This window comes from Streptomyces sp. NPDC127177 (assembly GCF_042672475.1).
Taxonomy (GTDB): domain Bacteria; phylum Actinomycetota; class Actinomycetes; order Streptomycetales; family Streptomycetaceae; genus Streptomyces.
In genome coordinates this window covers 1-56449 of the sequence record NZ_JBHXUW010000018.1, presented here as the reverse complement: position 1 = coordinate 56449, position 56449 = coordinate 1, and the positions used below count along the sequence as shown (strand labels likewise).

The 56449-nt window shown below is 71.1% G+C and carries 54 protein-coding genes and 1 pseudogene (1 of these 55 cut by a window edge); 32 read left to right on the top strand and 23 right to left on the bottom strand.

The window, feature by feature from the left end; all coding sequences use genetic code 11:
* A protein-coding gene (locus tag ACFVJX_RS13860) for a DMT family transporter (RefSeq protein ID WP_384130211.1) crosses the window boundary here: on the bottom strand, positions 1–475 show its 5' portion. It extends 407 nt beyond the left edge of the window; 475 of the gene's 882 nt are visible here — the first part of the coding sequence; it begins with the start codon at positions 473–475; the stop codon falls past the left edge of the window.
* A gap of 131 nt (positions 476–606) precedes the next feature.
* Here ACFVJX_RS13860 and ACFVJX_RS13855 point away from each other — a divergent pair, with 131 nt between their 5' ends.
* The 6 genes from ACFVJX_RS13855 (at position 607) to ACFVJX_RS13830 (ending at position 7653) form a co-directional block, all read left to right on the top strand.
* Positions 607–1764, top strand: coding sequence for a winged helix DNA-binding domain-containing protein (locus ACFVJX_RS13855; protein ID WP_384130209.1), 1158 nt, complete (start codon positions 607–609; stop codon positions 1762–1764).
* Positions 1765–1927: 163 nt separating this feature from the next.
* A complete protein-coding gene (locus tag ACFVJX_RS13850; RefSeq protein WP_384130361.1) occupies positions 1928–2833 on the top strand; it encodes a polyphosphate polymerase domain-containing protein in 906 nt (301 codons plus the stop codon).
* Positions 2830–3507: a DUF4956 domain-containing protein gene (locus tag ACFVJX_RS13845; protein ID WP_384130206.1), complete on the top strand. Its 678-nt coding sequence runs from the start codon at positions 2830–2832 to the stop codon at positions 3505–3507. The genes ACFVJX_RS13850 and ACFVJX_RS13845 overlap by 4 nt, the downstream gene beginning before the upstream one ends.
* Positions 3507–5276 carry a CotH kinase family protein gene (locus tag ACFVJX_RS13840; RefSeq protein ID WP_384130203.1) on the top strand — a complete coding sequence of 590 codons (1770 nt, stop codon included), beginning with the start codon at positions 3507–3509 and terminating at the stop codon, positions 5274–5276. The genes ACFVJX_RS13845 and ACFVJX_RS13840 overlap by 1 nt, the downstream gene beginning before the upstream one ends.
* A gap of 80 nt (positions 5277–5356) precedes the next feature.
* On the top strand, positions 5357–6079 hold the full coding sequence (locus ACFVJX_RS13835; protein ID WP_384133037.1) for a response regulator transcription factor: 723 nt from the start codon (positions 5357–5359) through the stop codon (positions 6077–6079).
* The gene (locus ACFVJX_RS13830; protein ID WP_384133034.1) at positions 6076–7653 is read left to right on the top strand and encodes a sensor histidine kinase; all 1578 of its coding nucleotides are present in this window, start codon (positions 6076–6078) and stop codon (positions 7651–7653) included. The genes ACFVJX_RS13835 and ACFVJX_RS13830 overlap by 4 nt, the downstream gene beginning before the upstream one ends.
* Positions 7654–7913: 260 nt before the next feature.
* Here the strand turns inward: ACFVJX_RS13830 and ACFVJX_RS13825 are convergent, their stop codons facing one another.
* Positions 7914–8756 carry a response regulator transcription factor gene (locus ACFVJX_RS13825; protein WP_384133031.1) on the bottom strand — a complete coding sequence of 281 codons (843 nt, stop codon included), beginning with the start codon at positions 8754–8756 and terminating at the stop codon, positions 7914–7916.
* A gap of 136 nt (positions 8757–8892) precedes the next feature.
* On the opposite strand from ACFVJX_RS13825, the gene ACFVJX_RS13820 reads away from it, so the two are divergent.
* Positions 8893–10569 (top strand): AMP-binding protein, encoded by a 1677-nt coding sequence (locus tag ACFVJX_RS13820; protein ID WP_384133028.1) that lies wholly within the window; start codon positions 8893–8895, stop codon positions 10567–10569.
* On the top strand, positions 10566–12173 hold the full coding sequence (locus ACFVJX_RS13815; protein WP_384133025.1) for an AMP-binding protein: 1608 nt from the start codon (positions 10566–10568) through the stop codon (positions 12171–12173). The genes ACFVJX_RS13820 and ACFVJX_RS13815 overlap by 4 nt, the downstream gene beginning before the upstream one ends.
* A 13-nt stretch (positions 12174–12186) precedes the next feature.
* Here the strand turns inward: ACFVJX_RS13815 and ACFVJX_RS13810 are convergent, their stop codons facing one another.
* The 3 genes from ACFVJX_RS13810 to ACFVJX_RS13800 form a co-directional block, all read right to left on the bottom strand.
* Positions 12187–12429 carry a hypothetical protein gene (locus tag ACFVJX_RS13810; RefSeq protein WP_384133022.1) on the bottom strand — a complete coding sequence of 81 codons (243 nt, stop codon included), beginning with the start codon at positions 12427–12429 and terminating at the stop codon, positions 12187–12189.
* A gap of 76 nt (positions 12430–12505) precedes the next feature.
* Entirely contained in the window at positions 12506–13042 is a 537-nt protein-coding gene (locus tag ACFVJX_RS13805) for a GNAT family N-acetyltransferase (protein WP_384133019.1), read from the bottom strand.
* 36 nt (positions 13043–13078) lie between these two features.
* Positions 13079–13813, bottom strand: coding sequence for a hypothetical protein (locus ACFVJX_RS13800; protein ID WP_384133016.1), 735 nt, complete (start codon positions 13811–13813; stop codon positions 13079–13081).
* Positions 13814–14133: 320 nt separating this feature from the next.
* Here ACFVJX_RS13800 and gcl point away from each other — a divergent pair, with 320 nt between their 5' ends.
* A complete protein-coding gene (gcl, locus tag ACFVJX_RS13795) occupies positions 14134–15918 on the top strand; it encodes a glyoxylate carboligase (protein ID WP_384133013.1) in 1785 nt (594 codons plus the stop codon).
* 251 nt (positions 15919–16169) lie between these two features.
* Complete coding sequence (locus ACFVJX_RS13790; RefSeq protein ID WP_384133010.1) at positions 16170–17444, top strand: DUF1266 domain-containing protein; 1275 nt, start codon at positions 16170–16172, stop codon at positions 17442–17444.
* Between the two features lie 709 nt (positions 17445–18153).
* Here the strand turns inward: ACFVJX_RS13790 and ACFVJX_RS13785 are convergent.
* Positions 18154–18255: pseudogene (locus ACFVJX_RS13785) on the bottom strand (GNAT family N-acetyltransferase); the annotation flags it as partial.
* Here ACFVJX_RS13785 and ACFVJX_RS13780 point away from each other — a divergent pair.
* Together ACFVJX_RS13780 and ACFVJX_RS13775 are read left to right on the top strand one after the other, a co-directional pair.
* Positions 18248–18646, top strand: coding sequence for a hypothetical protein (locus ACFVJX_RS13780; RefSeq protein WP_384133008.1), 399 nt, complete (start codon positions 18248–18250; stop codon positions 18644–18646). The pseudogene ACFVJX_RS13785 and the gene ACFVJX_RS13780 sit on opposite strands and share 8 nt — an antisense overlap.
* Entirely contained in the window at positions 18643–18867 is a 225-nt protein-coding gene (locus ACFVJX_RS13775) for a hypothetical protein (protein ID WP_384133005.1), read from the top strand. The genes ACFVJX_RS13780 and ACFVJX_RS13775 overlap by 4 nt, the downstream gene beginning before the upstream one ends.
* Before the next feature lie 249 nt (positions 18868–19116).
* Here the strand turns inward: ACFVJX_RS13775 and ACFVJX_RS13770 are convergent, their stop codons facing one another.
* The 8 genes from ACFVJX_RS13770 to ACFVJX_RS13735 form a co-directional block, all read right to left on the bottom strand.
* Entirely contained in the window at positions 19117–20574 is a 1458-nt protein-coding gene (locus ACFVJX_RS13770) for a catalase (RefSeq protein ID WP_384133002.1), read from the bottom strand.
* 271 nt (positions 20575–20845) lie between these two features.
* The gene (locus ACFVJX_RS13765) at positions 20846–21745 is read right to left on the bottom strand and encodes a 2-hydroxy-3-oxopropionate reductase (RefSeq protein WP_384132999.1); all 900 of its coding nucleotides are present in this window, start codon (positions 21743–21745) and stop codon (positions 20846–20848) included.
* Between the two features lie 44 nt (positions 21746–21789).
* Positions 21790–22629: a TIM barrel protein gene (locus tag ACFVJX_RS13760; protein ID WP_384132996.1), complete on the bottom strand. Its 840-nt coding sequence runs from the start codon at positions 22627–22629 to the stop codon at positions 21790–21792.
* A gap of 177 nt (positions 22630–22806) precedes the next feature.
* Positions 22807–24240 carry a cellulose binding domain-containing protein gene (locus ACFVJX_RS13755; RefSeq protein ID WP_384132993.1) on the bottom strand — a complete coding sequence of 478 codons (1434 nt, stop codon included), beginning with the start codon at positions 24238–24240 and terminating at the stop codon, positions 22807–22809.
* A 40-nt stretch (positions 24241–24280) separates the two neighbouring features.
* Complete coding sequence (locus ACFVJX_RS13750; RefSeq protein ID WP_384132990.1) at positions 24281–25870, bottom strand: beta-N-acetylhexosaminidase; 1590 nt, start codon at positions 25868–25870, stop codon at positions 24281–24283.
* A 41-nt stretch (positions 25871–25911) separates the two neighbouring features.
* Positions 25912–26751: a carbohydrate ABC transporter permease gene (locus ACFVJX_RS13745; RefSeq protein ID WP_384132987.1), complete on the bottom strand. Its 840-nt coding sequence runs from the start codon at positions 26749–26751 to the stop codon at positions 25912–25914.
* Positions 26748–27737 carry a carbohydrate ABC transporter permease gene (locus ACFVJX_RS13740; protein WP_384132984.1) on the bottom strand — a complete coding sequence of 330 codons (990 nt, stop codon included), beginning with the start codon at positions 27735–27737 and terminating at the stop codon, positions 26748–26750. Before ACFVJX_RS13740 ends, ACFVJX_RS13745 begins: the two co-directional genes overlap by 4 nt.
* Positions 27738–27772: 35 nt before the next feature.
* Positions 27773–29041: an extracellular solute-binding protein gene (locus ACFVJX_RS13735; protein WP_384132981.1), complete on the bottom strand. Its 1269-nt coding sequence runs from the start codon at positions 29039–29041 to the stop codon at positions 27773–27775.
* Between the two features lie 259 nt (positions 29042–29300).
* Here ACFVJX_RS13735 and ACFVJX_RS13730 point away from each other — a divergent pair, with 259 nt between their 5' ends.
* The 10 genes from ACFVJX_RS13730 (at position 29301) to ACFVJX_RS13685 (ending at position 38800) form a co-directional block, all read left to right on the top strand.
* Positions 29301–30140, top strand: coding sequence for a GntR family transcriptional regulator (locus ACFVJX_RS13730; RefSeq protein WP_384132979.1), 840 nt, complete (start codon positions 29301–29303; stop codon positions 30138–30140).
* A gap of 145 nt (positions 30141–30285) precedes the next feature.
* Positions 30286–31467, top strand: coding sequence for a lactonase family protein (locus ACFVJX_RS13725; RefSeq protein WP_384132977.1), 1182 nt, complete (start codon positions 30286–30288; stop codon positions 31465–31467).
* Between the two features lie 91 nt (positions 31468–31558).
* Positions 31559–31810, top strand: coding sequence for a hypothetical protein (locus ACFVJX_RS13720; RefSeq protein WP_384132974.1), 252 nt, complete (start codon positions 31559–31561; stop codon positions 31808–31810).
* Positions 31807–32184, top strand: coding sequence for a helix-turn-helix domain-containing protein (locus ACFVJX_RS13715; protein WP_384132970.1), 378 nt, complete (start codon positions 31807–31809; stop codon positions 32182–32184). The genes ACFVJX_RS13720 and ACFVJX_RS13715 overlap by 4 nt, the downstream gene beginning before the upstream one ends.
* Positions 32185–32359: 175 nt before the next feature.
* Positions 32360–32869, top strand: a complete 510-nt coding sequence (gene uraD / locus ACFVJX_RS13710) for a 2-oxo-4-hydroxy-4-carboxy-5-ureidoimidazoline decarboxylase (protein ID WP_384132967.1) — start codon at positions 32360–32362, stop codon at positions 32867–32869.
* 19 nt (positions 32870–32888) lie between these two features.
* Positions 32889–33281 carry a hydroxyisourate hydrolase gene (uraH, locus tag ACFVJX_RS13705; protein WP_384132965.1) on the top strand — a complete coding sequence of 131 codons (393 nt, stop codon included), beginning with the start codon at positions 32889–32891 and terminating at the stop codon, positions 33279–33281.
* A gap of 7 nt (positions 33282–33288) precedes the next feature.
* A complete protein-coding gene (gene pucL / locus ACFVJX_RS13700; RefSeq protein WP_384132962.1) occupies positions 33289–34212 on the top strand; it encodes a factor-independent urate hydroxylase in 924 nt (307 codons plus the stop codon).
* 65 nt (positions 34213–34277) lie between these two features.
* On the top strand, positions 34278–35675 hold the full coding sequence (locus ACFVJX_RS13695) for a nucleobase:cation symporter-2 family protein (RefSeq protein ID WP_384132959.1): 1398 nt from the start codon (positions 34278–34280) through the stop codon (positions 35673–35675).
* A 42-nt stretch (positions 35676–35717) separates the two neighbouring features.
* Positions 35718–37115 (top strand): 8-oxoguanine deaminase, encoded by a 1398-nt coding sequence (locus ACFVJX_RS13690; RefSeq protein ID WP_384132956.1) that lies wholly within the window; start codon positions 35718–35720, stop codon positions 37113–37115.
* Positions 37116–37408: 293 nt separating this feature from the next.
* Positions 37409–38800, top strand: a complete 1392-nt coding sequence (locus tag ACFVJX_RS13685) for a nucleobase:cation symporter-2 family protein (protein ID WP_384133048.1) — start codon at positions 37409–37411, stop codon at positions 38798–38800.
* A gap of 100 nt (positions 38801–38900) precedes the next feature.
* On the opposite strand, the gene ACFVJX_RS13680 is transcribed toward ACFVJX_RS13685, so the two are convergent.
* The 3 genes from ACFVJX_RS13680 to ACFVJX_RS13670 all read right to left on the bottom strand — a co-directional run bounded on the left by ACFVJX_RS13680 (position 38901) and on the right by ACFVJX_RS13670 (position 41277).
* Complete coding sequence (locus ACFVJX_RS13680; protein ID WP_384132954.1) at positions 38901–39764, bottom strand: chitosanase; 864 nt, start codon at positions 39762–39764, stop codon at positions 38901–38903.
* A 172-nt stretch (positions 39765–39936) separates the two neighbouring features.
* Positions 39937–40248 (bottom strand): SH3 domain-containing protein, encoded by a 312-nt coding sequence (locus tag ACFVJX_RS13675; protein ID WP_384132952.1) that lies wholly within the window; start codon positions 40246–40248, stop codon positions 39937–39939.
* A 189-nt stretch (positions 40249–40437) separates the two neighbouring features.
* Positions 40438–41277 (bottom strand): chitosanase, encoded by an 840-nt coding sequence (locus tag ACFVJX_RS13670; RefSeq protein ID WP_384132950.1) that lies wholly within the window; start codon positions 41275–41277, stop codon positions 40438–40440.
* Positions 41278–41336: 59 nt separating this feature from the next.
* On the opposite strand from ACFVJX_RS13670, the gene ACFVJX_RS13665 reads away from it, so the two are divergent.
* Positions 41337–42020, top strand: coding sequence for an alpha/beta fold hydrolase (locus ACFVJX_RS13665; RefSeq protein ID WP_384132947.1), 684 nt, complete (start codon positions 41337–41339; stop codon positions 42018–42020).
* Positions 42021–42034: 14 nt separating this feature from the next.
* On the opposite strand, the gene ACFVJX_RS13660 is transcribed toward ACFVJX_RS13665, so the two are convergent.
* Both ACFVJX_RS13660 and ACFVJX_RS13655 read right to left on the bottom strand, forming a co-directional pair.
* Positions 42035–42640 carry a TIGR03086 family metal-binding protein gene (locus ACFVJX_RS13660; RefSeq protein WP_384133045.1) on the bottom strand — a complete coding sequence of 202 codons (606 nt, stop codon included), beginning with the start codon at positions 42638–42640 and terminating at the stop codon, positions 42035–42037.
* A 122-nt stretch (positions 42641–42762) separates the two neighbouring features.
* The gene (locus ACFVJX_RS13655) at positions 42763–43824 is read right to left on the bottom strand and encodes an amidohydrolase family protein (protein WP_384132944.1); all 1062 of its coding nucleotides are present in this window, start codon (positions 43822–43824) and stop codon (positions 42763–42765) included.
* Between the two features lie 153 nt (positions 43825–43977).
* Here ACFVJX_RS13655 and ACFVJX_RS13650 point away from each other — a divergent pair, with 153 nt between their 5' ends.
* The 6 genes from ACFVJX_RS13650 (at position 43978) to ACFVJX_RS13625 (ending at position 49476) form a co-directional block, all read left to right on the top strand.
* The gene (locus tag ACFVJX_RS13650; RefSeq protein WP_384132941.1) at positions 43978–44961 is read left to right on the top strand and encodes a fibronectin type III domain-containing protein; all 984 of its coding nucleotides are present in this window, start codon (positions 43978–43980) and stop codon (positions 44959–44961) included.
* A 91-nt stretch (positions 44962–45052) separates the two neighbouring features.
* A complete protein-coding gene (locus ACFVJX_RS13645) occupies positions 45053–45385 on the top strand; it encodes a hypothetical protein (protein ID WP_384132938.1) in 333 nt (110 codons plus the stop codon).
* A 5-nt stretch (positions 45386–45390) separates the two neighbouring features.
* Positions 45391–46911, top strand: coding sequence for a YfcC family protein (locus ACFVJX_RS13640; protein ID WP_384133042.1), 1521 nt, complete (start codon positions 45391–45393; stop codon positions 46909–46911).
* Between the two features lie 63 nt (positions 46912–46974).
* On the top strand, positions 46975–47346 hold the full coding sequence (locus ACFVJX_RS13635) for a BatC protein (RefSeq protein WP_384132936.1): 372 nt from the start codon (positions 46975–46977) through the stop codon (positions 47344–47346).
* A complete protein-coding gene (locus tag ACFVJX_RS13630; protein ID WP_384132933.1) occupies positions 47343–48551 on the top strand; it encodes a cupin domain-containing protein in 1209 nt (402 codons plus the stop codon). The genes ACFVJX_RS13635 and ACFVJX_RS13630 overlap by 4 nt, the downstream gene beginning before the upstream one ends.
* A 19-nt stretch (positions 48552–48570) precedes the next feature.
* Positions 48571–49476, top strand: a complete 906-nt coding sequence (locus ACFVJX_RS13625; RefSeq protein ID WP_384132930.1) for a sucrase ferredoxin — start codon at positions 48571–48573, stop codon at positions 49474–49476.
* Positions 49477–49584: 108 nt separating this feature from the next.
* Here ACFVJX_RS13625 and aceB read toward each other — a convergent pair whose 3' ends face one another.
* Both aceB and ACFVJX_RS13615 read right to left on the bottom strand, forming a co-directional pair.
* A complete protein-coding gene (gene aceB, locus ACFVJX_RS13620; RefSeq protein WP_384132927.1) occupies positions 49585–51204 on the bottom strand; it encodes a malate synthase A in 1620 nt (539 codons plus the stop codon).
* 234 nt (positions 51205–51438) lie between these two features.
* On the bottom strand, positions 51439–52062 hold the full coding sequence (locus ACFVJX_RS13615; protein WP_384132924.1) for an NTP transferase domain-containing protein: 624 nt from the start codon (positions 52060–52062) through the stop codon (positions 51439–51441).
* A gap of 249 nt (positions 52063–52311) precedes the next feature.
* Between ACFVJX_RS13615 and ACFVJX_RS13610 the strand changes: the two genes are divergently transcribed.
* The gene (locus ACFVJX_RS13610) at positions 52312–52614 is read left to right on the top strand and encodes a DUF5955 family protein (RefSeq protein ID WP_384133040.1); all 303 of its coding nucleotides are present in this window, start codon (positions 52312–52314) and stop codon (positions 52612–52614) included.
* A gap of 48 nt (positions 52615–52662) precedes the next feature.
* On the opposite strand, the gene ACFVJX_RS13605 is transcribed toward ACFVJX_RS13610, so the two are convergent.
* Entirely contained in the window at positions 52663–53295 is a 633-nt protein-coding gene (locus ACFVJX_RS13605; RefSeq protein ID WP_384132922.1) for a response regulator, read from the bottom strand.
* A complete protein-coding gene (locus ACFVJX_RS13600; RefSeq protein WP_384132919.1) occupies positions 53292–54515 on the bottom strand; it encodes a sensor histidine kinase in 1224 nt (407 codons plus the stop codon). Before ACFVJX_RS13600 ends, ACFVJX_RS13605 begins: the two co-directional genes overlap by 4 nt.
* 110 nt (positions 54516–54625) lie before the next feature.
* On the opposite strand from ACFVJX_RS13600, the gene ACFVJX_RS13595 reads away from it, so the two are divergent.
* A complete protein-coding gene (locus ACFVJX_RS13595) occupies positions 54626–55717 on the top strand; it encodes an ABC transporter permease (protein WP_384132915.1) in 1092 nt (363 codons plus the stop codon).
* Positions 55714–56394 (top strand): ABC transporter ATP-binding protein, encoded by a 681-nt coding sequence (locus ACFVJX_RS13590; RefSeq protein ID WP_384132912.1) that lies wholly within the window; start codon positions 55714–55716, stop codon positions 56392–56394. The genes ACFVJX_RS13595 and ACFVJX_RS13590 overlap by 4 nt, the downstream gene beginning before the upstream one ends.
* The last annotated feature ends 55 nt before the right edge of the window (positions 56395–56449 follow it).

The following is a 56449-nucleotide window of genomic DNA, read 5'->3' as shown; positions in this document are numbered from 1 at the left end:
GGGGATTGCCGCGGGTGGCCCGCGCCCCGGCGATCAGGGCCGCCTCGAAGAGACCGGTCAGGATCAGCGCCGGAACCCAGGCGGCCCCGCGCACCGTGTCACTGCCGCCGCCCGGCGCGGCCGAGGCCATCCCGAGGGCCAGACCGGCCGTCACCGCCGCCGCCCCCAGCCAGACGTTGCGCGGCAGCCGCACCCGCATCACGTATCCCGCCACCAGCAGCGTCGCCGGCAGCTCGATGACGAAGATCGGCTGGACCACCGCGATCGGCCCGGTGGCCAGCGCGATGGCCTGGCAGACGGCCGCGACGATCACCAGGCCGATGCCCGCGAGCCACACCTTCTGGCGCAGCAGATGGCCGATCAGCGACGCCCGCATCGCGACCCTGTCGGGGACGTTGAGGGCGGCGCGGCGCTGGAAAACGGATGCGGATCCGTTGCTGACCGCGGTCAGGACGGCGAAGAGGACGCTGATCACCGGTCCATGATGCGGGCGGACGACGCCAGGAACCGGGTCCGGCCGTACGGCGGCATGGCGGCGCGCCGAGGCCCCGACAGCTTCCGCGATCAGGACAGGACCCGACCTGATGGCCGCGTAGCGTGCCGCCCATGGCCGTGAAGAAGAAGACCTCCGCCGTCGCCGCCCCCGCGGTGCTCTCGCCCCGGGCCCTGGGACGCGCGACCCTGGAACGCCAACTGCTGCTCCGCCGCGCGTCGATGCCGGCCAAGGACGCGATCGGACACCTCCTCGGCCTCCAGGCGCAGAACACCAAGCCGCCGTACTACCAGCTCCTGGCCCGGCTGGAGGGCTTCGACCCGGCCGAGCTCGCCGCACTGATGGAGTCGCGCGAGGCCGTCCGCATCGTCACCCTGCGCTCCACCATCCACACCCACACCGCCGACGACGCACTGACCCTGCGTCCCCTCGTCCAGGAGGCCCGGGACCGTGAGCTCGGGATCTTCCGGAAGCGGCTCGTCGGCGTGGACCTGGACCGGCTCCGGGACATCAGCAGGGTGTACGTCGAACAGACGCCCCGCACCCCGAAGGAGATCCGCGAGAGGCTGCTCGCCGAGTGGCCCGACGCCGACCCGCAGGCCCTGAGCACCGCCGCCCGCTGTGTGCTGCCGCTGGTCCAGGTGACCCCGCGCGGAGTGTGGGGGAAGAGCGCCCAGGTCGCCCTGACCACCGCCGAGCGGTGGCTCGACCGGCCCGCCGAGCCGGTGCCCGCACCCGACGCCACCGTGCTGCGCTACCTCGGCGCCTTCGGCCCCGCGTCGGTGCGGGACATGCAGGCATGGGCCGGGCTGACCCGGCTGCGGGAGGTCTTCGACCGGCTCCGCCCGGGGCTCGTCACCTTCCGGGACGAGAACGGCGTCGAGCTCTTCGATCTGCCCGACGCCCCGCGCCCCGACGAGGACACCCCAGCCCCGCCGCGCTTCCTGCCCGAGTTCGACAACGTACTGCTCGGCCACGCGGACCGTACCCGCGTCATCCCTCCGGAGTTCAAGGGGCGCAACGGGGTGGGCAACCAGAACTACGGGAGCCTGCTGTTCGACGGGTTCTTCGCGGCGATCTGGCGACTGGACGCAGGCCGTGGCGGTGCGCCGACGACCGTCACCGTGCAGGAGATGCGGCCGCTCGGCGCGGCCGGGCGCGAGGCCGTCACGGAAGAGGCCGTGGCGCTGCTCGCGGTGATGACGGAGGCGGCCACGGACGGCAGCGGATACGACGTCAGGTTCGACTCGTTCATCGATTTCGACGGGTGAGCGGAGGCCGGGGGCCACCTGGTGTTCACCTTCGGGTCACCAGGAATTCTCCGGCAATCAACTCGGATTTCTCACCGCTTCCTCATGAGCCCTTGGTTACGTGTCTCCGGCCGGCCGGTCCGGCACATACGACGAAGGAGGGGGCATGGTGTCGCGACCCGACATGGCTGCGTCCCGCGCGTCCGGGGACGACGAGGCCCCGGTCCAGGAGGACGGTCGGCCGCTGCATGTCGCCAGCAGGCTGCACTCGTTCAACCGGTTCGAGCTGAAGTACCTCGTGCCCGTGGACCGCGCCGCCGAGATCCGTGAGGAGCTCGGCGAGCGGATGGACCAGGACCTGAACAGTCCGGTGGGCGGATACGGGGTCTGGAGCCTGTACTACGACAGCCCCGAGCTGCGGTTCTACTGGGAGAAGATCGAGGGCCTGAAGTTCCGGCGCAAGCTGCGGATCCGGCACTACGGCGATCTCGACGGGGTCACCGATGAGTCGCCGGTGTGCGTCGAGATCAAGCAGCGGGTGAACCGGGTGACGCAGAAGCGGCGGATCACGCTTCCGTACGCCACCGCCAAACGGCTGTGCGACGGACGGGAGATGGTCGAGCACTCGCCCGGCGAGCGCGCTTTCGTCCACGAGGTCCTGGACCTCGTCATCCGGCTGAACCTACGCCCCACCGCGATCACCGGATACCAGCGCGAGGCGCTGGTCGGCCGAGCGTCGGACACCGGACTCCGCGTCACCTTCGACCGGCGGATCCGGGGCCGGGACCGTGACTTCCACTTCGGTACCGCCACGCCGGAGAACCGCTTCACCATCCCGCCCCACATGACGGTGATGGAGATCAAGGTCAACGAGCGCACACCGCACTGGATCACCGACCTGGCCGCGCGCCGGAACCTGAACCTGGTGCGGATCAGCAAGTACGTGCAGTCCATCGAGGCGTTCGGCCTGGCACCCAGGTCCGTCTTCCACGTCGACGAGGCGGACCGCCCGCCGGCCACCCCCCACACCGGACCGCCGTTCGGGCAGCCGGAGGCGCAGTACGCGCCGGTGAAAGCAGGAGCACAGTGAACTTCGATCTGCAGGAACTCAGCGGGACGTTCAGCGTCACGGACGTGGTCGTCGCCATGGCGCTGTCGTTCGTCCTGAGCACGGTGATCGGTTACACCTACCGGTACACGCACCGCAACGTCTCCTACAGCCAGTCCTACGTCCAGACGCTGGTCATCGTCGGCATGATCGTCGCGTTGATCATGCTGGTGGTCGGTTCGAACCTGGCACGGGCGTTCTCCCTGGTCGGCGCGTTGTCCGTGGTCCGGTTCAGGAACGCGGTGAAGGAGACGAGGGACGTCGGCTTCATCTTCCTCGCGATGGCGATAGGAATGGCCTGCGGCGCCCGCTTCTACACCCTGGCCGCCGTCGGCGCCGTGGTGATCTGCGTCGTGATCCTCGTGATGTTCAAGTTCAACTGGTTCGCGCTGAACGTCCAGCGGCAGGTCGTCAAGGTCCAGGTCCCCGCGGGTGAGGACTACACCCCCGGCATCCGTGACGTGCTGATCAAGTACACCAGCGAGTTCGAGCTGGTGAGTACGGAGACGATCCGCGGCGGAGCCCTGAACGAGGTGTTCTACACCGTGCGGATGAAGAAGGGCACCGAACCCGGCGACCTCGTCACCGCCCTCCAGGAGCGCACGTCCGGGCAGCGGGTGACGGTGCTGACCGGTTACGACACGACCGACCTGTGATGAGCGGCGGCAAGACGCCGGTGCGCGGGCCGCGGCTGAGGGACCGCGTCCCGGTGCGGCTGCGGCACCACTGGAAACCGGCCGGAGCGCTGTGCCTGGGACTGGCCCTGCTCGTCTACGCCTTCGGGGACGCCCGCATCTCGCCGTACGTCACCTCCTCGTCCCGGGTGGAGGCCGACACGATCACCGAGAATGTGCGGGGCACCGTCGGCCTGTACGACACCACGGTCAAGCACTCCATCCAACTCCAGTACAACCAGACCGACTTCAAGAAGATGATGAAGGAGTTCAAGGACGACGGGACGAAGGACCCCATCGAGGCAGACCTCACCATCGACGGCGTCTTCCTCAAGGACGTGGGGATCCGGCTGAAGGGCAACTCCACCCTGTCGTCGCTGAGCGGCAGGCGAGGCGGAGCCGGTGGCGGCCGGATGGCGGGCGGAGCGGGACAGGACGCCCCGCGACAGCCGGGAGGCCAGGCCGGGAACGGCGCCGGTCCCGACGGTGCAGGCACCGCGGGTGCCGCCGGCGGTGCCGGTGACGAGGCCACGGACGGCGCGGGTGCCGCTGACAAGGCCGCGGGCGGCGCGGGCGGCGGCGGGGGAGGGATGACGCAGTACAACCTCTCCGCCGACAGACCGGAGGAGCTCCCCCTGCTCATCAAGATCGACGAATACGTCGAGGGCCGCGCCTACCAGGGCGAGCGGGAGATCTCGCTGCGCCCGGGAGCCGACGCGCAGGTGCCGCTGAACGAGGCCCTGGCACTGTCGATGACGGCCGAGAGCGGGGCCACGGCCGAGCGGTACGGCTTCACCACCGTCGCCGTCAACAACGGTCCTGCGGTCACCAGGCTCATGGTCGAGAACCCCGACACCGAGTACGCCGAGGCCGTCGAGGGCAACGGGATCCTGTACAAGGCCAGGGCGGGCGGCTCCTTCGCCTACCGGGGCGACGACCCCTCCGACTACGAGTCGTCCTTCCGACAGCTCAACAAGGTCGGCAGCCAGGACCTCGAACCCGTCATGAAGCTCATCAAGTGGGTGGACAAGGCCTCGGACAAGGAGTTCGCGGCCGACCTCGGCAAGCACGTCGACATCGAGTCCTTCGCGGAGTACGTCGCCGCGCAGAACCTGCTGATGAACTTCGACGACATGGCGGGCCCCGGCAAGAACTACCTGCTCCGGTACGACCTGGACACGAAGAGGTTCTCCGTTCTCGGATGGGACTACAACCTGACCTTCAGCGGGGACACCGCGGCCGGACCGGACGACTCGATGTCCATGGGCGGCGGCCGTCCCGGAGGCGCGGCCGCCGGCGCCCAGGACGATGACGAGACGGCCGGGGGCGGAGCCGCACAGGGCCAGGGCGATACGCCCGCTGCTCCCGCAGGGGCACCCCAGGGCGCGCAGGGCGGCGCCGGCGAGGGCGGACCGCAGGGCGGCTTCCCCGGCGGCGCCGCGGGCGAAGGCCCGGACGGGGACGCCGAGGGCGGTGACAAGGCCAGGGGCGGCGGCATGAGCGGCCACGAGCTGAAGGACCGCTTCCTGGAGCTCGACGCCCTGGATCCCGTGTACAAGAAGGCGTACAGGAAGCTGTACAAGGAGCTCTTCGCCTCCGGCGCGGCGCTCAAGGCGCTGGATGACATCTCCGGCCAGGCCGGGCGGGCCGGTGTCGACGCGGCGGAGCTGAAGAAGGCCGTGGCCGCGCTGCGCACGACCGTCACCGCGCGCACCGGGGCACTGGCGAAGAACACGGAGGTATCCGGCTGACGACCGGCGCCCCTGACCGGATCGGGTGATCCGGCCAGGGGCGCCGGTCGTCAGCCCGATCCGGACGAAAGGCACCAGCCGTGACCGCGTCATCAGCCCGGCACAGCGTTCTGGTCGTCGAGGACGACCCGAGCATCCGCACCCTGCTCACCTCCGCCCTGCACGCCGCCGGCTACTCCGTCGCGTCGGCGGGAACCGGACAGGACGCCCTGTCCGCAACGGACCGCGGCGGCCCGGATCTGATCGTGCTGGACGTGATGCTCCCCGACACCGACGGGTTCACGGTGACGCGTGAACTGCGCGCCCGGGGCGTCTACACCCCGGTCCTCTTCCTCACCGCACGCACCGACGTCGAGGACCGCATCATCGGCCTCAGCTCGGGCGGTGACGACTACGTCACCAAGCCGTTCCACGTCCAGGAGGTCCTGCTGCGGGTGCGCGCCATCCTCCGCCGCAGCGCAGGGCCGCGCACCGCACCACCCGCAGAGCCCTCGCCGCTGCGCTACGCCGACGTCGTCCTCGACGAGGAAGCGCACGAGGTACACCGCGCCGGGCAGCGGGTGCCGCTGTCCCCGACGGAGTTCCGGCTGCTCGCATGCCTCCTGTCCCAGTCGGAGAAGGTGCTGGAGAAGCAGCAGATCCTGCAACGGGTGTGGCACCACGACTTCGCCGGCGACACCCGAATCGTCGACACGTACATCAAGAACCTGCGCCGCAAGATCGACCGCTGCGGACCACAGCTCATCCACACCGAACGAGGCGTCGGCTACTGCCTGCGGCTGCCGCGGGAGGAAACGGTGTGAGAGGGGTCCCGAAGCGGCTGCGGCCCCGCTCGCTGCGCACCCGGCTGGTCCTGATCGCCACGGTCCTGGCCACCGGGGCGGTTCTGGTCTGCCAGGCCACCGGGCTGACGCTCATGCACGCCTGGCTCATGGGGCAGGTCGACGACCGGCTCACCGACTTCCGGCCGCCCCCGCCCGCCTACCGGGACATCGCCGACGGCACCGCACCCGATCACCGGGCCGCCCACGAGGCCCTGCCCTCCGACTTCCGCGTCTACTTCTACGACGCCCACGGCCGGCTGCTGCCCGACTCGCTCGGCAGCGGCCGGGGCGAGCCGCGGCTGTCCCGCACCCTCTCCCGGGGCGACCCCACCGACGGATCGCCCCGCACCGTCGCCTCCGTGGACGGCGGAGGCAGCTGGCGTGTGGTCGCCGACTCCGGGCCCGACGGAATGCGGGCCGTCGTCGCCCTGCCCCTGGACTCGGTCCAGGAGGCGACCTCCCGGCTGCTCTGGTTCAGCCTGGCCATCGGCGCGGTCACGGCGACGGCGGTCATGGTGCTGGGCGGCGTCGCCGTACGCCTCGGTCTGAGACCGCTGACCCGCGTCGAGCACACCGCCCGGCGCATCACCGGCGGGGCGCTCGAAGAGAACGTCGCCGAGACCAGCCAGGACACCGAGGTCGGCCGCCTCGGCATCGCCTTCAACACCATGCTGGACCAGCTGCGTGCCGCCCTGCACCGCAAGGACAGGACCGAGCGGCGGCTGCGGCGCTTCATGGCGGACGCCGGACACGAACTGCGCACCCCCCTGACCTCCCTGCAGGGTTTCGCCGAACTCCTCCTGCAAGACCCGGACATGTCCCCGCGCCGCAGCCGTGAGGCCCATGAACTCATCGCGCAGAACGCCGACCGCATGAGCCGCCTCGTCGACAGCCTCTTCCTGCTGGCCAAGCTCGGCGACGTACCGACCGCGGAACGGGAGCCCGTCGATCTGCTCTCGCTGGCGGCCGACGCCATCGCCGCCTCCGCCGTGCGCCACCCGGCGCGCCGCGTCGCCCTCGCCCCGCTCCGGCCGGCCGGTGCCGGCGGTCCGGACGAGCTCGACGTCGTGGAGGGCTCCGGCGACCCCCACCAGCTGGCCCAGGTGGTGTCCAACCTGCTGGACAACGCATGCACGCACACCCCGCCGGGCACCGGCATCCAGGTGCGCGTCGGAAGCCTGCGGGCCGGCCCGCGCGCCGGAGGCGCCGACCGGCCCGGCCGCACCAGCGCCAATCCGGCCCTGCCGTGCGGCGCCCTCGCCCATGTCATCGAGATCGCCGACGACGGCCCCGGACTGCCCTCACGGGACGCGGGGCAGGTCTTCGACCGGTTCTACCGGGCCCCCACGGCCTCCGGCGCCCCGCGTGACAGCGGCTCGGGCCTCGGCCTGGCCATAGCCTCCACGATCGCCGAAAGCCACGGAGGGCGACTGGAACTCGACACCGCGCCCGGCGAAGGGTGCACCTTCCGGCTGCTCCTCCTGGACGGCCTCGCCCGGGACAGCACGGACACCGGCTCCGTCCACCGGCCCCTCGTGGGCCCGGCTCCCTGATCCAGCCGGTCCGCCGAGCGCCGTGCGGCAGGAGCCCTGGCCGCTGAGTCGCGGCGGGGGGCCCACGACAGGAAGCCCTGCCCGGCCGGGTCGCGACGAGACCCCTACGGCAGGAAACCCTGCCCGCCGAGCCTCGGTGAGGTCCTTACGGCAGGAGCCCCGCTCGCCGGGCCTGAGCTCTATGGCAGGAGCCCGGCCCGCCGGGCCCGTGACGAGAGCTCTATGGCAGGAGACCCGCCCGCTGAACCTCGGTGAGGCCCCTACGGCAGGAGCCCGGCCCGCCGGGCCGCGACGACCGCCTCCAGCCGGGTGTGCGCGCCCAGCTTGCGCATCGCCGAGCGCAGATAGCCCTTCACCGTCTCCGGGCGCAGCCCGAGCCGGTCCGCCGCCACCGCGTTCGTCGCGCCCGCCGCGACGCAGGCCAGGACATCGACCTCGCGCGGCGCCAGCAGCACCTCCCGGGACCTCGGCGTCCGGGCACCGGCCGCCGATGCCAGCCGCCCGCACACCGCCATCAGCTCGTCGCGCAGCGCCGGATCGATGACCCTCGGCGCCAGGGCCCGCAGCTCCCGGTGCGCCTCCCTGACGTCCTCCCAGGCCTCCGGGACGGCCCGCGGATCGGTCACCTCCTCCCGGGTCACGGCGAGCAGTTGCTGCACCTCGTCCCGGACGACCAGCGCCTGTTCCACGTCGCGGGCGGCCGACGCCGCCGCGTCGAACGTGCGGTCCCCGAGCGTGAGCGGTTCACGCAGCGCCCCGTACAGCACGCCGCGCACCTTGCGCCGGACCACCACGGGCACCGCGACGACCGAGCGCAGGCCCTCGGCGGCCACGGCCGTGTCGTACTCGTGGCTGATGTGGCGCGAGGAGTGGTAGTCGGTCACCGCGCAGGGCCGGGACAGAGCGATCGCCTTGCCGCCCAGACCGCTGCCCGCCGAGATCACGAGCCCGCGCAGCGCCGCGGTGTGCGCCCCGTTCAGCTCCGCGATCCTGGCGTGGCGGGTGTCCGACAGCAGCCCGCCGAACGCCACGGGCAGCCCGCTCGTCCGGCGCAGCCGCAACAGCGCGGCCTGCATCTCGACCGCATCGACGGATTCCGGCACGATGACGCCTCCCTGCCCGGCCCCAGACGCTCCACTGCCTGCGCGGCACCCCCGTTCGGGGGTGGTGAGACCCGGGTCACTGTTTACATCATGTTAGAACCCCAGAGGCCGGTCCGGTCCGCAACGAGGAGGGCACATGTCGGCAACCAGTGCGACGGAGACGTTCCGGGCCGCCCGGGACTTTCTGCTGAAGCACCGCGAGGACTACACAGCGGCCTACGAGGGCTTCCGCTGGCCCCGGAACGCCCACTTCAACTGGGCCCTGGACTGGTTCGACGTCATCGCCGAGAACAACGACCGCACCGCCCTGCACATCGTGGAGGAGGACGGCCGCCGCACCGAGATGTCCTTCGCCAGGATGTCCGCCCGCTCCAACCAGGCCGCGAACTGGCTGCGCGCCCAGGGCGTACGGGAGGGTGACCGCATCCTCGTCATGCTCGGCAACCAGGCCGAGCTGTGGGAGACCGCCCTCGCCGCGATGAAGCTGCGCGCCGTCGTCATCCCCGCGACCCCGCTGCTCGGCCCGGCCGACCTGCGCGACCGGGTGGAGCGCGGCCGGGTCCGGCACGTCCTGGTCCGTGACGTGGACACCGCCAAGTTCGACGAGGTGCCCGGCCGCTACACCCGGATCGGCGTCGGCGAGGAGAGGGAGGGCTGGCTCTCCTACACCGGGGCGGACGAGCAGCCGGAGACCTTCACGGCGGACCGGGAGACCGACGCCGACGAACCGCTGATGCTCTACTTCACCTCGGGTACGACCGCCAGCCCCAAACTCGTCGAGCACACCCATGTCTCCTACCCCGTGGGCCACCTGTCGACGATGTACTGGATCGGCCTGAAGCCCGGCGACGTGCACCTGAACATCTCGTCGCCCGGCTGGGCCAAGCACGCCTGGTCCAATCTCTTCGCGCCGTGGAGCGCAGAGGCGACCGTCTTCATCTTCAACTACACCCGGTTCGACGCGGCCCGTCTGATGGCCGAGATGGACCGCTCCGCGATCACCAGCTTCTGCGCCCCGCCCACCGTCTGGCGGATGCTCATCCAGGCCGACCTCTCCCAGCTGAAGACCCCGCCGCGTGAGGTCGTCGCGGCCGGCGAACCGCTCAACCCGGAGGTCATCGAAACGGTCCGCCGCGCGTGGGGCGTCACCATCCGGGACGGCTTCGGCCAGACGGAGACCGCCGTCCAGGTCGCCAACACCCCCGGCCAGTTGCTGAAGGCCGGCTCGATGGGGCGCCCGAGCCCCGGCTTCGACGTGGTGCTCCTGGACCCGGTCAGCGGTGAGCCCGGCGCCGTCGAGGGCGAGATCTCCCTCGACCTGTCCGCGCACCCGGTCGGCCTGATGACCGGCTACCACGGCGACCCGGACCGTACCGCCGAGGCCATGGCGGGGGGCTACTACCGCACGGGCGACATCGGCTCCCGCGACGAGGACGGCTACATCACCTACGTCGGCCGCGCGGACGACGTCTTCAAGGCTTCCGACTACAAGATCTCGCCGTTCGAGCTGGAGAGCGCCCTGCTGGAGCACGAGGCCGTCGCCGAGGCCGCCGTCGTACCGGCGCCCGACCCGGTACGGCTCGCCGTCCCGAAGGCGTACGTCGTGCTCGCCGAGGGCTGGGAACCGGGACCCGACACGGCCAAGGTGCTCTTCGAGCACTCCCGGGCCGTCCTCGCCCCGTACAAGCGGATCCGGCGGCTGGAGTTCGCCGAACTGCCCAAGACCGTCTCCGGCAAGATCCGCCGGATCGAGCTGCGTGAGGCCACGGCCCGGGGCACCGGCGCCGAGTACGCCGAGGGGGACCTGACATGAGCGAGCCGTCCTACGCCCACGGCACCGGCTCCACCGCCCTGCTGGGCGACACCATCGGACGCAATCTCGACCGGGCGATCGACGCCTTCGGCGAGCGCGAGGCCCTGGTGGACGTGGCCTCCGGGCGACGCTGGACGTACGCGGAATTCGGCACGGCCGTCGAGGAGCTGGCCCGCGCCCTGATGGCGTCCGGGGTGGCCAAGGGGGACCGGGTCGGCATCTGGGCGCTCAACTGCCCGGAATGGGTGCTCGTCCAGTACGCCACCGCCCGCATCGGCGCCGTCATGGTCAACATCAACCCCGCGTACCGGGCGCACGAGCTGGAGTACGTGCTGAAGCAGTCCGGGATCTCGCTCCTGATCGCCACGCTCTCGCACCGCACCAGCGACTACCGTGCCCTGGTCGACGAGGTCCGGGCCAACTGCCCCGCGCTGCGAGCCGTGCACTACATCGGCGCCCCCAGCTGGGACGAACTGCTGGCGGCCCGCGGCGCGGTGACCGCAGAACAACTCGCTGCCCGCGAGGCGGAGTTGTCCTGTGACGACCCGATCAACATCCAGTACACCTCGGGCACCACGGGCTTCCCCAAGGGGGCCACGCTCTCCCACCACAACATCCTCAACAACGGTTATTTCGTGGGGGAGATGGTCGCCTACACCGAAGCGGACCGGGTCTGTCTGCCGGTTCCCTTCTACCACTGCTTCGGCATGGTCATGGGCAACCTCGGCATCACCTCGCACGGAGCCTGCATCGTGATCCCGGCGCCGTCCTTCGAGCCCGCCGCCGTACTGGCGGCCGTCCAGCAGGAGCGCTGCACCTCGCTGTACGGCGTCCCCACCATGTTCATCGCCGAGCTCAACCTCCCCGGCTTCGCCTCGTACGACCTCTCCACGCTGCGCACCGGCATCATGGCCGGATCGCCCTGCCCGGTCGAGGTGATGAAGCGGGTGGTCGCCGAGATGCACATGGACGAGGTGTCCATCTGCTACGGGATGACGGAGACCTCCCCGGTCTCCCTGCAGACCCGCCGGGAGGACGACCTGGAGCGCCGCACCGGCACCGTCGGCCGTGTGATGCCGCACATCGAGGTCAAGATCATCGACCCGGTGACGGGACTGACCCTGGAGCGCGGCGCCTCGGGCGAACTCTGCACCCGTGGTTACAGCGTGATGCTCGGCTACTGGGAGCAGCCCGAGCGGACCGCCGAAGTGATAGACGCGGGACGCTGGATGCACACAGGCGACCTCGCGGTGATGCGGGAGGACGGCTATGTGCAGATCGTCGGCCGGATCAAGGACATGATCATCCGCGGTGGTGAGAACGTCTATCCGCGCGAGATCGAGGAGTTCCTCTACAGCCACCCCAAGATCGCGGACGTGCAGGTCGTCGGGGTGCCTGACGAGCGGTACGGCGAGGAGATCCTGGCCTGCGTCATTCCCGGGGACCCGGCGGACCCGCCGACCCTGGAGGAGGTGACGGAGTTCTGCCGGGGGCGGCTCGCGCACTACAAGGTGCCGCGCCTGCTGGAGATCCTCGGAACCTTCCCGATGACGGTCAGCGGAAAGGTCCGGAAGATCGAACTGCGGGAGAACTACGGCCGGTAGGGCCGGGGTGCCGTCAGGCGGCTTCGATGATGTCGCCCGTGGCGGCGGACTGTGTGGCGGCGGCCCACTCGATCAGGAGCACCTCGTACGCGGCCGACTCCACGGAGGACCAGTCCTGCCCGGCACGGGCGTCGACGAGCGCGCGGATCGCCTCGTTCGCCTCGAAAGCGGCGGGGTGGGACGGCTGGGCGAGGTACGCGGGCTGCGGGGCGTGCGCCGGCGCATCGGGTGGAGAATGCCGTGGAGTTAAGACCATGCGACCCACTGTAAGGCCCGCCACCGACAACGGACCGAACATCTGTGGCCCCTGGCTCGAACGTGACCGATAGCACTCACTGTGGCCGGTTGATTTCTGTGAGGTGCGGCACTTCGCGGCGCATGCAGACCCGCGGCCACCGGTCCAGTCCGTGCTCCGCCTCCTCCGCCCGGATCTTGCGCAGCCCGTCGGTGAGTTCGGCCCCCGTCAGCACGCGGAAGCCGAGCCGGGCGTAGTACGGCGCGTTCCACGGGACGTGGGAGAACGTGGTGAGGGTGAGCGCGGCCAGGCCCTCGGCCGCGGCCCAGCGGTCCGTACGGTCGATGAGGGCGCTGCCCAGTCCGCGCCGGGCGGCCGCCGGGTGGACCGAGACCTGCTCGATATGGGCGGCGCCGTCGACCGGATCCGCGAGGAGATAGCCCAGCGGCCGGTCGTCGGCGCCGACCGTCACCCAGGCGCGGCCGGCCCGCCGGTACTCGTCCAGAACGTCCAGGGGCGGCGGCGCGTCGTCGGCCACGCCGGACATGCCGACGGCGCGGAAGGGTTCTCCAGCGGCACGCTCGATGTCCTGGAGCAGCGGGAGATCGGGGCGTCGGGCAGGGCGGATGCGCATCCCCCCAGTGTGACTCCTCCCCGCCCCGGACGGCGCTCAGGCGCCCGTGCTGACGAGTTCGTCCGCCGGGCTGTTCACCGGCTGCGGGGTCCCGGTGAGGTCCATGACGAAGAGCGGGATGGTCAGCCCGTCCGCGCGCTCCCTGGCGTCCGGCGCGTAGCCGGCGAGCGAGAAGAACACCGCGGAGACCGAGGTGCTCAGCGCGTTGAGCCACAGGCATTCGACATCGCGCAGCGCGGTCGTCCTGGTGGTGGAGTCGACCTGGGCGATCAGCCCCGCCGCCCGCAGGTCGATCCGGGACGAGGGGCGCTCTGCGGGCTGGACGACCTCGCGGTAGCCGAGCCACTTGAGGTACAGCGCGGCGGCGCCGACCGCGTCGCGCGCGGTACGGATCGTCAGCGGCCGGAACGCCGGTCTGGGCGCCGATGCCGTACGTGGTAACGGGATGTGGGACGGCCGCACCGGCGGGTCCGCCCGATGGGGGCCGCCGTCCGGCGCGCGGCCCAGGGACGCCACCGGGCGGACCGGGATCCGCAGCACCGCACCGCACGGGCAGCACAGCTCGGGCTGCGGCCACTGGTCGTGCCGACCGCAGGAGCGGCAGCGCACCGTCACCCAGTCCTCGTTCCAGGTGCGGTGGGTGATCGTCGTGACCGGAGCGCCGCGCAGCAGGGGTGGGGCGATCGGGGCGCCGCACGGGCACGGATAGGCGGGCGTGACGTACATGTGGTCGTGGCGGCAGACCGGGCAGCGTAACGGCACCGACTCCACCCTGGCCTCCCTCCGCCGCGCGGACGCGGGAGGCCCGGAATCCGGCCGGCTCCGCTCCGTACCCCCATGCTCCACCAAGAGCGAGGTCCCGGGGAGCCACTTGGGCCACTTCGCGGGATCGCCCCGCCGGATCGCCCCGCCGGATCGCTCCGCACCGGCGGCGCCGGGCCCCGTCGCTCAGACCCCCTCTCTTGACGGCTGTCCGGCCGCACTTTAGATTTGCTTCCGTATAGCAGAATCAACTTTCCGTAATGCGGAATTGGTGCTCTCAGGTGGCGCGACAGAGCCCGACTCCACCCAGGTCCGAGCAGGAGCACTCAATGCCTCGAATGACCGCTGCCCGAGCGGCAGTTGAGATCCTCAAGCGCGAAGGCGTCAGCAACGCGTTCGGTGTGCCGGGCGCGGCGATCAACCCCTTCTACGCGGCCCTCAAGGCCTCCGGCGGGGTCCATCACACGCTCGCCCGCCACGTCGAGGGCGCCTCCCACATGGCGGAGGGCTACACCCGGGCCCGCCCGGGCAACATCGGCGTCTGCATCGGCACGTCGGGACCGGCCGGCACCGACATGATCACCGGCCTGTACTCCGCCATCGCCGACTCCATCCCGATTCTGTGCATCACCGGCCAGGCCCCGACGGCGGTGCTCCACAAGGAGGACTTCCAGGCGGTCGACATCGCCTCGATCGCGAAGCCGGTCACCAAGGCGGCCACCACCGTTCTGGAAGCCGCTCAGGTCCCCGGCGTCTTCCAGCAGGCCTTCCACCTGATGCGCACCGGCCGCCCCGGCCCGGTCCTCATCGACCTGCCGATCGACGTCCAGCTCACCGAGATCGAGTTCGACCCCGATCTGTACGAGCCGCTGCCGGTGCACAAGCCCGCCGCCTCGCGCAAGCAGATCGAGCGCGCGGTCGAGATGCTGAACGCGTCCGAGCGCCCGCTGCTCGTCGCGGGCGGCGGCATCATCAACGCCGACGCCTCCGAACTCCTGGTGGAGTTCGCCGAACTGACCGGCGTCCCGGTCGTCCCCACCCTGATGGGCTGGGGCATCCTCCCCGACGACCACGAGCTGAACGCCGGCATGGTCGGCCTCCAGACCTCGCACCGCTACGGCAACGCGACGTTCCTGGAGTCCGACTTCGTCCTCGGCATCGGCAACCGCTGGGCCAACCGCCACACCGGTCACCTGAACGTCTACACCGAGGGCCGGAAGTTCGTCCACGTCGACATCGAGCCCACCCAGCTGGGCAAGATCTTCGCCCCGGACCTCGGTATCGCCTCCGACGCCAAGGCGGCGCTGGAGCTCTTCGTCGAGGTGGCGCGCGAGCTGAAGACGGCGGGCCGGCTGAAGGACCGCTCGGCCTGGGCCGCGTCCACGCAGGAGCGCAAGGCGACCCTCCAGCGGCGCACCCACTTCGACAACGTGCCGCTGAAGCCGCAGCGGGTGTACGAGGAGATGAACCGGGCCTTCGGTCCGGAGACCCGGTACGTCACCACGATCGGCCTCTCCCAGATCGCCGGCGCGCAGATGCTGCACGTCTACCGGCCGCGCCACTGGATCAACTGCGGCCAGGCGGGCCCGCTCGGCTGGACGATCCCGGCCGCGCTGGGCGTCGCCACGGCCGACCCCGAGGGCTCGGTCGTGGCCCTCTCCGGTGACTACGACTTCCAGTTCATGCTGGAGGAGCTCGCGGTCGGCGCGCAGCACCGCATCCCGTACGTGCACGTCCTGGTCAACAACTCCTACCTGGGCCTCATCCGCCAGGCGCAGCGCAACTTCGACATCGACTTCCAGGTCAACCTGGAGTTCGAGAACCTCAACTCGCCGGAGCTGGGCGCCTACGGCGTGGACCACGTCAAGGTCGTCGAGGGCCTGGGCTGCAAGGCGATCCGGGTCACCGAGCCCGACCAGCTGCTGCCGGCCTTCGAGGAGGCCAAGAAGCTGGCGGCGGAGTTCCGGGTGCCGGTGGTCGTGGAGGCGATCCTGGAGCGGGTCACGAACATCGCGATGAGCGGTACGGACATCGCGTCGGTCAACGAGTTCGAGGACGTCGCATCGGAGCCGGGCCACGCGCCGACAGCGATCCGGCCGTTCGCGGAGGCGTGACCCGTCTGGGCCTGCGGTCCCGTTTCGCGAAGAGCACCTACGGAGGTCCGTAGGTGCTCTTTCGGCTTGTACCCCGGCCGGAACCGAATCTGAGACACCCGCTCCAGGAGTTGGACCGGACGGCCGCCCAACCGGTTCGGTCCAAGGGAGACAACGGTGTTGACGGGCCCTGCGTGCTGTTGCACTCCGCGGTCGTTGTTGCCAGTCGTGGACGTCGGACCGCCTCGCCGGCCACCCCTTAAGGTTTAGCCATGGGTTTGACAGCAGGTCACGACGGGGGAGCCCTGCCCGGTCCGACGGCCCCAGCGCAGGGCTGGCAGGCGCCGAGCGCGGTCGAACGGGGGCTGTACGAGGCGAAGGTGCGCGGCGACTGGCCCGCATATTACGACCTCGTCGCCCGGGCCGACCTGTACATGATGCAGTCGCGGGCGTACGTCGACGCGAACCCGGACAACACCTGCTTCCATCCCTATTGGAGCCCGCAGACCCAGACCATGTGCCTGGCCGTTTACACCGGCGGCATGCTGCCACCGCCCGTCGCCGACCCGGTCTACAACTGCTACGACTTGGGCTGGTTCGCGGAGGCCTGGCACCAAAACGACCCGCCCTACCTCGTCGTCAACCCCGGCAGCCCCTGCGAGGGCATCTTGCCGGCCGGGCCGGAGGGCCGCGCCCTGTGGCAGCGCCATTTCGCCCCGGTCGAACGGCCGGGGCTGGCCCAGGACGTCGTCCACACCCTGGAGACGGGCGGGCCCCGCAGCGGTCCCGTCGCCTTCGGTCTCGCGGCCGGCGCGCACATCAACGTGCGCAACGGGCACTACTGGAACTCGATGGCCTACCACGGTAGCGGTTACCGCCACGAGAAGCGCACGCTGGAACGGTGGTGGAGCATCAGCACCCGCCAGGACTGGCAGGACACGCAGGAGCAGCTGCTGTGCGCCGGGATGGTCAGCGGCGTCTGGGAGTTCGTCCTGCGACTGCGCCGCTCCATGGCCCTGGACTTCGCGGGCCCCGTCGATGTCGACCACTGGCGCCAGGCAGCGGCGAATGTGGTGCGCCGCCGGACCGAGGCCGCCACCGAACCCTGCTTGACCGCGGACGGCGTCACCCAGGGCCGCCCCGTCACCTCCGCGGAGCTGGAGGGGCAAGTGAGCGGCGTGCAGCGGCTGATCGGCCGCATTGCCCGATACGAGGCACGGTTCCGTGCCGACGACCTGCTACCCGAAGGGGGCTTCGTTCAAAGCGTCGAGGCCTGGGACTACGGCCGGGCTTCCGGCATGGCCCGCTGGGGCCTCGCCGCCCGCCTCTGCTCCCTGCCGGAGGCGGAGGCGGCCGTGGTCCGCGCCGGACGTCTCGTCCAGCTCAACTACCGCTCGTGGGAAAACTTTTCGGCCGCCTACATTCTTGGCCGCTGCCTCCACTTCGACGAAGAGGAGTTCGGCGAATGGTATGAGACTGCCCTCGCGACCCACCGCGCCCTGGCCAGGGACCCGGCCGGCCCGTGGCGCACGCTCCCCTGGACCTGAGACGAGCGGGCAGGCCGCCGGGCTCCCTCTGGGATCCCGTGGGCTGCATCGATTTCGCCCCCGTACGACACGCGACGGGACTCGAACCCGCGACACCCGCTTTAGAGAGCGGTTGTCGCGCCAACCTGTCAAGTCGGGGGAGGCGCTCTGTCACAACTGGCGGTCAATGAAGATGCCAATTGGGGGACTGTGCGGCACTTGCATACTGGGACATCGGCACGACCGTTACGTCAGCATCCTCGAATGCCTCGGTTCCGTTCGCACCGGCGACGAAAGTGGTCAGCTCACTCCAGGCCGTGGTTACGCGTCGCAAGCCGGAACCCTTGATGAGCTGCGCGCAAGGCCCGGGATGGGACGCGCGTGTCGCGCAGGGTTCCAGGGAGCTGTAGATCGTGGTGGCTGCGAGGCGGGGCCATGGGACGGCAGCTTTGCGAGGGCGGCCTCCAGCGTGGTCGTGCGGATCGGTCTCCCAGGAGTGGCCGCGCGAGAGTTCGGTTCCTTCGGTGGGGCCGAGTATGCGTACCGAGTGGCGAGACCTGCTTCGAGGAGTTGAGTGTGTACGTGCCTCCGCCTTCCGCCATCAGCCGGTTGCGCGGGGGGTTGTCGGCGCGTACGGGACTCGGTCGAAGGCCGCCTGGTTGGAGAGCATGAGTCGGTCCTCGCGCGGACGGGTGTTGCGATTCTCCTGGCTCAGAGGTGTCACGGATCATCACGGTGAGGCCGGTGACGGCTGGCCTGGGCCGATGTCCTCGTAGCCCCATGACTTGTAGAGCGCGTCGATCTTTCCGTCGCCTGCGACCCCGTTGACCAAGAACGCGGCATTGCAACTGCATCGCGCGCTGGCGCGCAGCGACGTCGAGCGGCATGTGGGCATCCAGACCATGGGAGACCGAGCCCTCATCGACATCGGCCTGTTCGATACGGACGCGGCCACGCTGCTGTACCGCAGTCTCGGCGGTGACGATGCGGTGCTGCGTGCCCTCGACCTCGGGGACTGGCACGACCACGAGCGGTTCGCCCGGGAACTGGAGCGGGTCATCTCCGCGACCGGTCAGGTGCTGCTCGTCGAGTCCGTGCCCACCTGCGGGCATTGCCGGGGTCGGCGCGGTGGCAACCGCATTCGGTTCGACTACCTGGATGCCGACGATGCGCTGCTCCTCGCGGACACGTTGCACACACTCAAGGAGTTGTCCGCTTCATGACCTTCGTGACCCGTATCGCGACGGTCGACCACCAATCGGTCACCGTCGTCAGTCGGACCTCCGCCATCACCGACTGGGCCGGCAGGTACTTGGGCCTGTGGTGGACGGCTGCGGACATCGATCCGGGTACGGCCACCGGTCCGGTGATCCGCGCCGACGCGGACGACGAACAGCACGCCGCGCTCGGAGCCCGCAGCATCGGGGCAGGGGCGCGGACGTGACGCGAGAAGGGCGTGGAGTACGGGACCGTATCCGTACTCCACGCCCTGGTTCAGGGAAGAACAGGGGCCGCGGCGGTGCGCGACGGGGGCGCGAGGTCCGGCTCCTTCAGGTCAGGAGACGGGCCTGCGCCCACACCACCGCACTGGTATCGCAACACCGCCGCGGCCTCGTCCTGCCCGCACCGCGCGCAACCCCTCATCCGGGTGGGCGCGACGACGCGGGCAGGGCTTGGGGGCCCAACCGAGGGCTCAGTCCTCGCGCAGGGCGCGGACGGCCTCCTCCACGCGCTTGCCGTACTCGGTGTCCGCGGCGTGGAAGTGGGCCAGGTTCTTGTCGATCACGTCGTCGCGCGAGACCTGCGACAGGCCGCCCGCGATGTTGGCGATCAGCCGGCCCTTCTCGTCGTCCGACATCAGCCGGTACAGCTCGCCCGCCTGGAAGAAGTCGTCGTCCTTGGTGTGGGCGGGTGCCTCGTGCGTGCCGGTCCAGCCCTGGACGGCAAGCGGGGCGGAGAACGCCGCGTCCGTCTGCGTCGGGCCCGCGTACGAGTTCGGCTCGTAGTTCTTGTCGTGCCGGGCGCCGTACCGCGTGGCGTGCAGCCCGTCGCGGCCGTAGTTGTCGACGACTGCGGTGCGCGGCGCGTTCACCGGCAGCTGCGTGTGGTTGACGCCCAGCCGGTAGCGGTGCGCGTCCGCGTAGGCGAACAGCCGGCCCTGGAGCATCTTGTCCGGGGACGGACCGATGCCGGGCACGAAGTTGTTCGGGGAGAACGCGGCCTGCTCGACCTCGGCGAACACGTTGTCCGGGTTGCGGTCCAGGACGAGCCGACCCACCCGCTGGAGCGGATAGTCGCTGTGCGGCCACACCTTCGTCAGGTCGAACGGGTTGAAGCGGTAGTCCGCCGCGTCGGCGGCCGGCATGACCTGCACGTGCAGGGTCCAGGACGGGTTCATGCCGCGCTCGATGGCCTGCAGCAGGTCCGTCTGGTGCGAGGAGGCGTCCTTGCCGACGAGCTCGGAGGCCTGATCGGCGGAGAGCGAGCGCACGCCCTGGTTGGTCTTGAAGTGGTACTTGACGAAGAAGGCCTCGCCCGCGGCGTTCGTCCACTGGTAGGTGTGCGAGCCGTAGCCGTTCATGTGACGGTACGAGGCGGGGATGCCCCGGTCGCCCATCAGCCAGGTCACCTGGTGCGTGGCCTCGGGCGCGTGGGCCCAGAAGTCCCAGACGTTGTCCGGCTCCTGACGGCCCGTGAACGGGTCGCGCTTCTGCGAGTGGATGAAGTCGGGGAACTTGATCGGGTCCTTGATGAAGAAGACCGGGGTGTTGTTGCCGACCAGGTCGTAATTGCCCTCGTCCGTATAGAACTTGAGGGCGAAGCCGCGCGGGTCGCGCACCGCGTCCGCGCCGCCGAGCGAGTCGGCGACCGTGGAGAAGCGGATGAACGTCTCGGTGCGGCGGCCCACCTCGGAGAGGAAGTCGGCGCGGGTGAAGCCGGTGACGTCGTCCGTCACCTCGAAGTAGCCGTACGCGCCGGAGCCCCGGGCGTGCACCACGCGCTCCGGGATGCGCTCCCGGTTGAAGCGGGCGAGCTTCTCCAGGAGGTGACCGTCCTGGAGGAGGATCGGGCCACCGACGCCTGCGGTGGCGGAGTTCTGGTTGTCGGCGACCGGGGCGCCTGCCTCGGTCGTAAGCACACGCTGCGTCATGGTGTCGGGGCGACCTTCCGTACGGGGAGCTGCTGAACTGCGACGTCCTGGAGCTCCAGGAGCGTAAGTACGCACCGAACCGGACGTCAACAGTTTGTTGAAATTCGTGATGGAGAGGTGTGACGAGGTGTTCCGGACGGCGCCGGCGCCTGGGCGCGACAGGACAGGTGTCAGCGCCGACGCCGTCCGGAAGTCTGTGGGGCCGGGGGGTACGCACCCGGCGGGGTGGTGCGGGCCGGGCCCGCTCGGGGCCCGGCCGGATCTGCGCGGGTCAGTCCTGGACGGGCTGACCGGAGAGCCGCTCGACCGAGCGCAGCAGTGCCGAGTGGTCCAGGCCGCCGTCGCCCTGCGCACGCAGCGAGGCGACCAGCTGGGCGACGACGCCGCCGACGGGCAGTGCGGCACCGACGTTGCGGGCGGCGTCCGTGACGATGCCCATGTCCTTGTGGTGCAGGTCGATCCGGAAGCCCGGAGCGAAGTTCCTGTTCAGGAAGTTGTCCTTCTTGCGGGCCAGTACCGTCGAGCCGGCCAGTCCGCCGCCCAGGACGTCGAGCGCGGCGGCCAGGTCGACCCCGGACTTCTCCAGGAAGACGACGGCCTCGGCGCAGGCCTGGATGTTGACCGCGACGATCAGCTGGTTGGCCGCCTTCACCGTCTGGCCGGAGCCGTGCGGACCGCAGAGCACGATGGTCTTGCCGAGCGCGTCGAACAGCGGCTTCGCCGCGTCGAAGTCGGCCTGCTCGCCGCCGACCATGATGGACAGCACGGCCTCGATGGCGCCGGCCTCTCCGCCGGAGACGGGGGCGTCCAGGACCCGGACCCCCTTCTCGGCGGCGTTCTTCGCCAGGTCCACGGAGGTCTGCGGGGTGATCGAGGACATGTCGACCAGCAGCGCGCCGCGCTTGGCGTGCGCCAGGATGCCCTCGGGGCCGTACGCGATGGCCTCGACCTGCGGGGACGCGGGCACCATCGTGATGACCACGTCCGCGTCCTCGACCGCCTCGGCGATCGAGGAGGCGCCGGTGCCACCGGCCGCGGCCAGCCGGTCGACCTTGTCCTGTTCCAGGGTGTAACCGGTGACGTCGTAACCGGCCTTGATCAGGTTCTCGGACATGGGCGAACCCATGATGCCGAGCCCGATCCACGCAACCTTGGGGAGGTTGTTGCTCATGAGGGTGCCTTCCGATAAACGTGTGTGCGAGTGACGGTCCGCCGTCAGCGCGCGGCCCGTGCGGTGGCCGGGAGCCACTCGAAGGACTCGGCGCTCGGCCGGTCGCCCGGCTTGTACTCCAGGCCGACCCAGCCCGCGTAACCGGCCTTCGTCAGCTCGTCCAGGAGCTGCTCCAGCGGGAGCGAGCCGGTGCCGGGGGCGCCGCGTCCCGGGTTGTCCGCGATCTGGACGTGGCCGGTCCTGTCGGCGTACGCGGTGATGACCCGGCTGAGGTCCTCGCCGTTCATCGACAGGTGGTACAGGTCCAGCAGGAACTTCGCGTTGCCGAGGCCCGTCGCCGCGTTGACCCGGTCGACGACCTCGATCCCGGCCGGTGCGCTGACCAGCGGGTAGCGCGGGGACTCCGGCTCGTTCAGGGTCTCGATGAGCAGGACGGCCCCGATCCGGTCGGCCGCGCGGGCGGCGGTGACCAGGTTCTCCAGGGCGAGTTCGTCCTGCACTGCCGGGTCCACTCCGTCGACGCGGTTGCCGTACAGCGCGTTGAGTGCCTTGCAGCCGACCGAGGCGGCGAAGTCCGCCGCCACCTCGATATTGGCGCGGAAGCGGTCCGACTCCGTGCCGGGCACGGAGAGCGCGCCGCGGTCGGGGCCGGGCAGCTGTCCGGCGTAGAAGTTCAGCCCCACCAGCTGGGTGCCGGCGTCGTCGAGCGCCTTCTTGAGGGCGTCGAGTTCGGCCTGCGGAGGGGTGGGGGTCTCGATCCAGGGCCACCACAGCTCGACCGCCGTGAAGCCCGCCGCGGCGGCTGCCGCGGGACGCTCCAGGAGCGGGAGTTCCGTGAAGAGGATCGAAAGGTTTACATCGAAGCGCTGGTCCGGGTAGCCCATGAGGGTTTCGGCGCTCCTTCCGTATTGCGGAAGTTAGGTTCTGCTTAACGGAAGATTGCCCGGGGGGTGGGGACGATGTCAAGGGGGTGCCCGGAATTCGGGCCGTGCCCGGACACACGGAAGGCGGGGCGGGCGGCTCTCCGGCCACCCGCCCCGCCCGACGCTCCCGCTACCGGACTACCCGGCCGGAACCGTGTCCTGGAAGGTGGTCCCCGCCGTGCGGTAGGCACTCACCCGGGCATTCACCTGCGCCGGGGTGAGGACCTCGTCCTTCACGTGCAGGACGTAGTCCACCTGCTGGTCGTACGAACGCGGCGCCGTGCTCGTCTGCCCGTCCAGATCGATCAGCCACTGGTTGAAGTTGATCGACATCCCCCGCTCCGGCAGGTACGCCGCTCCGTGCGTGCCGAACGGCCGGCCGTCGATGTAGTAGGTGATCGCGCTGTCGTCGATGGTCACGACCAGGTCGTGCCAGCCGTCGTAGCTCTGCCGGGACTCGGTGTGCTCGTTGACCGCCTCCCAGGGGTCGGGCCGGTAGGTCTCCCACGAGGTCGTGTAGAGGATGTTGCCGCTCTCGCCCCAGCCGCCGTTCGGCAGGTACTCGAAGTCGTACTCCGCGTAGTCGTCCGCCATCGGCGCCTTGAGGTCGTTGATGGTGAAGAACGTCTGGACGAGGTGGTCGCCGTCCGGCCCCGACACGGGCGCGTCGCTGAACTTCACCCGTGCCGCGTAGGTGCCGTTCCGGAACTTCATGGACTGGGTCAGGATCTCGGTCTGCTTCGTCGACTCACCGCTGCCCGCCGTCGAAGTCTCCAGGTTCATCACCGAGTTACCGCTCTGGGTGGCGAACGTGACGTTCTCCGGCGCCCAGGTCGCCCCCGGCACGCCGGGGCCGCCGGAGTTCGAGCGGACACTCCAGCCGTGCGCGGCGATCTGCGGGTCGGTGTGGCCGCTGTAGTCGAAGTCGTCGAAGAGTGTGGGCGCGTCCTCCGACGGGTCGGTCGGGCCGGTCGGATCGGTGGGATCGGTCGGGTCGTTGCCCGCCGGGGCCTCACCCCAGACGGTGGCTCCGCCCAGTTGGGCCGTCACCTTCGTCCAGTCGGCGAACGAGGTCGAGCCGGCGCCGAAGGAGTAGTCGTCGCTCTGCACCAGGGGCTGCCAGTTCGACCGGTAGAAGCGCAGTTGCATGTCGCCCGTGTCGGCGCCGGGCGCGAGCGATCCGGCGCCCGCGGTGAAGCCGATCTCCAGATAGTGGTCCGCGGTGGCGGTCGGGGAGGCGAGCGTGCCGAACGTCCCGGTGATGTTCGCGCAGCCCTTCACCGCCCAGGAGCAGGCGAACCGGTAGGCGTCGCCCGCCGCCTCGCCCTTGAAGTAGTAGCGGATCTTGACGTCGCTGAGCTGTACGGCCCCGCTGCCGGTGTTGCGCACCTTCAGCCAGGGCTCGCTCTGGTCGGCCGTCGCCCCGGCCGCGCCGGTGCGGTACTGCACGGCCAGCGGGCTGTCCGCGGCGCTCGCCGTCGACGGGACGGCGGCCAGCGCCGTACAGCCCAGTGCGACGGTGGCGGCGGCTGCCGCCACCGCACGGATCCGGCTCTTCGCGAGTGACTTCATGAACCTGTTCCTCTCCGGAACGTTCGTGGGGGAGTGGTTCCTACGGGGATGGCGCTGTTCCTGGGGATGCGGCCGTGAGCGGCCGTGGATTCAGGGGGCGGTAACGGACGCCGAGCGCGTCGAGCCGTGCCGTGTGCCCGTCGAGGCGCGACAGGAACCCGGACCAGTCGCCGCCGCCGGACCAGGCCCGGTCCGCGAGGGCGCACAGCCGGGGGTACGCCAGATACTCGATCCGGTCCGGCGTGCTCACGTACTCGGTCCACAACTGGGCCTGGGTGCCCAGGAGTCGGGGGATTTCGGCTTCGTCCCAGTCGTCCGTCAGCGGCCGGTCCCCGTGCACCGCCCGGAGATCGACCGGCGGGCCCGGCTGCGCCGGCGGCTCGCCGGGGTCCGCGGACTGGGCGTAGTCGAGGTAGGTGGCCCGGTGGTGTGCGGCGATCACCTGGTGGCCGCGGCGGGCGGCGGCACGTGCGTGGGCCGGGTCGCGCCAGGTCATCACCGTGAATTCGAGGGGGAGTTCGGTGCCCGTCTCCGCCCAGCCGACCGGCCGCCTGCCCTGCTCGGCCAGGAACGAACCGATCCGGCCCATGAACCAGCCGTGCAGCGCCCGTGCGTCGGGGAGCCCCTCGGCCGCGGCCCGCTGCCGGGCCGCCGGGCTGTTCTCCCACTCGACGGTCGGGCACTCCTCGCCACCGATGTGGATGTACGGGGACGGGAAGACGTCCATGACCTCCTCCAGCACCGTCCGGCAGAAGTCGAAGACCTCCTCGTGGACGCCGAACACGGTGTCGCAGACGCCCCATCTGGTCCATACGCCCAGCCGCCGCGAGGGGTCGTTGCCCAGCTCGGGGTGGGCGGCCAGGGCCGCGCGCACATGGCCGGGCATCTCGATCTCGGGCACCACCCGCACTCCGAGCCCCGCCGCGTAACGCACCAGCTCCCGGAGTTCCTGCCGGGTGTACGCGCCCGAGTGCGCGACCCCGTCGTACGTCTCGGGGTCGCTGCCCGGCGGTCCGGACATCGACTGCGTGCGGTGGCCGCCGATCCCGGTGAGCCCGGGGTAGGCGGCGACGGGCATCCGCCAGCCCTGGTCGTCGGTGAGGTGGAGGTGGAGCGTGTTCAGCTTGTGCAGCGCCATCAGCTCCACGTACCGGCGCAGATAGGAGACCGGCTGGAAGTGCCGGGCGACATCGAGCATCGTGCCCCGCCAGGCGTGGGCGGGCACATCGCTGATCTCCACGCAGGGCAGCGTCCAGGGTCCGCCCCGCCGGGCCCCGGGCGCCAGCGCCTCGGCCGGCAGCAGCTGACGGATCGTCTGGATGCCGCACAGCAGCCCCGGCAGGTGCTGGGCCCGCAGCAGCACGTTGTCCGGGCCGATGGTGAGCCCGTACCCCTCCTCGCCGAGCCCGCCCAGCTGGGGATCGAGGGCCAGCACGATCCGGCCGGTGGCCGAGGGGGCGAGCGGCAGTCCGGTGGCGGGTGTGAGAAGGGCGCGCAGCAGTTCGGCCGCGCCCTCGGCGCCCGGGTAGGCCCGGACACCGGTGTCCTGGTCGAGGGTGAAGCGGCCGGGGCGGGAGGAGACCTTCCGGGGACGGGGTACGAGGGTGTGTTCGGGGCGTGGTGCGGGCACGGTGACCTCCGGATTCGGATCTTGGACAGCCCTCAGGACGGTCAGCCCTTGACGGCGCCGGCCGCGAAGCCGGAGGTGACATGGCGCTGGAGCAGCAGGAAGACGACCAGCGCGGGCAGGGCGAACAGGGTCGAGGCGGCCATCGTGGCGCCCCAGTCGGTGCCGAAGGTGTTCTGGAAGGAGGACAGCCAGACCGGCAGGGTGCGGCTGTCCTGGTTCTTGATGATCAGGAAGTTGGCGTAGGCGAACTCGTTCCAGGCGGTGATGTAGCCGAACAGTGAGGTCGCCATCAGCCCCGGTGCGAGCAGCGGCAGCGCCACCCGCCGGAAGGCCCCGGTCCGGGTGCAGCCGTCGACCTGCGCGGCCTCCTCCAGCTCCGGCGGGATCGTCCCGATGAAGCCCCTCAGCACGACGATCGTGAACGGCAGCGTGATCATGAAGTAGACGAGGGTGAGCGTCGGCAGCCGGTCGAGCATGTCGGTGTCGCGGGAGATGATGTAGATCGGGATGATCAGCGACTCCCAGGGCGCCATCTGCGCGATGAAGACCATGAGCATGAACTGCCGTCGGCCCTTCCACCGCATCCGGGCCACCGCGTACGCCGAACCGATGGCGACGAGCAGCGCCAGCAGGACGGCGCTCAGTGTGACCAGGACGCTGTTGCGCCAGAACAGCCCGAATCCGTCGGCCTGTACGGCGGTGCGGAAGTGGTCGAGCGTCCAGGTGTGCGGGAAGAGCTCCGGATCGGTGGACTGGATGTCCCGGGACGGTTTGAACGCGGTGGAGATCATCCAGTAGACGGGGAACAGGCAGACCAGGAAGGTCAGTACGGCGGCGGCGTTCAGCGGGATCCGCCGCAGCCTCGGACGCAGCAGGGTCATCGGGATTCGTCCTCCTGGCGGAGCATCTGGCGGAAGTAGAGGACGAGCACCCCGGACATCAGGACCACCGTGACCATGGAGGCGGCCGATCCCAGGTCGTAGCGCTGTCCGGCGAGCGCGGTCTGCACGGCGTACACGGGCAGGATCGTCGTGGCGTCCCCGGGTCCGCCACGGGTCATCACCCAGATCTGGACGAACGCCTTGAACGTCCAGATCACTTCGAGGGAGAAGACCAGCATGAAGATCGGCCGGAGCATCGGGAAGGTGACCGAGCGGAAGATCCGGGTGGCGCCCGCCCCGTCCAGCCGGGCCGATTCGTACAGCTCGGCGGGGACGGTGGTGAGCGCCGAGTAGAGCGTGATCGCCGCGAACGGCACCGACTGCCAGACGATCAGCAGCACCAGGATCGAGAAGGCCGCGGTGCCGTGCGCGAACCACGGATAGCGGTCGAACGAGGTGAAGCCCGCCTCGGTCAGCAGCCGGTTGACGATGCCGAACTCGGAGTGGAACAGCCACTGGAAGACCGTGGTGGCCGCGATCACCGGCATGGCCCAGGCGAGCACCAGGGCGCTGAGGACCATCCCGCGCCCGAACCGGCCCAGCCGCTCGGTCATCAGGGCGACCAGCGTCGCGATCACCATGATCAGAACGACGTTGACGGCCATGAACAGGAAGGTGCGCCTGACCACCTCCCAGAACCGCGGGTCGGACAGCAGCGTGCGGTAGTTCCGCAGTCCGACGAACTCCGCGTCGCCCATGATCAGCTGGCGCAGCCGGAAGTCCTGGAGCGATATCAGTACGGCCCGCAGCAGCGGGTAGAGCAGCAGGTAGATCATGCCGCCGACGGCGGGTGCGATCAGGACGTACGGCCACGGACCGCGCGGCTCCCCCGACCGCCGTCGGCGTGCGGGTGCGGACGAGGGGGTGCGCGATGCCGGCCGGCGCCGGGGTCTGGGGGGTGCGGTCCGTTCACGGATGACCGACACGGCACGCCTCCTCTCGGTGGTGGGACGGGCGGGGGTCAGGACGCGGTGTTCATGGCCCGGGTGATGTCGGCGGAGGCCTTGGCGGCCTCCTTCGCCGGATCGCCGCCGGTGAGGACGGCGGCCATGTAGTCCTTGATCGGGTTCTCCGCCTCGACGGCGGCCCAGCCGGGCGTGTTGGGCGTCGCGTGGCCGTTGGCCGCGCCGACCGCCATGGCCGCCGCACCCGGGTCGTCAGCCACGGCGGAGGCGAGCGTCGTCCGGTTCGGCACGTAGCTCATGGCGACGGCCAGCTTCTTCTGCCAGGCGTCACCGGTGAGTTCCTTGATGAAGGTGAGCGCCGCCTCCTGATGGCCGGAAGCGGTGGGGATCACCAGGTCGGAGCCACCGGTGAAGACGGCGCCCGGGGTGTCCGCGCTCTTGCCCGGGACCGGGAAGAAGCCGAGCTTCCCCTTGAGGTCCGCGTTCTTCTCGATGACGACGTTGGCGCCGCCGGGGGTGGAGATCACCTGGGCGGTCTTTCCCTGGGCCATCACGTCGGCCTGCGGCGGATCGTCCTCGTCGGAGTCCTTCGGCCCCTTGCCGAGCGCCTGGAGCTGTCCGTAGAACTCCATCCCGCGAAGCGCCTCGGGGGTGTCCAGGGCGCCCTTCCACTTCCCGCCGGACTCGGTGGCGAGGTCGCCGCCCTCGTCCCAGACGAAGCCGGCCAGGGTGTACCACATCTGTCCGGGCAGGTAGATGCCCTGCGTGCCGCCCTTGTCGAGCTTCGCGGTGGCCGCGAGCCACTGCTCACGGGTCTTGATCGCGGACGCGTCGACCCCCGCCTTCTTGAACAGGTCGGTGCGGTAGATGACGACGCGGTTGGCCGCGTAGTACGGGACGCCGTACTGCTTGCCCTCGTACGCCCCCGGTTCGGCGAGGCCCTTGAGCCAGTCCTTGCCGTTCAGCTCGTCGACCTTGTCGCTGAGGTCGAGCAGCCCGCCGCTCTGGGCGAACTGCGCGACCTGGGTGTTGCCGCTCTCGATGACGTCCGGCGCGTCGTTGCCGGCCAGTGCGGCGGTGATCTTCTCGCCGATGCCGTCCCACTCCTGGATCTGGACCCGGACCCGGATGTCGGGGTGCTGGTCCTCGAAGCCCTTCACGAACTCCTTCTGGAACTGCGCGGAGACGCTGTCGCGCATCAGCCACACATCGATGTCCGTCCGCCCGTCACCGGACGATCCGGCGGAGTCGGAGGACGAGCTGCAGGCGCTGAGGACGGCGGCCAGCACAAGTGCGGACCCACCGGCAAGCAAGCGGTACTTCACGGTTCACCTCTGGAGAACAGGACCTGACCACCTGACCAGTGAAGCCCACTGGACAGCTCACCTCTTGATGGTGGATGAAGGTGGCATAGACCAATGAGGCCGTCAAGCCCCTTGGTGTCAAAGGGTTTTGGGGATCTTCGGGAAAATCGGCCCGCTGGGTTTGCCTCGGCACCGGCTACAATCCACCTGACCAGTGGCCGAGTTGGTTCGACTGGTCGCACAACTGGTCAATGAGGGATGTGTCAGGAGGGGGCATCGCATGGACGCCGACGCACCGGGGACGGTGCTCAAACGGGAACGGGCCCGCGACGCCGTACTGGAGCTGATCGAGTCGCGCCGCCCGGGTGACGCCATCCCTTCCGAGCGTTCCCTCTGCGCCACGCTCGGGGTCTCCCGGCCCACGCTGCGGGCCGCGGTCGACGAGCTGGTGGCCGCCGGACTGCTGGTGCGGGAGCACGGCCGCGGCATGTTCGTCGCACCCGAGAAGATCACCCAGGAGCTGATCTCGGCCGACCTCGCCCTGTCGGTCCCGCAGGCGGCCGGGGCCTGGTCGAGCCGGCTGCTGGAATTCACCACCCTGCAGGCCGGGGCCCGGGTCGGCCGCAAGCTGCGCATGTCACCGGCCGCGGACATCGTCTACGTCGCCCGGCTGCGGCTGGTCGACGGGGCCCCGATGGCGATCGAGCACCTGCACATCAGGGCCGAACTGGTGCCGGGGCTGTCGGCCCAGGAGCTGGAGGACGGAGATCTGTACGAGCACCTGCGCGCGCGCCACGACGTGCACGTCCACGAGGCGGTCCAGGCGATCGAGCCGACCGTCGTCACCCGGGCCGAGGCCCGCCTCCTCGACGTCCCCGAGCTCTCCCCGGCCCTGCTCTTCGAGCGGCTGACCTCGGACACGACCGGCTGCCCCGTGGAGTACGTGCACTCGCTCTACCGAGGCGACCGCTACCGCATCGTCTCCCGGCTGGCCCTCGGGCCGGCCGCCGCCGTGGCCCCCGTCGAGGGCGGACACCATCCGGGGATCCCGCCGGGGGACTTCGCACACCGGGACCCGATCACCTCGTCCACCCGCGGCGACATCCAGTCCGGTGGCTGACGGCACGCGGCTCCGCGGGCGTGGAGACCGCCGCACCGGCGTTGCGCACCGCGCAATGGCCGGTGCGCCTCTTGCGGCGGCCACCGGGAAACGCCACTGTTGCTGACACATCCGACGCAGCCGACCCCCCCACGAGGTGCCTCGCATGACATCCCCCACCAGCCGCCGCACCCTCCTCGGAGCACTTCTGGCGGGCGGCGCCCTCGCCGCCGCCCCGGGGCTGCCCCGGGACGCCGCCCGCGAGGGACGCCACCCCGCCCCGGCTCGCCCCGTGCGGCCCGAGGTCCGGGCGACCGGCACGCTCTTCCTCGGCACCTACACCTCGACCAGCCCCGGCGGCACCGGCATCGGCGTCGCCTCGTACGACCCGGAGGCGGGCACCATCGCCGCCCGTACCGTCGTCACCGGCGTCGCGGACCCCTCGTACCTCGCCCTGCACCCCACGGGCTCCACCCTCTACGCCGTCGACGAGCAGGAGCAGGGCGGCGTCACCGCCGTGGCGCTCGCCGAGGACGGCACGTTCGAGGTGCTGGGAACGCGGTCCACCGGCGGCGCCGGCCCCTGCCACCTCTCGGTCCACCCCGGCGGGAAGTGGCTGTTCAGCGCCAACTACACCTCCGGCAGCGTCGCCGTGCACCCCCTGGCCGCCGACGGATCGGTGGGGGAGCGCACCGACCTGGTCGCCCACAGCGCGCCCGCGCCCGGACCGGGCCAGGACGGCCCGCACGCCCACCAGATCGTCACCGCCCCCGACGGCGGCCACATCCTCGCCGTCGACCTCGGCAACGACACCGTGTACACCTACCGGCTCGACGAGGAACACGGCACCCTGGAGCAGCTCTCGTACGCCGCGCTGCCGCCGGGCGCCGGACCGCGCCACCTCACCTTCCACCCGGACGGCCGCCACGCCTATCTCGCCTGCGAGCTCGACAACACGGCCGTGGTCTGCGGCTACGACCCCGCCACCGGCGTGCTGACCCCGGGCACCCCGCAGTCCACCGGAACGGGCGGCGGCACCAGCTACCCCGCCCAGTTCCTGGTCACCGGGGACGGCGGCTTCGCCTACCTCGCCAACCGGGGGCACAACAGCCTCACCCGGTACGCCGTCGAGGACGCCGGGGCCACGCTGCGGCTGCTGGACACGGTGCCCGTCGGCGGCGACTTCCCCCGGCACATCGCCTTCTCGCCGGACGGGGCGCTGCTCCTCGCCGCCAACCAGAAGTCCGGCACGGTCACGGCGTTCCGGGTGGACGGGAACAGCGGCGCCCTGGAGTCCGTGGGGACGCCCTTCGCGGCCCCGGCCGCGGTCTGTGTGCTGCCGCTGTAGCGCTTGCCCGGGCGCGGTGACGCCCGTCCGTTAGGGTCGTGCCCGAGCCGCGGGGTTCCCCCGGGGCGGTGACACGCACCATGGAGGCACAGTGCGCTTGAGAGTGGAGTTCACCACCGAGCCCTTCGATCTCGACGAGGCGCCGGCCCACGCGGTCGTCGCCCGCGAGGTCGTCCAGTCGGCCGACCTGGACGCCGTGGACGTCGGTCCGTTCGGCAACACCGCAGAGGGCGGCTCCGACGAGGTGCTCACCGCGGTGGACTCCTTGCTGCGCAAAGCCCTGGCATCGGGTGCCACCCGGGTCTCTCTCCAGGTCAACGTGATCGGGGAGGACCACCGGTGACCGAGCCCGCGGACCACCCCCTCGTCGCGGCGGTCAAGCCGCTCGTCGACGCCATGGGCGCCGAGCTGCTCGGCCCCGAGCAGGCACTCCCCGACGACGTCGTGCTGGCCTGGGAGGGGCAGGAGGTCATAGCGGTCCGGCTGCCGCAGCTCTCGGACTCGCTGGACCACATCCTGGCCGCGATGGAGCGCAGGCACGGCATGCCGCTCGCGGAACTGGACCGCAGGACCAAGCAGACGGTCGTCCGGGCTCTGGAGGCACGCGGTGCCTTCTCCGTACGCCACGGTGTGGAGACGGTGGCGGGGGCGCTGGGGGTCAGCCGGTTCACCGTCTACAACTACCTGAACAGGGACATCGGGCCCAAGGGCGAGTAGTTGGGTGCGTGGACGAGTGGTCCGCGCGGCGTCACGGAAGGCCGTCGTCCGGATCAGCGGGCGACGGCCTTTTACATGAACGTAATTTCAACAAAGTGTTGACGTGGTGTTGTGGAGGGCGTTAGCTATCCGCAGCCCGACCGACGCACAGCGAAAAACAGCCACGGAGGCTCCCGTGACTTCGAGCTCCACACCGGGCCTCGCCCGGTTCAACACCCTGGCGGACCGCGAGGCGGCCGTCGCACTGCACGAGGTGTGTGCCAGTGCGGCCTGGGGAAGAACGATCCTCTCCGGGCGCCCCTACGCCACGACGGAAGCCCTGTTCCGCGCGAGCGACACCGCCACGGCGGCCCTCGACGCGCAGGACCTGGCCGAAGCCATGGCCGGCCATCCGCCGATCGGCCGCCCGAAGCCCGGGGACCCGACCTCCTCCCGCGAACAGCGGGGGATGGCCGGCGCCTCCGAGGAGCTCAAGACCGAGATGCTCGAACTCAACCTGGCCTACCAGGAGCGGTTCGGACATGTCTTCCTGATCTGCGCCACCGGGGCCACCGGTGAGCAGATGCGCGACGCGCTGAAGGCCCGGTCCGCGAACTCGCCCGAGCAGGAGCGCGGACACGTGCGCACCGAACTGGGCAAGATCAACCGCATCAGGCTGACCCGTCTCGTCACGGAAGACTCGTAACAGAAGGAGAGTGAAGGTCTTGAGCACCTTCGCCACCGCATCGGTGTCCACCCACATCCTGGACACCAGCATCGGCCGCCCCGCCCCCGACGTAGCCATCACGCTCGCCGCCCGCACGGGCAGCGACGCGCGGTGGGTGCCGCTCGGCGGTTCCGCGACCGATGCGGACGGGCGCTGCAAGGACCTGCCGGCCCTGCCGGAAGGCACCACCCACGTACGGCTCGATTTCGAGACCGAACCGTACTTCACAGCCAAGAAGCAAGCCGAGGCGCAGCAGGACGCCCCCCGCGTAAGGGACAGCGGCGCGTTCTTCCCGGAGGTGGCGATCACTTTCGCCGTCACCCCGGGCGAGCACTATCACGTACCGCTGCTGCTCAACCCGTTCGGCTACTCCGTATACCGAGGGAGCTAGCAGACACATGCCCACGATTCTCGGCCAGAACCAGTACGGCAAAGCAGAGAACCGCGTCGTCAAGATCACGCGGGACGGCGACACCCACCACATCAAGGACCTGAACGTCTCGGTCGCGCTCTCCGGCGACATGGACGACGTGCACTACTCCGGCTCCAACGCGAACGTCCTGCCCACGGACACCACCAAGAACACGGTGTTCGCCTTCGCCAAGGAGCACGGCATCGAGTCCGCCGAGCAGTTCGGCATCCACCTCGCCCGTCACTTCGTGACGTCGCAGGAGCCGATCGAGACCGCGCGGATCCGCATCGAGGAGTACGCCTGGGAGCGCATCGCCACCTCCGACGGGAACTCGCGCTTCATCGGGTCCGACGAGGTCAAGCACTCCTTCGTCCGCAAGAACCAGGAGATCCGCACCAGCCAGATCACCTTCGACGGTGACAAGTGGCAGGTCATCTCCGGTCTCAAGGACCTCACGGTGATGAACTCGACCAACTCCGAGTTCTGGGGCTACGTCAAGGACGAGTACACGACGCTCAAGGAGGCGTACGACCGCATCCTGGCCACCGACGTCTCCGCCCGCTGGCGCTACAACTGGACCAGCGACGAGGAGCGGATGCCGAACTGGGAGAAGTCCTACGAGCAGGCTCGCAAGCACATGCTCCAGGCCTTCGCCGAGACGTACTCCCTCTCGCTCCAGCAGACCCTGTACCAGATGGGTTCGCGCATCATCAACAGCCGCAGCGAGATCGACGAGATCCGGTTCTCGCTGCCGAACAACCATCACTTCCTGGTGGACCTGGAGCCGTTCGGCCTCAAGAACGACAATGAGGTCTACTTCGCGGCCGACCGTCCGTACGGGCTCATCGAGGCCACCGTGCTGCGGGACGGCATCGAGCCGCAGATCCCGGTCGACATGACCAACCTCTGACGCGGCGCCGCCGGTTCCCGTCCGTCCACAGCGGACGGGGGCCGGCCGGGCCGGAGGGAACTCCCATGGCACAGCCTGCACTCGGGCCGAAGGAATCGGCAGGTCCATGTCCCACCCCACCGGACGGAACGGTCCATCCGGTGGACGAGAAGCTTGCCCCGTCGCGGCTCCTGCCCGCCGCGCTCCAGCACATCGCCGCCATGTACGCGGGCGTCGTCACCCCTCCGCTGATCATCGGACAGGCCGTCGGCCTCGACCAGGCCGGCATGACCCGGCTCATCGCGGCGAGTCTCCTGATCGCCGGTTGCGCCACCATCCTGCAGACCCTCGGCATCGGGGGCTTCGCCGGTAACCGGCTGCCGTTCGTCAACGCCGCGTCGTCCGCCGGAATCGCGCCGATGCTCGCCATCGCCGAGACCAGTGCGCCGGGCCACCAACTCCCCGCGATCTACGGGGCGGTGCTCGTCGCCGGCGTGTTCTGCCTGCTCGTCGGACCGTTCTTCGGCAGACTTCTGCGGTTCTTCCCGCCGCTCGTCACCGGCGTCGTCATCACCCTCATCGGCGTCACCCTGATGCCGGTCCCGGTCGCCTGGGCGCAGGGCGGAGACAAGACCGCGGCCGACTTCGGTGCGATGAAGTACCTCGCGCTGGCCGCCTTCACCCTCGTCGTCATCCTGGTCATCCAGCGCTTCGGACGCGGATTCCTGCGCCAAGTGGCACTGCTCATGGGTCTGTTGATCGGAACGCTGGCCGCGATCCCGTTCGGCCTCGCCGACTTCTCCGCCCTGCGCACCGCACCGCTGGCCGCGCTGCCCACCCCCTTCGCCTTCGGCGCACCGGAGTTCCAGCCCGCCGCGATCCTCTCCCTCTGCATCGTGATGCTCGTCCTGATGACCGAGTCGTCCGCCGGGATGCTGGCGCTCGGCGAGATCTGCGACCGGCGTACCGACGGCCGGACCATCACCCGCGGACTGCGCACCGACGGCATCGCCACCCTCGTCGGACCGGTCTTCGGAGGCTTCCCGACGAGCGCCTTCGCGCAGAACGTCGGCGTGGTCTCCCTGACGAAGGTGCGGAGCCGCTACGTCGTCGCGGCGGCCGGCGGCGCCCTGCTGGTCCTCGGCGCCTTCCCGGTGCTCGGCGCCGTCGTCTCGCTCGTCCCGATGCCCGTGCTCGGCGGCGCCGGCATCGTCCTGTTCGGCTCCATCGCGGTGAGCGGCATCCGAACGCTCTCCGAGGCGGGGCTCGACGACAGCTCCAACATCATCCTGGTCGCCGTCGCCCTCGGCGCGGGCATCATCCCGCTCGCCGCGCCCGGCTTCTACGCGGGCTTCCCGTCCTGGGCACAGACCGTCCTGGGCTCCGGCATCAGCGCCGGAGCGCTCGTCGCGGTCCTGCTCAACCTGTTCTTCCACCATCTCGGCACCCACAGCCGCACGGCCGTGGCACTCAAATCCTCCTAGGGTCCTGCCGTGCCCACATCGCTGATGAGAGAAGGAAGCACCATGGCAGCACCGGCAGCGCCCGACCGAGTGGAACGCATCGTCATCGAGAACTGCTCGATCGCGACCGTCGACGCCGACGACACCGAGTACGCCTCGGGTCATGTCGTCGTCGCGGGCAACCGCATCGAGTCCGTCGGCGCCGGCCGGGCACCGGAGGGCCTGGACAACGTCGTACGCCGGATCGACGGCACCGGGCACCTCGTCACACCCGGCCTGGTCAACACGCACCACCACTTCTACCAGTGGATCACCCGTGGCCTGGCCACCGACCACAACCTCTTCGAGTGGCTGGTGGCGCTGTACCCGACCTGGGCGCGCATCGACGAGCCGATGGCCCGCGCCGCCGCGCAGGGCTCGCTCGCCATGATGGCCCGCGGCGGTGTCACCACGGCCATGGACCACCACTACGTCTATCCGCGGGGCTCCGGTGACCTGTCCGGCGCCATCATCGGCGCCGCCCGCGACATGGGCGTACGGTTCACCCTCGCCCGCGGTTCGATGGACCGCAGCGAGAAGGACGGCGGGCTACCGCCCGACTTCGCCGTGGAGAGCCTCGAAGGCGCCCTGGCCGCCACCGAGGCGACCATCGACGAGCACCACGACGCCTCCTTCGACGCGATGACCCAGGTGGCCGTCGCACCCTGCTCCCCGTTCTCCGTCTCCACCGAACTCATGCGACAGGGCGCCGAGTTGGCGCGCCGCCGCGGAGTGCGGCTGCACACCCACGGCTCGGAGACCGTGGAGGAGGAGAAGTTCTGCCACGAACTGTTCGGCATGGGCCCGACCGACTACTTCGAGTCGACCGGCTGGCTCGGCGACGACGTGTGGATGGCGCACTGCGTCCACATGAACGACTCCGACATCGCCGCCTTCGCCCGCACCGGCACCGGCGTCGCCCACTGCCCGTCCTCCAACGCCCGGCTCGCCGCGGGCATCGCCCGGGTTCCGGACATGCTGGCCGCCGGCGTCCCGGTCGGCCTCGGCGTCGACGGCACCGCGTCCAACGAGTCCGGCGAACTCCACACCGAACTGCGCAACGCCCTCCTCATCAACCGCCTCGGCCCGCACCGCGAACGCGCCCTGAATGCCCGTCAGGCCCTGCGCCTGGGTACGTACGGCGGCGCTCAGGTACTCGGGCGGGCCGGCCAGATCGGTTCCCTGGAGCCCGGCAAGCTCGCCGACCTGGTGCTCTGGAAGCTGGACACCATCGCCCACGCCTCCATCGCCGACCCGGTGACCGCCCTGGTCTTCGGCGCCGCGGCCCCGGTCACCCTGTCACTCGTCAACGGCAGGCCCGTCGTCGAGTCCGGCCGGCTCACCACGGCGGACGAGGACACCATCGCCCGCGCCACCCGCGACGAGGCCCGCCGCCTCGCGCAGATCGCCGCCGGAGCCTGAGGGTTCCGGCGCCCCCGAACCGGCCGGCCGAGGGGGACGGCCCTCGACCGGCCGCCGTGGACCCGAGCGGGGTCCACGGCAACCGGTACGGGGGGCGCGTATTCAGACGCACGCGCCTCCCGTACCGCTGAACCGAAGCTGCCGCACCAGCTGCACGACCTGCCCCACCTGCATCAACGCACCACCTCCCTGATACCCGCGTCGCCGCAGACGTGTACCCGACCGGAGGAACCGCCGTGGCAGCTACGCCCAGGTTTCGCAACGCCGCAAGTGCAGCATCCGACCCCGACGAGATACCGGAGCCGGCCCGGTCCGACCGCCCTCATCCGGTGGACGAGACACTTCCCCCACTGAAGATGTTCACCAGCGGCCTCCAGCACGTGGCCGCGATGTACGCGGGCGTGGTGGCCCCGCCCATGATCGTGGGCCCCGCCGTGGGACTCACCCCGAAGGAGACCGCCTTCCTGATGGGGGCGAGCCTGTTCACCGCGGGCATAGCCACCCTGCTCCAGACGCTCGGCCTCTGGCGCATCGGCGCCCGGCTGCCGTTCGTCAACGGCGTCTCGTTCGCCGGGGTGACACCCATGGTGGCGATCGGCAAGGACCGGGGGCACGACGGCATCGCCGTCATCTTCGGCGCGATCATCGTCGCGAGCCTCCTCGGCTTCGTCCTCGCCCCCTACTTCTGCAAACTGGTCCGCTTCTTCCCGCCGGTCGTCACCGGCACGGTCATCACCCTGATCGGTGTCTCCCTGCTGCCGGTCGCCTTCAACTGGTCCCAGGGCGGCAACGCCACCGCGGACGACTACGGTTCCACCACCAACATCACCATGGCGGCGGTCACCCTGGTGATCGTCCTCGCCCTGAGGAAACTGCTCCGCGGCTTCCTCCAGCAGATCGCGATCCTGCTCGGGCTCGTCGTCGGCACCCTCATCGCGATCCCGGTCGGCATCACCGACTTCGGGGCCATCAAGGACGCCGACCTGGTCGGCTTCCCCACCCCGTTCCACTTCGGGGCACCGCAGTTCGAGATCGCCGCGATCGTCTCGATGTGCATCGTGATGCTGGTCTGCATGACCGAGTCGACGGCCGACATGCTGGCGCTCGGCAAGATCGTCGGCCGGCCGGCCGGCGAGCGGACCATCGAGGGAGGTCTGCGCGCGGACACCCTGGGCAGCGCCATCAGCCCGCTGTTCAACGGCTTCATGTGCAGCGCCTTCGCCCAGAACATCGGGCTGGTCGCGATGACCAAGGTCCGCAGCCGCTTCGTCGTCGCCGCGGGCGGCGGCATCCTCATCCTGCTCGGCCTGTTCCCGGTGGCCGCGTCCGTCATCGCGCTCGTACCCCTGCCGGTGCTCGGCGGAGCGGGCATCGTGCTCTTCGGGTCGGTGGCGGCGAGCGGCATCCAGACGCTGGCGAGTGCCGCACTGGAGAAGGGTGAGAACGCGCTGATCGTGGCCGCCGCCGTCGGCATAGGCCTGATACCGATCGCCGCGCCGGACTTCTACCACGCCTTCCCCAAGGACCTGCTCGTCGTGCTGGACTCCGGGATATCCACCGGATGCGTCGTGGCGATCGTCCTCAACCTGGCCTTCAACCACCTGGGCCGGAAGCCGGACCCGGAGGAGGGGGCGGAGCCGGAGGCCGAGGAACTGGCCAAGGCGGCTGCTGTGAGCGTGCACTGACGACTCGTCAACACGAAGTGGCGCGTACGGCTGTGCCCGTGAGGGAGGAGACCGTACGCGCCACCGCCGTGTCCGGGGCCGGGTCGGCGCCCGGGGTGCGTCAGCCGATGTGGAAGCTGTCGCCGTAGACCTTCCAGTCGAGCGGCGGGTCCAGGTTCAGGTTGCCGTTCTGGAGGAAGACCCGCTGGGCGGTGTCCACCCGGCTGGTGTCGGAGTGGGCCTCCTCCTGCTCCATGGCCCAGACCCGCGCGTCCAGGAAGGCGTTGAGGTAGGTGACCTCGTCGCCGCCCTGGGCCGGCGGCTTCGCCTTCGCGAGGGCCCGCTCGCGGATACTGCCGAAGCTCGTGCTGTCGCCGCCGTCGCCGTGCATGACGATGGCGTCGTAGTACGCGAACTGGCCGAGCGTGCCGAGGCCGTCGCTCTTGCCGCGGCTCACCGCCGGGTCGAAGTAGACCCGGTCGCGCTCGTCGTTCTGCGCCTGCTGGAACGCCGGATCGTCCGCCGCCGTCTTCCAGGCATCGGTGAAGCCCGGGTCGAGCCCCTCGTGCGAGTCGGTGCCGTCCACCTCGCGCAGGGCCGGCAGGTACTGCGCCAGCGGGTTGCCTGGCTCCCGGTCGGTGTACAGCTCCACGAGGTCGAGCATGTCGCCGGTGCCGGAGCAGAATCCGATGATGCCGGCGGTGTAGCCGCGGCCGTCGTCGATGTCCTCGATGTACTCGTACTGGGACTTCCAGTCCAGCGAGGAGTTCTCCGCGCTGGAGACCAGTTGCATGGCGATGTCCTTCTTCGCCGGATCGTCGAGCCCGGTCGCGGCGGCCTCCTGGTGGTGAGCGGCCGGCGGTGCGGGGGTGGTGCCGGCGAAAGCGGTGACGGGGAACGCCGTGAGCGTCAGCCCGAGCGCGACGAGTGCGACGCGCAGGGAACGGGTGTTGCGACGTGCGGTGCGCTTGTGGGGAGCGTGCACCAGTCCTCCAGGGGAGTTCGTCGTTCCGTTGCTTCTGTTAGGAAGCTTTCCTATCAGGGTGCGGCGACTGTCGTACACCCCTTCGACGTACCTGAGTTGAGTGGGTCCCCGGGATGCCGCGAAGCCCCGCTCCGGGCGTGGGCCGCCTGGAGCGGGGCCGGGAAGCGCGGCGTCAGCAGTTGAGGTAGGCCACGTGGATCCACACGCCGGTGGGACCGCCCCACAGGTCGCCCATCACCCAGTTGCCCTGCTGGCCACGGTAGTTGAGGTTCTGTCCCTTGTTCACCTGGCCCAGCACGGGGTAGTCCGTCCCCGGCCCGCCGCGGAAGTTCACGCCGTTGTCGTTCACCGTGCAGACCAGGGTCGGCGCGGCCTCGGCGTGGTGTGCGGCGACGGTGCCCGGAGCGGCCTGGGCGGCGGGAGAGCCCACCAGCCCGAGGCCGGCGGTCAGTGCCAGTGCCGCCATCAGAATCATCTTCTTCATGTCGTGTGCTCCTCGGTCGCCGGCCCGCCCCGTGCGGGCCGTCCGCCCGGTCTCAACGGGCCGTGCCGTCCTGGGGACACGGGTGCCGAGCGCATGCCCGGATGTGAGTGAAAGCGCAGGTCGCACGTGGTGCGCACCGGCGCACACGGCCGCCATGGCCACTGCTCCGCGCGCCTGCCGGCCGAGGGTTTAGGGCCCCTCGATCCGGTAGCTGTCGCCGTAGACCTTCCACTTCAGCGGAGTCTCCAGTCCGAGCTTCCCCTCGCGCAGGAACACCCGCTGGGCCGTGTCGACCCGGCTGGTGTCGTTGTGCGAGGGCTCCTGGTGGATCGCCGCTACCCGCGCGTCCAGGAACGCGCCGAGGTACGCCACTTCGTCGCCGCCCTGCGCGGGGGCGCGGGCCTTCGCGAGCGCGTTGCGGCGTATCGTGCGGAAACCGACCGTGCCCGCCGTGTCGCCCGACCCGTGCATCACGTACGCGTCGTAGTAGATGAACTGGCCCAGTGCGCCGAGTCCGTCCGTTCGGGCCTGCCCGACGGCCGGATCGAAATACGACGCGTCCCGTTCGGCGTCCTGCGCCGAACGGAAGGCCGCGTCACCGGCCGCGTCCGCCCATGCCCGGGTGAACGGGCGTCCGAGCCCGGTGTGCGCGTCGGTGCCCTCCACGGCCCGCAGCGCCGGCCGGAACCGCTCCAGCGGATTGCCGGGCCGGGCCTTCGCGTACCGCTCGACGACGCGCAGCATGTCGCCGGTGCCGGAGCAGAATCCGATGATGCCGGCGGTGTAGCCGCGGCCGTCGTCGATGTCCTCGATGTACTCGTACTGGGACTTCCAGTCCAGTGAGGAGTTCTCCGCGCTGGAGACCAGTTGCATGGCGATGTCCTTCTTCGCCGGATCCTCCAGCCCTGCCGACGAGACGCCCTTGCCGTACGCGGCGTCGGATCCGGTGCCCGTACATCCGGTGAGCGCGGACACGGTCAGGACGAGGGCGGCGGCCGAGGTGACCAGGGAACGCGTGCTGAGCTTCACCGGTACAGCCTGCCAGGCCGCAGGGTGGTTCCCGATCATTCGGCTGTAGCGTCGGGGGTATGGATGATCGGTCGGTCGTTGATGTCGGCGATGTGCGTCTGGCGTACCGGACCTGGGGCGATCCGTTCGGCTCGCCCGTCGTGCTGCTGCACGGTCTCGCTGGTTCGGCCGCGAGCTGGGAGGCGGCCGGGAGGCTGCTCGGTGAGCAGTGGCGGGTCTACGCCCTCGATCTGCGGGGCCACGGGGAGAGCGACTGGCCCGACGAGTACGACTTCGAGGTGATGACCGAGGATCTCCTCGGCTTTCTCGACGCCTGCGAGCTCGACCGCGTCGGTCTGGTCGGCCATGACATGGGCGGTGCCGTCGCCCTGCTGTTCGCCGAGGAGCACGCGGACCGGGTGGAGCGGCTCGTGCTGGTGGAGACCCCGCCGCCGTTCCCGGGCGCGGCCGGTCCCGATGTGGTGCCCGACGGGCCGGTGGACTACGACGAGGCGGCGCTCGCGGCCGTACGGACGCAGCTGGCCGACCCCGATCCGGCGTGGCAGGAGTGCCTCGGGGAGATCGTCGCCCCGACACTCGTGCTGGCAGGCGGCCCGGAGAGCACGATGCCGCAGGTGCGGCTCCAGGACCTGGCCGCCCTGATCCCGGACTGCCAACTGATCACCCTCGGCGGCGGTCACCTGGTCCACGAGGTCCACGCCGATCAGGTCGCCCACCGGATCACGGAGTTCTTCACCAGCTGACGAGCCCGGGGGCGTCAGCCGCCCGGCCGCCAGTCGGGGCGCCGGCCGCTCCGGGCGACCGCCCGGTCCAGCAGCGGCGCGTCGTCCGGCACCGGGACGGGCGGGCCGAACGGCGAGCCGGCCGGAGGGTCCTCGCCGAGGTCGGCCAGTAGTGCCAACGTGGAGTGCAGATGCGCCTCCTCGGCCCCGAACGGCTGCCCCGTCGCCCGCGCCAGGTCCCAGCCGTGCAGCACCAGCTCGTTGAGCCCGACGAGGCCCGCGATCCCGCCGGGCAGGTCCACGCTGCCGGCCCGGGTCATGCCCTGCCAGGCCTCGGGGGAGCGCCAGGCGGCGACCATCTCGTCGAGTGCCTGGGGCAGCGTGCCGCGCCAGCCGTCGTCGAGCACCATCTCCGCCACCTCGGGTGGTTCGTCGGTCGCCGGCCCCAGTTCCTTGCGCGCGGCGTCACGGAAGGCGGTGGCGAGCCCGTCGACATGGGCGAGCAGGGCGCCCACCGTGACACCGGGGCAGGGTGTCGGCCCGGACAGCGTCGTGTCGTCGACCGCGTCGAGCAGCGCGGCGATCCGTCGCGCCGCGGGCGCGAGATCCTGCGGGGGAGCGGTCGCCGGCCCGGCGTCCATGAGGCTGCCGCCGGCCGTGGAGGTCCCGTCGTCCATACCGTTCTCGTTGTCCATACAGGGCAGACTCCCCGCACGCCCCGGACTCATCGCCCGACAGCACACCGGCTCGCCGGCACCCTCGCTCAGCGCACCACGCGCCCGCGCAGGACGATCCGGCTCGGGCGGTCCAGCACCGCCGGATCGGTGGTCGGGTCGGTGGCGTAGGCGACGAGGTCGGCCGGGGCCCCGTCAACGAGTCCGGGCAGTCCCAGCCAGGCGCGCGCCGTCCAGGACGCCGCGCCGAGCGCCGACTCGGGGGAGAGCCCGGCCCGTACCAGCCAGGACGCCTCACCCGCGACCGTTCCGCACGGGAGCGAGTCGGTGCCCGCCAGCACGGTGACGCCCGCCTCGTGAGCGGCCCGCACATTGCCGAACATGGTGTCCCAGCCGGCCAGCCACAGATCGCGCCGCACGCTCGGCTCCCGGGCCCGCATGGCGTCCACGCCCCGGCCGAAGACGCTCAGCGTCGGTACGAACGCCGTGCCCTGCCCGGCCATCCGGTCCAGCAGCGCCGGGTCCAGGTGCATCCCGTGCTCCAGACTGTCGGCCCCCGCGAGCACCGCGTTGCGTGTGCCATCGGCGGTCTGGCAGTGCACCGCCACCTTGCCGCCGGCCGCGTGCACCGCCTCCACCACCGAGGCCAGCAGCGTGAGCGGCAGCGCGGGCTCGTCCGCGCGCCAGTCACCCACGACCTTGCACCAGCCGGAGGAGGCCGTGGACTCCTCCACGGCGGCCCGCACGAGTTCGTCCTCGCCGACATCCCGGCCGAAGCCGGGGAAGAACCGGCCGGGTGTGGCCAGCCACCGCCCGGCCGACGTGACCCGGGGCAGCTCCGGGTCCTTCGCCACCCACGCGGGCATCCGCGCGGCCGTCCCCGGAGTGCGTACCGCCAGCACCCCGGCGTCCCGGTGCTCGCCCAGATGGCGACGCAGCACCTCCTCGTCGAATTCGGTGTCCGGCCCCTCGGCCCCCGGATGCGTATGCACGTCGACCAGCCCGGGCAGCAGCCAGCCCCCGTCGACGACGGTCTCGGCGTGCCGCCCGGCGAAGCCGCCGGGCGGCGTCCCCGTCCGCAGCACCTCGCCGTCGACCCAGAACGACCGCTCCTCGCGCTCGGGGAGCACCACCCCGCGTATGCACAGCATGGGCCGACCGTACGTCAACGGGCCCTGCCCGGAAGGCGGTCGGGGCGGGCCCGGTGCACACCGGCACATTGCGGAAGGTTCGGCCCCGTCCCCTTGTCGGCGACCCCCGGACCATGCGATACAGGTCTGGACCATTGCTGCCGGACGGAAGGCATGACCGTGCAACGCCCCCACGCACCTGCCGCGTTGGCCTGCTCAGCCGCCCTGCTCCTCGGCACGCTCACCGCCTGCGGCGCGGAGGCCGAGGCCGACACCCGTGGCCCCACGGCGCCGGGAGGGGTGACGGCGCAGGCGAGCAGCGCCACCTCCGCGCACGTGATGTGGAAGGCCGCCACGGACGACAAGGCCGTCACCGCGTACGAGGTCTACCGCAAGGGCGAGAAGGTCAGGACCGTCACCGCGGCCCGGTTGATGATCGACGTCGACGGGCTGACCGCGTCCACCGCGTACACCTTCACCGTCCGCGCCCGCGACGCGGCCGGGAACCTCTCCGCGCCGAGCGCCGCCGCCTCCGTCACCACACCCGCCCCGACCCCGGCCGACCACGCGGCCCCGACCCGGCCGGTGGAACTGCGCGGCAAGGCGGACGGCAGCCGGGCCGCGACGCTGTCCTGGGGCGGCTCCACGGACGACATCGGCGTCACCTCGTACGACATCTACCAGGAGGACTCGCGCATCCACAGCGTGCCCGGCACGCAGACCACGGCGCATCTGACCGGGCTTCGGCCGGGCACCGTCTACACCTTCACCGTCCGCGCCCGCGACGCGGCCGACACCTCGTCGAAGGACAGCAACGCCTTCGACCTCACCACCGCGTCAGCCCCCGGCGCACCCGCCTCCACCGCCCCCACCGACCTGCGGATCACGAGCACCGCCCAGGGCAAGGGGTACGCCGTCGACCTGGACTGGAAGCAGCCCGAGACCGGGGGCGAGATCCCCGCCTACCAGCTCTATATCGGCGGCCGGCTGACCACCACCATCGTCTGGGGAGGCAAGCCGCCCGCGGGCCGGGCGAACTACCGGCTCACCGTCAGCGACCCCCGTGGCACCCGCTACTCGATGAAGATCCGGCCCAGACTTCCGGACGGGAAATGGGGCGACTTCTCGGCGGTGCGCACGGTGGTGCTCGGCGGCTGACCGGCCCTCAGCCATGCGTAGGGCCCTCCCCTGTGGTCCCTTTGATCCCAGAACCTCATTGACGGCCTCCACGAGGAACAGGGGATGGGCGATGGACCCGGGCTCCCGCGTCGACCGGGCGGCATCCGCCGTCGTCCCGTACGCCAGGGCCGAGCCGAACCCGCGTTTCCACCCGGAGCAGGACCCGAAGGAGGCGCGGAGACTGCGCGTCACCCACTTGGAGGCACTGCGCCCGTTCGGAATTCCGCTCACCGTCGCCCCCGGCGACACCGGCCCCGGATTCGAGCCCGCGACCGGCGGCCCCGCCTACCGGGCCGCGTGGAAGGCCCCGCGCGAGGGCTGGGGCGCGGAGCCCGCCGTCATCGCGGAGGCGGCCTTCCCGCGGGGGTACGCGCTCGTCCACACCGTCGGGAGCGCCGCGTGAGCACGATGGACACCGGGACCGAACCGGACACGAAGCCCCCGGGCAGAAGGAAGTTCGTCTTCCCCAGCGCGCTGACGGTCCTGGTGGTCGTCACGCTCGCCGTCTGGGCGCTCGCCTTCCTCATCCCGTCCGGCGCGTACGACCGAACCAAGGACGGCGCGCCGATCCAGGGTACGTACCACCGTGTCCCCTCCGGCCAGAGCGTCATCGACCGGCTGAACGACCTCTTCCTCTCCCCGGTCAACGGCCTGTACGGGGTGCAGGACGCCAGGACCGGCCAGGTCGGCCCGGACATGGCCGGCGAACTGTACGGCAGCGCGGGCGTGTTCCTCTTCGTCATCGCCATCGGCGCCTTCATCACCGTCGTCTTCGCCACCGGCGCACTGGACCTGGGCATCGGCCGCCTCGCCCACCGGCTGCGCGAGCGGGGCGCGCTCCTCATCGCCGGTGTGATGCTGGTCTTCTCGCTGCTGGGCACGGTCGAGGGCTTCGCCGAGGAGACCCTGGGCTTCTACGGGCTGATCGTCCCGCTGATGCTCGCACTCGGCTACGACCGCATGGTCGCCACCGGCACGATCATCCTCGGCGCGGGCATCGGTGTGCTCTGCTCCACGGTCAACCCGTTCGCCACCGGGGTCGCCTCAGCCGCCGCCGACATCTCGCTCGGCGACGGCATCGTGCTGCGCGGGGTGATGTGGATCGTCCTGACGGCGGTGACGATCGCCTACGTCATCCGGTACGCCACACGCGTCCGCGGGAACCCGGACCGCTCACTCTCCGGCTTCCTGCCCGGCGACCGTGAACACGCGGCGGCCGAGACGGACGAACCGCCCGTACTCACCCCGCTCCACCGCGTCGTCCTGGTCCTGGTCGGTCTGACCTTCGCCTTCATGATCTTCTCGGTGGTCCCGTGGTCCAGCGCCCTGACGGGCGACGCCGACGCCACCCCGTACGGCTTCGAACTCGGCTGGTCCTTCCCGCAGCTGGCCGCGCTCTTCCTGGTCGCGGCCGTCCTGGTCGGCATCGTGGCCCGGTTCGGCGAGCAGAAGCTCAGCGCCACGATCGTCCGGGGCGCCGCGGACTTCATCTCGCCCGCGCTGGTCATCGTGCTGGCCCGTGGCGTCACGGTCATCATGAACAACTCCCGGATCACCGACACCGTCCTGCACTCGATCGAGGGGCTGGTCTCGGGCACCTCCTCGGCGGTCTTCGCCGTCGTGGTGTTCGTCGTCAACCTCCCGCTGGCCTTCCTGATCCCGTCCACCTCCGGCCACGCGACCCTGGCCATGCCGGTCCTGGCCCCGCTCGCCGACTTCGCGGGCGTCTCGCGCGCGGTCGTCGTCACGGCCTGGCAGGCGGCCAGCGGCTGGATGAACCTGTGGGTGCCGACGACGGCGGTCACCATCGGCGGGGTGGCCCTGGCCAAGGTGGGATACGACAAGTACCTGCGTTTCGTCTGGCCGCTGCTCGCGATTCTGGCCGTCCTGATCTGCGGGTTCGTCGCGCTGGGTGCGGTATGGACGTGAGCGGTCCGATGTGGATAACGCCTCAAATCGATACATTCGACCCATAGCGGTACGCTGGCCGCGGTGCCCATCGAAGGGGTCACCTGCCTGGTGCACGGGCCCCTGGACGGAGCCCGGACCGGCCGACTGCGACGCGCGGGAGGAACCATGACCAACCCCGAGCAGGACCCGAACCAGCAGGAAGGACCCGCGGACGGTGGTGCCGCGGGCACGCCCGGCGTGCACGACGGCGGGGCGGACGGCGGGGCGGACGGTGGCGCCGAGGGGCCCGCGGACGGTGGCGCGGCCGGTACGCCCGGCGTCCATGACGGTGGTGCGGACGGCGGGGCGGACGGTGGCGCCGAGGGGCCCGCGGACGGTGGCGCGGCCGGTACGCCCGGCGTCCACGACGGCGGTGCGGACGGCGCGGCGGACGAGTCCGGCAACGGTTCTTGAGCGACTCCCGGACCGACCTCCAGGACCCCGGAGCCGCACGGACGGGCCCCGGGGTTCTGGAGACACGCCTGACCGGCATGCGCCGGGAGGAGTTCGCCCGTGACGTCTGGGCGCGCACGCCACTGCTGACGCGTCGCGCCGACGAATTCTCCGATCTGTTCTCCGCCGACGCCGTGGACGAACTGGTCTCGCGCCGCGGACTGCGTACACCCTTCCTCCGCGTGGCCAAGAACGGCTCCACGCTCCCCGGTTCGTCGTTCACCTCGTCCGCGGGCGTGGGCGCCACCATCTCCGACCAGCTCGACGACACCGCTCTGTGGCGCGAGTTCGCCGACGGCGCCACCCTCGTCCTGCAGGCACTGCAGCGCACCTGGGGCCCGGTCGGGGACTTCGGCACCGCGCTGAGCACGGAGCTGGGACACCCGGTACAGGCGAACGCCTACATCACTCCGCCCCAGAACCGCGGCTTCGACGACCACTACGACGTCCACGACGTCTTCGTCCTCCAGATCGAGGGCACCAAGCGCTGGATCATCCACGGGCCCGTACACCCCGACCCGCTGCGCGACCAGCCCTGGACCGACCGCCGCACCGCCGTCGCCGAGGCGGCGAAGGCGGAACCCCACATCGACACCGTGCTCGAACCGGGCGATGTCCTCTACCTGCCGCGCGGATGGCTGCACGCAGCTGAGGCGCAGGGCCGTGTCTCGATCCACCTGACGCTCGGAATCCACAGCTGGACCCGGTACGAACTCGCGGAACAACTCGTCCGGGCCGCGCTCGCGACCCTGCGCGACGACCCGCGCATGCGTGGTTCCCTGCCCCTCGGCGTGGACGGGCCGGCCGGCGAGCTGGACATGGTGCGCGAACGACTCCTCGCCGCCGTCATGGAGGCCGATTCCACTCCGCTGTTCGACCGCGCGCGGCGGGGCCAGGGACGGCCGGGCCCACTGGGGCCGCTGGCCCAGCTCGCGGCCGTCGACGGTCTGCGCCCCGGGACGCCGGTCCGGCTCCGGGAGGCACTGGAAGCACGGCTGGAGGGCAGGCGCCTGAGCACCCGCGTGGGCCGGCTCGACTTCGCGGAGAAGGACATGCCGTCCCTGGCCCGGCTGCTCGACGGCGAAGTCCGCACCGCCGGCGATCTCGGCGTCGAACTCGTCGGAAGACTGCTGCACGCGGGCGTACTCGTGCCCGCCGCACCGTGACGCCGCCGCGGTGACCGGGGTGACGGGCACGGAACGCTTCTTCTGCGCCGACGCCGCCCGGGTCCGCGGCGACTCGATGACCGGCACGGCGCCGCACGGACTCGTCTGGGTCCTCATCGAGTACCGCGACGGATGGCCGTCCAACGGCTTCGACGGCCTCGATCTGCACCCCCCGACCAAAGCGCTCCTGTTCAGCGCCGCCCAGGCGGTGCGGGCAAGGATCCTCCTGGTCAGACGGTACGGACGCCGCAGGCACGAGGGCCCGAACCGCTGGGCCGTACTGCGCTACGAGAGTTCCGGCGCCCACCGCCAGCAGTGGGGCACCTGGAGCCGTGACGAGGACCTGGCGCAGATCGCCGGAGCTCTCGTCGTACCCGGCGCCCCCGGAGAAACCGGCCTCCCGCCCGTTGTCCTCGTCTGCACCCATGGCCGGCACGACACCTGCTGCGCGGTACGCGGACGGCCCGTGGGACGCGCCCTGAGCGAGCGCTGGCCGGATCTGGTGTGGGAGTGCACGCACGTCGGCGGGGACAGGTTCGCCGCGAACGTGGTCGTCGCGCCCGACGGCGTCTACTACGGCGGCCTCGACGCCGGGTCATCCGTCGCCGTGGTCGAACAGCACCTGGCCGGACGGATCCACGCCGGACACCTGCGCGGATACACCGATCTCTCCCCACCCCAGCAGACGGCTGTCGCGGGGGTGCTGGCACGCTTCGGCCCGGCCGGGCGGCACGACTACGTGGTGGCCGCGACCTCCCGCGCCGGCGCCCACTGGTGGATCCGTGTCATCGGCCGCCCGCCCCGGCCGACCGCCTTCGACGTCGAGGTACGGGCCCACCGCGCGCCGGCGCGGCAGCTGACCTGCCACGGGCCTGCGACGAGTGCGGCGTTCGTCCACGAGGTCACGTCGATCCGCGCCGGCTGAGGCCCGTACCGGAGGGGGAGCGGCCGGCGCGGCGGACCGGCTCCTCGCGACACCCCGCCGCCCCCGGCGCCGCACGGGCACCGGGGGCGGCGGCGTACGCCGGAGGTCTCAGCGCAGCTGCTCGTACGCCGGCAGCGTCAGGAAGTCCGCGTAGTCCTGGTCCAGGGAGACCTGGAGCAGGAGGTCGTGGGCCTGCTGCCACTTGCCGGCGGTGAAGGCCTCGTCGCCGATCTCGGCGCGGATCGCGGTCAGTTCCTCGGCCGCGACCTTGCGGGCCAGCTCGGCCGTGGCGTGCTCGCCGTTCTCGAAGACCACGTCCGCGTTGATCCACTGCCAGATCTGCGAACGGGAGATCTCGGCGGTGGCCGCGTCCTCCATCAGGTTGAAGATGGCGACCGCGCCCATGCCGCGCAGCCACGCCTCGATGTAGCGGATGCCGACCGCGACGGCGTTGCGCAGGCCGTCGTAGGTGGGCTTGGCGTGCAGCGTGTCGATGGCGATCAGGTCGCCGGCGGCGACCGAGACGTCCTCGCGCAGGCGCTCCTTCTGGTTGGGCTTCTCACCGAGGACCGCGTCGAAGGAGGCCATGGCGATCGGGACCAGGTCGGGGTGGGCGACCCAGGAGCCGTCGAAGCCGTCGTTCGCCTCGCGGTCCTTGTCGGCCTTGACCTTCTCGAACGCGACCTTGTTGACCTCGGCGTCGCGCCGGGACGGGATGAAGGCCGCCATGCCGCCGATCGCGTGCGCACCGCGCTTGTGGCAGGTGCGGACGAGGAGTTCGGTGTACGCCCGCATGAAGGGGGCGGTCATCGTCACCGCGTTGCGGTCCGGCAGGACGAACTTGGCGCCGCCGTCACGGAAGTTCTTGACGATGGAGAAGAGGTAGTCCCAGCGGCCCGCGTTCAGCCCGGAGGCGTGGTCGCGGAGCTCGTAGAGGATCTCCTCCATCTCGTACGCGGCGGTGATCGTCTCGATCAGGACCGTGGCGCGGACGGTGCCCTGCGGGATGTCGTTGTAGTCCTGGGCGAAGACGAAGATGTCGTTCCAGAGGCGGGCCTCCAGGTGCGACTCCGTCTTCGGCAGGTAGAAGTACGGGCCCTTGCCGAGGTCGATGAGGCGCTGGGCGTTGTGGAAGAAGTACAGGCCGAAGTCGACCAGGGCGCCGGGGACCGGGGTGCCGTCGAGCTGGAGGTGCCGCTCGTCCAGGTGCCAGCCGCGCGGGCGGGTTACGACGGTCGCGAGCTCGTCGGCGGCCTTCAGGGCGTACGACTTGCCGGACTTCGGGTCCGTGAAGTCGATGTTCCGGTTGTAGGCGTCGATCAGGTTGAGCTGGCCGGTGACCACGTTCTCCCACGTGGGGGCGGACGCGTCCTCGAAGTCGGCGAGCCAGACCTTGGCGCCCGAGTTCAGGGCGTTGATGGTCATCTTGCGGTCCGTGGGACCGGTGATCTCCACCCGGCGGTCGTTCAGGGCCGCGGGGGCCGGGGCGACCTTCCAGGAGTCGTCCGCACGGACCGCCGCGGTCTGCGGCAGGAAGTCCAGCGTTGAGGTGCGGGCGATCTCGGCGCGGCGCTCGCCCCGGCGGGCGAGCAGCTCGTCACGGCGCGGTGTGAACCGGCGGTGCAGCTCGGCCACGAACGCGAGAGCCGCGGGGGTGAGGACCTCGTCCTGCCGGGGCAGGGGCTCGGCATCGACGATGGCCAGCGAGGACGGCGCTGGTGCGGACATGAGCTGTCACTCCTTCAGCGGGCGGTGCGGGCGGCGTCTCACGGCCGCCGGGTCGCCTGGAACGGCACGGCGTGCCATGGCTCCGGGATACGGCCGTGGTCGCCGTCTGAGGTGCAGAGGGCTTCTGACCAGTGGATAGTAGTTTCCTCATGGTGGAAGTTCAATGGTTTGTTGATGTCGAGATTCTCCGGGTCGACAGAACCGGGTCCCCGATGGCGCAGCGTGCCAGTGCGTTCACTCCAGGTGGGACAGGTCCTCCGCCGTGTCGATGTCGTACGCCTGAGCCACATCGGAACACTCGACGAGCGTGATCGCATCGCGGTGCTCCCGCAGATAGGCGCGCGCACCCTGGTCGCCCACCGCCCCCGCCGCGATGTCTGCCCACAGACCGGCCCCGAACAACACCGGATGGCCGCGTTCCCCCGCGTACTTGGCCGCGGCCAGACTCGTCCGGGAGCGGTAGGCCGATCGCACCCGCGCCACCGCCTGCGAGCCGATGCCGGGCTGGTCGACCAGCATGACCAGGGCCGCGTCCGCGCCCGTACCCGCGAGGGCGGCGAGGCCCGCCCGCAGCGAGGAGCCCATGCCCTCGGTCCACTCCGGGTTGACGCTCACCGTGCAGTCGGACAGCTCCGCCCTGGCCCGCACCTCGTCGGCCGCCGCGCCGAGCACCACATGGACCGGGCCGCAGCCGCCGTCCCGCAGGGTGGCGACCGCGTGGTCGACGAGGAGACGGCCGCGGTGTTCGAGCAGTGCCTTGGGGCGGCCACCCAGTCGGCGGCCGCCGCCCGCGGCGAGGAGGAGTCCGGCGACGGCCGGGGTGCCGGACGGGGAGGGGGAAAGCGGTGTGCTTGTCATGCGGACTGGATACCTCAGACGGGCCGTTCCCGCACGGTCGGACCGCCCGCAACCGCTTGTGGCCGCGCGGGACGGTCGGTCGCAACCCATTGTGACCGCCCGGGACACACCGAGTTCCGTCCGCGGAGTGGCGCCCGGCACCTGTCATGGCGTTAACTTGCCCGCACCCCCGGACACTTGACCACGGTTCGGGAGGTGGTCGAGACACCGGCACAAGGACGTGCGAGGGGGAGTGCTTTGTTGAAAAGCGTGGGGCAGGCGCGGGTGACCAGCGGCAACGAGGATCCGAGGGTGACGGAGCTGCGTACGGCCGTCTCCCGGCTCCGGAGGGAGCTGGCAGGACACCCCGCGGAGTTCCCGGACCGGGCGATCGCCGAGGACGAGCTGGCGGCGCTGGACGCGATGGCGGTCAGCGGTGCGCCCGAGATCCCCCGGCTCCGCCGGTCGCTGCTGCTGATCGCGGGGGCGATCGGTTCGGTCAGCGCCCTGGCGTCGGCACTCAGGGACGTACGCGTCGCGGTGGATCTCTTCGGCGAGCCGCCGCGCCGCTGAGCCGGGTGCGCGGCTTCCGGCCGGCGTACTCGCGGGGAGGGCGGCGGTTCAGCGGCGGATGAGCCTGCGGGCCGTCGCCGCGGCGACCGCCGCCGTGCGCGAGTCGACGCCCAGCTTGGCGTAGATGTGCACCAGATGGGACTTCACCGTCGCCTGACTGAGGAACAGCTTCTTGCTGATCTGCAGGTTCGACAGACCCTCGCCGACCAGTTGCAGGACCTCCAGCTCGCGCTTGGTCAGCGCCTCCGCGGGGGTGCGCATGCGGTCCATCAGCCGGTGTGCGACGGCCGGGGCGAGCGCCGACCGGCCCGCCGCCGCCGTACGGACCGCGGCCGCGAGCTCCTCGGGCGGGGCGTCCTTCAGCAGATAGCCGGCGGCGCCCGCCTCGACCGCGGCCAGGATGTCGGCGTCCGTGTCGTACGTGGTCAGGATCAGCACCCGGGGCGCGTCCGGCACCGCGGTGATCGCCGCGGTGGCCTCCGAGCCGTGCAGCCCCGCGCCGAACTGCAGGTCCATCAGCACCACGTCGAATCCGCCGGCCGCGGCCAGGGCGACGGCCTGTTCGGCGGTGGCGGCCTCGGCGGCGACATGGAAGTCCGGCTCGGTGTCCAGGACGGCCCGCAGCCCCGCCCGGACCACCGGATGGTCGTCGGCGAGGAGCAGTCTGATCGGATCGGTCATGCGGGGTCCTGTCCGTTGGCTGCCGCGACGGGGAGCGGCAGGGTGAGGGCGACGGCCGTGCCCTGGCCGGGTGCCGACTCGACGCTCAGTGTGCCGCCCAGGGACCGGGCCCGGGACCGCATCGCGGGCAGGCCGAAGCCGCCGGTCCCGGCGCCGCCCGGGGCGGTGTCCGCAGCCGCCGGCCGGCTGCCCGGCGCGAATCCGCGGCCGTCGTCGACGACGTCCAGCGACACCGAGGTGTCCATGAAGCTCAGCGTGATCTCGGCCCGCCGCGCCCCGGCGTGCTGCACCGTGTTGGCCAGCGCCGACTGGGCGGTGCGCAGCAGCGCCACCTCGTACGGGGTGGGCAGCTCCACCGGAGTGCCGCTGACGGCGAACTGCACCGTCAGCGCCGTGTCGGTGGTGCGTGCCGTGAGCCGTTCCAGAGCGCCGGCCAGCGAGCCGTTCTCCAGATCGGGCGGGGTCAGCGCACGGACGAAGCGGCGGGCCTCGGCGAGATTGTCCTGCGCGGCCTCGCGGGCCTGGCGGACGTGCGGGGCCGCGGGCGCCTCCGGCGGCAGGGTGCGCTCGGCCGCGCGCAGCAGCAGCTGGATGCTGGAGAGGCCCTGCGCGAGGGTGTCGTGGATCTCGCGGGCGAGCCGTTCGCGCTCGGCGAGCGTCCCGGCGGTACGTTCGGCCTCGGCCAGCTCCGCCCGTGTCGAGACGAGCTCCTCGATGAGTTCGCGGCGCCGCTCGCTCTCCCGGAACAGCGCGTCGTACCCGAGCACCGTGGCGACGGCCACCGCCGCCCCGAGCAGCGGACCGATGAAGGTGCCGGGCGTGACCGCCTGCCCGTGCAGCAGGAAACTGGTGATGGCGGCGGCCGCGGTCACCACGACGGCCGGCAGCCCCCAGCGCATCGGCAGCAGGTGCAGCTGGAGGAAGTAGAGCGGGAAGGCCACCCACAGCCCGTCCGGGGAGAGGACGAGCAGCACCAGCCAGAGCGCCCCCAGCGCGGCGAGCCAGCAGGCCCCCGCCCGGGTCAGCGGCTGCACGACGGGGGCGAGCGCACCCGCCGCGTACACGGCGGCCAGTACGCAGGACACCGCGACGACGGCGGTGGCGTGCTGCGCCCCGCCGCTCACGGCCTTGACGGCGGCCAGCGCCAGCAGCCCCAGCAGCAGGGCGTGCAGGCACAGCCGCAGCGCGGCGGCGACCGGGGGGTGGACACGTGTTTCCATGATTCGTCCAGCGTAGGCGCGAGGCGCCCGGCGCCGGTCAACCGAAAGGTTGATGTCGGGCCCAGCCGGCGGGCGATGTTTCCCGGGCCGCGCGAACCGACGCTGGAGTCATGTTCGTTGCATGGAGAGATCTTCGGTTCGCCAAGGGCCGGTTCGCGCTCATGGGCACGGTCGTGGTGCTGATCACGCTGCTCGTGGGTCTGCTGTCCGGCCTCACGGCCGGTCTGGCCCGGGAGAACACCTCGGCCGTCACGGGGCTGAGCGCCGACCACCTGGCGTTCGCCGCCCCGCCCGACGGCCAGTCGGTGTCCTTCACCAATTCCACCGTCGAGGAGAGCGCCTGGCGGAGCTGGTCCGGGCGGCCGGGGGTCGAGAAGGCCCAGCCGCTCGGTATCCGCACGCTGAACGCGGCCGCGGTGGCGGGGGAGCGCACGGCGGCCGTCTCCGCGTTCGGCGTCGAGCCGGACGGGGGACTGGCACCCGCCGGGGCCCGGGTGGGCCCCGGGAAGGCCGTGCTCTCCGAGCAGGCGGCGCAGGACCTGTCCGTACGGGCCGGCGACCGGCTGCGGCTCGGCGGCGACGAGGTCACCGTCGCGGCGGTCTCCGGCGACGCCTCTTACAGCCACACACCGGTCGTGTGGACCGCACTGGCCGACTGGCAGCGCTTCGGGGCCGACGGTGCGGGGAACACCGCCCACGCCACCGTGGTCGCCCTCACCACCACCGAAGGCGCCGATCTGGCGGCGGGCGACAGGGCCGCCGGGACCAGCACGCTCACCCTGGACGGCTCCCTCACCGCCATCGGCTCCTACCAGGCCGAGAACGGCTCGCTCCAGCTGATGCGCGGTTTCCTCTTCGCCATCTCCGCCCTGGTCATCGGCGCCTTCTTCACCGTCTGGACGATCCAGCGCAGTGGCGACGTAGCCGTGCTCAAGGCGCTGGGGGCCTCCACGCCCTATCTGCTCCGCGACGCGCTCGGCCAGGCCGTGGTGATGCTCGCCATCGGTACCGGAATCGGCACCGCGCTCGCCGCCGGCGTCGGCGCCCTGGTCAGCGGTGGGGCCGTGCCCTTCGTCCTGGAGGCGTCGACCGTCCTGGTCCCGGCCGCCGTCATGATCGCCCTCGGCGCCGTCGGGGCGGCCCTGTCCATCCGGCGGATCACCGCCGTAGACCCGCTCACCGCACTCGGGAGTGCCCGATGACCCTCACGCTCACCGACGTCACACTGACCTACCCCGACGGCGACGGACGGCTCACCGCCCTGGACCGGATCGCACTCGACGTACCCGCGGGCACCCTCACCGCAGTCGTCGGCCCCTCCGGCTCCGGAAAGTCCAGCCTGCTGGCCGTGGCCGCCACCCTCGTCACCCCGGACGAGGGAGCCGTCGTCATCGCCGGAACCGACACCGTGGGGCTCGGCCGTGCGGACAAGGCCGAGCTGCGCCGCGAGCGGATCGGCATCGTGTTCCAGCAGCCGAACCTGCTGCCGTCGCTGACCGCCGCCGAGCAGCTCCAGGTCATGGCCCATCTGTCGGGCGGCGCGGCCCGCGCCGCCCGGACCCGGGCGCTCGAACTGCTCGACGCGGTCGGTCTCGCGGACAAGGCCGACCGCAGACCGCACCAGCTCTCGGGCGGCCAGCGTCAGCGGATCAACATCGCCCGGGCCCTGATGAACGACCCGGCGGTCCTGCTGGTCGACGAACCGACCAGCGCACTGGACCACGAACGGGGCGCGGCGGTGCTGGAACTGCTCGTCACGCTGACCCGGCAGCGGTCGACGGCGACCGTCATGGTCACCCACGACCGGGCCCATCTGGACCGGATGGACGCGACGGTCACGATGCAGGACGGCCGGCTGACGGCCCCGGCAGTGGTCTGAGGGCAGGGGAGGGGGCGGACGCAACCGAGGTGGTTTGGTGGGTGGCGCAGGAGAA

Bases quoted from the DNA above. Each gene is read 5' to 3' on its own strand.
- ACFVJX_RS13765 (WP_384132999.1), bottom strand. From the start codon at position 21,745: ATGAGCAACAACCTCCCCAAGGTTGCGTGGATCGGGCTCGGCATCATG.
- ACFVJX_RS13640 (WP_384133042.1), top strand. From the start codon at position 45,391: ATGGACACCGGGACCGAACCGGACACGAAGCCCCCGGGCAGAAGGAAG.
- aceB (WP_384132927.1), bottom strand. From the start codon at position 51,204: ATGTCCGCACCAGCGCCGTCCTCGCTGGCCATCGTCGATGCCGAGCCC.
- ACFVJX_RS13675 (WP_384132952.1), bottom strand. From the start codon at position 40,248: ATGAAGAAGATGATTCTGATGGCGGCACTGGCACTGACCGCCGGCCTC.
- ACFVJX_RS13775 (WP_384133005.1), top strand. From the start codon at position 18,643: ATGACCTTCGTGACCCGTATCGCGACGGTCGACCACCAATCGGTCACC.
- gcl (WP_384133013.1), top strand. From the start codon at position 14,134: ATGCCTCGAATGACCGCTGCCCGAGCGGCAGTTGAGATCCTCAAGCGC.
- ACFVJX_RS13755 (WP_384132993.1), bottom strand. From the start codon at position 24,240: ATGAAGTCACTCGCGAAGAGCCGGATCCGTGCGGTGGCGGCAGCCGCC.
- ACFVJX_RS13650 (WP_384132941.1), top strand. From the start codon at position 43,978: ATGACCGTGCAACGCCCCCACGCACCTGCCGCGTTGGCCTGCTCAGCC.
- ACFVJX_RS13695 (WP_384132959.1), top strand. From the start codon at position 34,278: ATGGCACAGCCTGCACTCGGGCCGAAGGAATCGGCAGGTCCATGTCCC.
- ACFVJX_RS13615 (WP_384132924.1), bottom strand. From the start codon at position 52,062: ATGACAAGCACACCGCTTTCCCCCTCCCCGTCCGGCACCCCGGCCGTC.
- ACFVJX_RS13745 (WP_384132987.1), bottom strand. From the start codon at position 26,751: ATGACCCTGCTGCGTCCGAGGCTGCGGCGGATCCCGCTGAACGCCGCC.
- ACFVJX_RS13600 (WP_384132919.1), bottom strand. From the start codon at position 54,515: ATGGAAACACGTGTCCACCCCCCGGTCGCCGCCGCGCTGCGGCTGTGC.
- ACFVJX_RS13770 (WP_384133002.1), bottom strand. From the start codon at position 20,574: ATGACGCAGCGTGTGCTTACGACCGAGGCAGGCGCCCCGGTCGCCGAC.
- ACFVJX_RS13690 (WP_384132956.1), top strand. From the start codon at position 35,718: ATGGCAGCACCGGCAGCGCCCGACCGAGTGGAACGCATCGTCATCGAG.
- ACFVJX_RS13810 (WP_384133022.1), bottom strand. From the start codon at position 12,429: ATGGTCTTAACTCCACGGCATTCTCCACCCGATGCGCCGGCGCACGCC.
- ACFVJX_RS13730 (WP_384132979.1), top strand. From the start codon at position 29,301: ATGGACGCCGACGCACCGGGGACGGTGCTCAAACGGGAACGGGCCCGC.
- ACFVJX_RS13790 (WP_384133010.1), top strand. From the start codon at position 16,170: ATGGGTTTGACAGCAGGTCACGACGGGGGAGCCCTGCCCGGTCCGACG.
- ACFVJX_RS13595 (WP_384132915.1), top strand. From the start codon at position 54,626: ATGTTCGTTGCATGGAGAGATCTTCGGTTCGCCAAGGGCCGGTTCGCG.
- ACFVJX_RS13805 (WP_384133019.1), bottom strand. From the start codon at position 13,042: ATGCGCATCCGCCCTGCCCGACGCCCCGATCTCCCGCTGCTCCAGGAC.
- ACFVJX_RS13665 (WP_384132947.1), top strand. From the start codon at position 41,337: ATGGATGATCGGTCGGTCGTTGATGTCGGCGATGTGCGTCTGGCGTAC.
- ACFVJX_RS13760 (WP_384132996.1), bottom strand. From the start codon at position 22,629: ATGGGCTACCCGGACCAGCGCTTCGATGTAAACCTTTCGATCCTCTTC.
- ACFVJX_RS13820 (WP_384133028.1), top strand. From the start codon at position 8,893: ATGTCGGCAACCAGTGCGACGGAGACGTTCCGGGCCGCCCGGGACTTT.
- ACFVJX_RS13590 (WP_384132912.1), top strand. From the start codon at position 55,714: ATGACCCTCACGCTCACCGACGTCACACTGACCTACCCCGACGGCGAC.
- ACFVJX_RS13850 (WP_384130361.1), top strand. From the start codon at position 1,928: ATGGCTGCGTCCCGCGCGTCCGGGGACGACGAGGCCCCGGTCCAGGAG.
- ACFVJX_RS13655 (WP_384132944.1), bottom strand. From the start codon at position 43,824: ATGCTGTGCATACGCGGGGTGGTGCTCCCCGAGCGCGAGGAGCGGTCG.
- ACFVJX_RS13645 (WP_384132938.1), top strand. From the start codon at position 45,053: ATGGACCCGGGCTCCCGCGTCGACCGGGCGGCATCCGCCGTCGTCCCG.
- ACFVJX_RS13815 (WP_384133025.1), top strand. From the start codon at position 10,566: ATGAGCGAGCCGTCCTACGCCCACGGCACCGGCTCCACCGCCCTGCTG.
- ACFVJX_RS13855 (WP_384130209.1), top strand. From the start codon at position 607: ATGGCCGTGAAGAAGAAGACCTCCGCCGTCGCCGCCCCCGCGGTGCTC.
- ACFVJX_RS13725 (WP_384132977.1), top strand. From the start codon at position 30,286: ATGACATCCCCCACCAGCCGCCGCACCCTCCTCGGAGCACTTCTGGCG.
- ACFVJX_RS13840 (WP_384130203.1), top strand. From the start codon at position 3,507: ATGAGCGGCGGCAAGACGCCGGTGCGCGGGCCGCGGCTGAGGGACCGC.
- ACFVJX_RS13605 (WP_384132922.1), bottom strand. From the start codon at position 53,295: ATGACCGATCCGATCAGACTGCTCCTCGCCGACGACCATCCGGTGGTC.
- ACFVJX_RS13660 (WP_384133045.1), bottom strand. From the start codon at position 42,640: ATGGACGCCGGGCCGGCGACCGCTCCCCCGCAGGATCTCGCGCCCGCG.
- pucL (WP_384132962.1), top strand. From the start codon at position 33,289: ATGCCCACGATTCTCGGCCAGAACCAGTACGGCAAAGCAGAGAACCGC.